This is a genomic window from Cereibacter ovatus (assembly GCF_900207575.1).
GTDB classification, from domain to species: Bacteria; Pseudomonadota; Alphaproteobacteria; order Rhodobacterales; family Rhodobacteraceae; genus Cereibacter_A; species Cereibacter_A ovatus.
In genome coordinates this window covers 55362-111392 of sequence record NZ_OAOQ01000010.1, presented here as the reverse complement: position 1 = coordinate 111392, position 56031 = coordinate 55362, and the positions used below count along the sequence as shown (strand labels likewise).

At 66.7% G+C, this 56031-nt stretch carries 52 protein-coding genes, 1 tRNA gene, 1 pseudogene and 2 riboswitches (1 of these 56 cut by a window edge); of the genes and pseudogenes, 25 read left to right on the top strand and 29 right to left on the bottom strand.

Going from position 1 to position 56031, the window contains the following annotated elements:
• Both CRO07_RS11725 and CRO07_RS11720 read right to left on the bottom strand, forming a co-directional pair.
• Window positions 1-2442: the 5' portion of an ABC transporter permease gene (locus CRO07_RS11725; RefSeq protein WP_097030874.1), read on the bottom strand. 69 nt of this gene lie to the left of the window's left edge; 2442 of the gene's 2511 nt are visible here — the first part of the coding sequence; its start codon is at window positions 2440-2442; its stop codon lies off the left edge, out of view.
• Entirely contained in the window at window positions 2439-3128 is a 690-nt protein-coding gene (locus CRO07_RS11720; protein WP_097030873.1) for an ABC transporter ATP-binding protein, read from the bottom strand. The genes CRO07_RS11725 and CRO07_RS11720 overlap by 4 nt, the downstream gene beginning before the upstream one ends.
• On the opposite strand from CRO07_RS11720, the gene CRO07_RS11715 reads away from it, so the two are divergent.
• Both CRO07_RS11715 and selD read left to right on the top strand, forming a co-directional pair.
• On the top strand, window positions 3127-3816 hold the full coding sequence (locus tag CRO07_RS11715; protein ID WP_097030872.1) for an arylesterase: 690 nt from the start codon (window positions 3127-3129) through the stop codon (window positions 3814-3816). The two genes, CRO07_RS11720 and CRO07_RS11715, sit on opposite strands and share 2 nt — an antisense overlap.
• Window positions 3817-3908: 92 nt before the next feature.
• Window positions 3909-4970 (top strand): selenide, water dikinase SelD, encoded by a 1062-nt coding sequence (gene selD, locus CRO07_RS11710; protein ID WP_204840010.1) that lies wholly within the window; start codon window positions 3909-3911, stop codon window positions 4968-4970.
• A gap of 12 nt (window positions 4971-4982) precedes the next feature.
• Here selD and CRO07_RS11705 read toward each other — a convergent pair whose 3' ends face one another.
• On the bottom strand, window positions 4983-5894 hold the full coding sequence (locus CRO07_RS11705) for a LysR family transcriptional regulator (protein WP_097030871.1): 912 nt from the start codon (window positions 5892-5894) through the stop codon (window positions 4983-4985).
• A gap of 208 nt (window positions 5895-6102) precedes the next feature.
• Between CRO07_RS11705 and CRO07_RS11700 the strand changes: the two genes are divergently transcribed.
• Genes CRO07_RS11700 through CRO07_RS11675 form a run of 6 tightly spaced genes read left to right on the top strand, consistent with a single transcriptional unit; the run spans window position 6103 to window position 12264 of the window.
• Window positions 6103-7305 carry an ABC transporter substrate-binding protein gene (locus CRO07_RS11700; protein ID WP_204840009.1) on the top strand — a complete coding sequence of 401 codons (1203 nt, stop codon included), beginning with the start codon at window positions 6103-6105 and terminating at the stop codon, window positions 7303-7305.
• A gap of 2 nt (window positions 7306-7307) precedes the next feature.
• On the top strand, window positions 7308-8078 hold the full coding sequence (locus CRO07_RS11695; protein WP_097030869.1) for an ABC transporter ATP-binding protein: 771 nt from the start codon (window positions 7308-7310) through the stop codon (window positions 8076-8078).
• Between the two features lies 1 nt (window position 8079).
• Entirely contained in the window at window positions 8080-8778 is a 699-nt protein-coding gene (locus CRO07_RS11690; protein WP_097030868.1) for an ABC transporter ATP-binding protein, read from the top strand.
• Window position 8779: 1 nt separating this feature from the next.
• Window positions 8780-9667: a branched-chain amino acid ABC transporter permease gene (locus CRO07_RS11685; RefSeq protein WP_097030867.1), complete on the top strand. Its 888-nt coding sequence runs from the start codon at window positions 8780-8782 to the stop codon at window positions 9665-9667.
• A 1-nt stretch (window position 9668) separates the two neighbouring features.
• Window positions 9669-10664 carry a branched-chain amino acid ABC transporter permease gene (locus CRO07_RS11680; protein WP_097030866.1) on the top strand — a complete coding sequence of 332 codons (996 nt, stop codon included), beginning with the start codon at window positions 9669-9671 and terminating at the stop codon, window positions 10662-10664.
• A gap of 1 nt (window position 10665) precedes the next feature.
• Window positions 10666-12264: a GMC family oxidoreductase gene (locus CRO07_RS11675; protein ID WP_097030865.1), complete on the top strand. Its 1599-nt coding sequence runs from the start codon at window positions 10666-10668 to the stop codon at window positions 12262-12264.
• A 68-nt stretch (window positions 12265-12332) separates the two neighbouring features.
• Here the strand turns inward: CRO07_RS11675 and CRO07_RS11670 are convergent, their stop codons facing one another.
• The 3 genes from CRO07_RS11670 to bluB all read right to left on the bottom strand — a co-directional run bounded on the left by CRO07_RS11670 (window position 12333) and on the right by bluB (window position 15355).
• Window positions 12333-13715 (bottom strand): aspartate aminotransferase family protein, encoded by a 1383-nt coding sequence (locus CRO07_RS11670; protein WP_097030864.1) that lies wholly within the window; start codon window positions 13713-13715, stop codon window positions 12333-12335.
• Window positions 13716-13839: 124 nt separating this feature from the next.
• Entirely contained in the window at window positions 13840-14442 is a 603-nt protein-coding gene (locus tag CRO07_RS11665; protein ID WP_235840991.1) for a rhomboid family intramembrane serine protease, read from the bottom strand.
• A 199-nt stretch (window positions 14443-14641) separates the two neighbouring features.
• Window positions 14642-15355, bottom strand: coding sequence for a 5,6-dimethylbenzimidazole synthase (bluB, locus tag CRO07_RS11660; RefSeq protein ID WP_097030862.1), 714 nt, complete (start codon window positions 15353-15355; stop codon window positions 14642-14644).
• Between the two features lie 46 nt (window positions 15356-15401).
• Window positions 15402-15578, bottom strand: a riboswitch (cobalamin riboswitch).
• Window positions 15579-15789: 211 nt separating this feature from the next.
• Between bluB and CRO07_RS11655 the strand changes: the two genes are divergently transcribed.
• Window positions 15790-16293 (top strand): hypothetical protein, encoded by a 504-nt coding sequence (locus CRO07_RS11655; RefSeq protein ID WP_235840990.1) that lies wholly within the window; start codon window positions 15790-15792, stop codon window positions 16291-16293.
• Between the two features lie 119 nt (window positions 16294-16412).
• Here CRO07_RS11655 and CRO07_RS11650 read toward each other — a convergent pair whose 3' ends face one another.
• Window positions 16413-17387, bottom strand: coding sequence for a glutathione S-transferase family protein (locus CRO07_RS11650; protein WP_097030861.1), 975 nt, complete (start codon window positions 17385-17387; stop codon window positions 16413-16415).
• Between the two features lie 524 nt (window positions 17388-17911).
• Here CRO07_RS11650 and CRO07_RS18925 point away from each other — a divergent pair.
• Entirely contained in the window at window positions 17912-18058 is a 147-nt protein-coding gene (locus CRO07_RS18925) for a hypothetical protein (protein ID WP_204840008.1), read from the top strand.
• A gap of 93 nt (window positions 18059-18151) precedes the next feature.
• Here CRO07_RS18925 and CRO07_RS11645 read toward each other — a convergent pair whose 3' ends face one another.
• The gene (locus CRO07_RS11645; protein ID WP_097030860.1) at window positions 18152-18781 is read right to left on the bottom strand and encodes a TetR/AcrR family transcriptional regulator; all 630 of its coding nucleotides are present in this window, start codon (window positions 18779-18781) and stop codon (window positions 18152-18154) included.
• 115 nt (window positions 18782-18896) lie between these two features.
• Between CRO07_RS11645 and hpbA the strand changes: the two genes are divergently transcribed.
• From hpbA to CRO07_RS11630, 3 genes are all read left to right on the top strand, one after another.
• Complete coding sequence (gene hpbA, locus CRO07_RS11640) at window positions 18897-20933, top strand: N-methyl-L-proline N-demethylase HpbA (RefSeq protein WP_097030859.1); 2037 nt, start codon at window positions 18897-18899, stop codon at window positions 20931-20933.
• A 165-nt stretch (window positions 20934-21098) separates the two neighbouring features.
• Window positions 21099-21303: riboswitch (cobalamin riboswitch) on the top strand.
• 63 nt (window positions 21304-21366) lie between these two features.
• Window positions 21367-22044, top strand: coding sequence for an energy-coupling factor ABC transporter permease (locus CRO07_RS11635; protein ID WP_097030858.1), 678 nt, complete (start codon window positions 21367-21369; stop codon window positions 22042-22044).
• A gap of 401 nt (window positions 22045-22445) precedes the next feature.
• A complete protein-coding gene (locus CRO07_RS11630; protein WP_097030857.1) occupies window positions 22446-24068 on the top strand; it encodes a methyl-accepting chemotaxis protein in 1623 nt (540 codons plus the stop codon).
• 60 nt (window positions 24069-24128) lie between these two features.
• Here CRO07_RS11630 and trpB read toward each other — a convergent pair whose 3' ends face one another.
• From trpB to trmB, 8 genes and pseudogenes are all read right to left on the bottom strand, one after another.
• A complete protein-coding gene (gene trpB / locus CRO07_RS11625) occupies window positions 24129-25361 on the bottom strand; it encodes a tryptophan synthase subunit beta (protein ID WP_097030856.1) in 1233 nt (410 codons plus the stop codon).
• 84 nt (window positions 25362-25445) lie between these two features.
• A complete protein-coding gene (locus CRO07_RS11620) occupies window positions 25446-26084 on the bottom strand; it encodes a phosphoribosylanthranilate isomerase (protein WP_097030855.1) in 639 nt (212 codons plus the stop codon).
• Window positions 26084-26461 (bottom strand): LapA family protein, encoded by a 378-nt coding sequence (locus CRO07_RS11615; protein WP_097030854.1) that lies wholly within the window; start codon window positions 26459-26461, stop codon window positions 26084-26086. The genes CRO07_RS11620 and CRO07_RS11615 overlap by 1 nt, the downstream gene beginning before the upstream one ends.
• Before the next feature lie 37 nt (window positions 26462-26498).
• A complete protein-coding gene (gene ihfB / locus CRO07_RS11610; RefSeq protein WP_097030853.1) occupies window positions 26499-26780 on the bottom strand; it encodes an integration host factor subunit beta in 282 nt (93 codons plus the stop codon).
• Between the two features lie 203 nt (window positions 26781-26983).
• Window positions 26984-28645, bottom strand: a pseudogene (gene rpsA, locus CRO07_RS11605) (30S ribosomal protein S1); the annotation flags it as partial.
• A 108-nt stretch (window positions 28646-28753) separates the two neighbouring features.
• Window positions 28754-29365, bottom strand: coding sequence for a (d)CMP kinase (locus tag CRO07_RS11600; protein ID WP_097030852.1), 612 nt, complete (start codon window positions 29363-29365; stop codon window positions 28754-28756).
• Between the two features lie 71 nt (window positions 29366-29436).
• A complete protein-coding gene (gene aroA, locus CRO07_RS11595) occupies window positions 29437-30780 on the bottom strand; it encodes a 3-phosphoshikimate 1-carboxyvinyltransferase (protein ID WP_097030851.1) in 1344 nt (447 codons plus the stop codon).
• Between the two features lie 67 nt (window positions 30781-30847).
• Complete coding sequence (gene trmB / locus CRO07_RS11590) at window positions 30848-31561, bottom strand: tRNA (guanine(46)-N(7))-methyltransferase TrmB (RefSeq protein WP_097030850.1); 714 nt, start codon at window positions 31559-31561, stop codon at window positions 30848-30850.
• A gap of 261 nt (window positions 31562-31822) precedes the next feature.
• Here trmB and CRO07_RS11585 point away from each other — a divergent pair, with 261 nt between their 5' ends.
• Together CRO07_RS11585 and CRO07_RS18710 are read left to right on the top strand one after the other, a co-directional pair.
• Window positions 31823-32350, top strand: coding sequence for a peptidoglycan-binding protein (locus tag CRO07_RS11585; RefSeq protein WP_097030849.1), 528 nt, complete (start codon window positions 31823-31825; stop codon window positions 32348-32350).
• A 257-nt stretch (window positions 32351-32607) separates the two neighbouring features.
• Window positions 32608-32772: a hypothetical protein gene (locus tag CRO07_RS18710; protein ID WP_176504560.1), complete on the top strand. Its 165-nt coding sequence runs from the start codon at window positions 32608-32610 to the stop codon at window positions 32770-32772.
• Between the two features lie 475 nt (window positions 32773-33247).
• On the opposite strand, the gene CRO07_RS11580 is transcribed toward CRO07_RS18710, so the two are convergent.
• From CRO07_RS11580 to CRO07_RS11550, 7 genes are all read right to left on the bottom strand, one after another.
• Window positions 33248-33323 (bottom strand) — tRNA-Ile (locus tag CRO07_RS11580).
• A gap of 320 nt (window positions 33324-33643) precedes the next feature.
• Window positions 33644-34705, bottom strand: coding sequence for an ABC transporter ATP-binding protein (locus tag CRO07_RS11575; RefSeq protein ID WP_097030848.1), 1062 nt, complete (start codon window positions 34703-34705; stop codon window positions 33644-33646).
• 13 nt (window positions 34706-34718) lie between these two features.
• Window positions 34719-35771 (bottom strand): NAD(P)-dependent alcohol dehydrogenase, encoded by a 1053-nt coding sequence (locus tag CRO07_RS11570; RefSeq protein ID WP_097030847.1) that lies wholly within the window; start codon window positions 35769-35771, stop codon window positions 34719-34721.
• A 4-nt stretch (window positions 35772-35775) separates the two neighbouring features.
• Entirely contained in the window at window positions 35776-36027 is a 252-nt protein-coding gene (locus CRO07_RS11565; RefSeq protein ID WP_097030846.1) for a DUF2160 family membrane protein, read from the bottom strand.
• A 4-nt stretch (window positions 36028-36031) separates the two neighbouring features.
• Window positions 36032-36868: a carbohydrate ABC transporter permease gene (locus CRO07_RS11560; protein WP_097030845.1), complete on the bottom strand. Its 837-nt coding sequence runs from the start codon at window positions 36866-36868 to the stop codon at window positions 36032-36034.
• Window positions 36869-36872: 4 nt separating this feature from the next.
• Window positions 36873-37751 (bottom strand): carbohydrate ABC transporter permease, encoded by an 879-nt coding sequence (locus tag CRO07_RS11555; protein WP_097030844.1) that lies wholly within the window; start codon window positions 37749-37751, stop codon window positions 36873-36875.
• 109 nt (window positions 37752-37860) lie between these two features.
• On the bottom strand, window positions 37861-39315 hold the full coding sequence (locus CRO07_RS11550) for an extracellular solute-binding protein (RefSeq protein WP_097030843.1): 1455 nt from the start codon (window positions 39313-39315) through the stop codon (window positions 37861-37863).
• Window positions 39316-39535: 220 nt separating this feature from the next.
• On the opposite strand from CRO07_RS11550, the gene CRO07_RS11545 reads away from it, so the two are divergent.
• The 9 genes from CRO07_RS11545 to modC all read left to right on the top strand — a co-directional run bounded on the left by CRO07_RS11545 (window position 39536) and on the right by modC (window position 48547).
• The gene (locus CRO07_RS11545) at window positions 39536-40510 is read left to right on the top strand and encodes a sugar-binding transcriptional regulator (protein WP_235840988.1); all 975 of its coding nucleotides are present in this window, start codon (window positions 39536-39538) and stop codon (window positions 40508-40510) included.
• Between the two features lie 80 nt (window positions 40511-40590).
• Window positions 40591-41571: a tagatose kinase gene (locus tag CRO07_RS11540; protein WP_097030841.1), complete on the top strand. Its 981-nt coding sequence runs from the start codon at window positions 40591-40593 to the stop codon at window positions 41569-41571.
• Entirely contained in the window at window positions 41568-42851 is a 1284-nt protein-coding gene (locus CRO07_RS11535; RefSeq protein ID WP_097030840.1) for a D-tagatose-bisphosphate aldolase, class II, non-catalytic subunit, read from the top strand. Before CRO07_RS11540 ends, CRO07_RS11535 begins: the two co-directional genes overlap by 4 nt.
• A 4-nt stretch (window positions 42852-42855) precedes the next feature.
• Entirely contained in the window at window positions 42856-43620 is a 765-nt protein-coding gene (locus CRO07_RS11530; protein WP_097030839.1) for an SDR family NAD(P)-dependent oxidoreductase, read from the top strand.
• A gap of 30 nt (window positions 43621-43650) precedes the next feature.
• A complete protein-coding gene (locus CRO07_RS11525; RefSeq protein WP_097030838.1) occupies window positions 43651-44379 on the top strand; it encodes an SDR family oxidoreductase in 729 nt (242 codons plus the stop codon).
• Window positions 44380-44726: 347 nt separating this feature from the next.
• On the top strand, window positions 44727-45560 hold the full coding sequence (gene modD / locus CRO07_RS11520) for a ModD protein (RefSeq protein ID WP_097030837.1): 834 nt from the start codon (window positions 44727-44729) through the stop codon (window positions 45558-45560).
• A 444-nt stretch (window positions 45561-46004) separates the two neighbouring features.
• Window positions 46005-46763, top strand: a complete 759-nt coding sequence (gene modA / locus CRO07_RS11515) for a molybdate ABC transporter substrate-binding protein (RefSeq protein WP_097030836.1) — start codon at window positions 46005-46007, stop codon at window positions 46761-46763.
• A 6-nt stretch (window positions 46764-46769) separates the two neighbouring features.
• Window positions 46770-47468, top strand: coding sequence for a molybdate ABC transporter permease subunit (modB, locus tag CRO07_RS11510; protein WP_097030835.1), 699 nt, complete (start codon window positions 46770-46772; stop codon window positions 47466-47468).
• Entirely contained in the window at window positions 47465-48547 is a 1083-nt protein-coding gene (gene modC, locus CRO07_RS11505; protein ID WP_097030834.1) for a molybdenum ABC transporter ATP-binding protein, read from the top strand. Before modB ends, modC begins: the two co-directional genes overlap by 4 nt.
• A 20-nt stretch (window positions 48548-48567) precedes the next feature.
• Here the strand turns inward: modC and CRO07_RS11500 are convergent, their stop codons facing one another.
• From CRO07_RS11500 to CRO07_RS11490, 3 genes are all read right to left on the bottom strand, one after another.
• On the bottom strand, window positions 48568-49356 hold the full coding sequence (locus tag CRO07_RS11500; RefSeq protein ID WP_097030891.1) for a TOBE domain-containing protein: 789 nt from the start codon (window positions 49354-49356) through the stop codon (window positions 48568-48570).
• Between the two features lie 77 nt (window positions 49357-49433).
• Window positions 49434-50480, bottom strand: a complete 1047-nt coding sequence (locus CRO07_RS11495) for a GlxA family transcriptional regulator (protein WP_235840987.1) — start codon at window positions 50478-50480, stop codon at window positions 49434-49436.
• A gap of 348 nt (window positions 50481-50828) precedes the next feature.
• On the bottom strand, window positions 50829-51587 hold the full coding sequence (locus tag CRO07_RS11490) for an Npun_F0296 family exosortase-dependent surface protein (RefSeq protein WP_097030833.1): 759 nt from the start codon (window positions 51585-51587) through the stop codon (window positions 50829-50831).
• 542 nt (window positions 51588-52129) lie between these two features.
• Between CRO07_RS11490 and CRO07_RS11485 the strand changes: the two genes are divergently transcribed.
• Entirely contained in the window at window positions 52130-52750 is a 621-nt protein-coding gene (locus CRO07_RS11485) for a class I SAM-dependent methyltransferase (protein ID WP_097030832.1), read from the top strand.
• Between the two features lie 57 nt (window positions 52751-52807).
• Here CRO07_RS11485 and CRO07_RS11480 read toward each other — a convergent pair whose 3' ends face one another.
• From CRO07_RS11480 to CRO07_RS11470, 3 genes are all read right to left on the bottom strand, one after another.
• On the bottom strand, window positions 52808-53167 hold the full coding sequence (locus CRO07_RS11480) for an ABC transporter related protein (protein ID WP_097030831.1): 360 nt from the start codon (window positions 53165-53167) through the stop codon (window positions 52808-52810).
• A gap of 129 nt (window positions 53168-53296) precedes the next feature.
• Window positions 53297-54892, bottom strand: a complete 1596-nt coding sequence (locus CRO07_RS11475) for a hypothetical protein (protein ID WP_097030830.1) — start codon at window positions 54890-54892, stop codon at window positions 53297-53299.
• 360 nt (window positions 54893-55252) lie between these two features.
• A partial coding sequence (locus tag CRO07_RS11470) for a calcium-binding protein (RefSeq protein ID WP_328589341.1) occupies window positions 55253-56031 on the bottom strand: 779 nt, incomplete at its 5' end.

Below are 56031 nucleotides of genomic sequence, written 5' to 3'. Positions count from 1 at the left end.
AAGCAGCGTGGCGAGCACCCCCCCCACAACGATGGCCAGCGCCGAGACCGGCTCGAACCGATAGCTTGTGTCCATCACGAAGGTCATCACCGCCCAGCCGGCAAGGCCACCGGCAAGGATCGCGACCAACCCGGCCGCCGCCCCCAGCAGGGCCGAGCGCAGCGCGAAACTGCCAAGGATCCGCGCCCGCGTGGCGCCCAGCGTCTTCAGCACCGCCGCCTCATAGATCCTGCCGCGTTCGCCGGCCGCGGCGGCCCCGATCAGCACCACAAAGCCCGTGACCAGCGTCGCCGCCGCCGCCCATGCGGTCGCCGTGGCCATGGCCGACAGCGCCTCGGACACGCGGTCGATGGCATCCCTGACCCGGATCGCGGTGATGTTGGGATAGGCATTGGCCAGATCGCGCAGGATCTGCGCCTCGGCCGCGGGGTCAGCGTAAAGCGTGGCGATGAAGGTATGCGGCGCCCCCTGAAGCGCCGACGGGTTCATCAGCATCACGAAGCCCATCCCCGCAGTCGAGAAATCGACCTCGCGGAAGGATGTGACGCTGGCCTCGATGTCGCGGCCAAGGATGTTCACCGTCAGCCGGTCGCCCAGTTTCAGGCCGATCTCGGCGGCTTCCTCGGCGGCAAAGGAAACCTGCGCCGGACCCTGATAATCCGCGGGCCAGAAGCTGCCGGCGACCACGCGGGCCGTGTCGGGCGGGGTGGCGGCATAGGAAATGCCCCGGTCGCCGCGCACCACCCAATGCTCGCCTGCCACGTCACGCGCGGGACGACCGTTGATGCGCGACAGCACCCCGCGCAGCATCGGCGCGGCCTCGACACGGTCCACCGCGGGATCGCCTTTGACGCGGGCCAAGAAGCCGTCGATCTGGTCCTGCTGGATATCCAGAAAGAAATAGGACGGCGCGCGGTCCGGCAGGTCGCGGGTGATCGCGGCGCGCAGGTTGGCATCGATCTGGCCCACCGCGGCCAGCACCGACAGCCCAAGGCCCAGCGACAGCACCACCGACACCGCCTGTTCCCGCGGCCCGCCGATCGCGCCAAGCGCCAGCCGCAGCGCCGTGCGCCCGCGGGCAAGGCCCGAACGCGCCACCGCCCGCGCCACCCGCCGCAGGCCAAGCGCGGCCAGCATCAGCACCACCAGCGCCCCCGCGATCCCGCCCGCGCTGCCAAGCGCAAGCATCGCCGTGCCTGAAAACGCGACCGCCCCCCCCACCAGCAGCGCAGCCAGCGCCAGCAGCGCCACGATCCACGGCCAGCGCGGCCGTGCCTCGCCGCCTCCGCCGCGGTAAAGGGCCGCCGCCCGCACCCCTTCGGTGCGCGCCAGCGGCCACAGCGTGAACAAAAGCGCGGTCACGATGCCGTAGAATGCGGCCTCGGCCAGCGGGGCGGGATACAGGCCCACCACGATGGGAAACGGTAGCGAGGCCAGAATGAACGGCCGCGCGATCAGCGCCAGCGCGGCGCCCAGCACCAGCCCCGCCGCGACGCCAAGCGCGGTCAGCACGCCAATCTGCATCAGATAGGCCAGAAAGATCGTCCGCCCCTCGGCGCCCAGCGTCTTCAGCGTGGCGATGGTGGCGATCTTGCCTTCCAGATAGGCCCGCACCGCGGCCGAGATACCGACGCCGCCCACCGCCAGCCCCGCCAGTCCCACCAGCACCAGAAAAGAGCCGGTGCGTTCCACGAACCGTTCCACCCCCGGCGTTGCGCGGCGGCTGTCGGACCAGCGCATCCCCTTGCCCTGAAAGGCGGCCTCGGCCTCGGCCTGCGCAGCGGCAAGATCCGTGCCCGCGGGCAGAAGCAGACGGTATTCGGTTTCATAAAGCGTGCCGGGGCCCAACAGGCCGGACCCCTGAAGATCCGCCGTCCGCACCAGTGTCCGGGGGCCGAAGGCAAAGCCCGCGGTCGCGCTGTCGGGTTCGCGGTCGATCACCGCGCCAAGGCGGAAGCTGCGGGTGCCCAGCCGGAAGGTCTCGCCGACCGCGATCCCCAGCCGGTCGGCCAGCACACGGTCCATCACCCCGCCCGCCAGCCCGTCGGCCCCGGCCAACGCATCCTGAAGCGGAAAGGGCGGGTCCAACACCATCTCGCCCAGCAGCGGATAGGCGCCGTCGATACCCTTGACCTGCGTCAGCGCGCGATCCTCGCCCACCACGGCCATCGAGCGGAACTCGACCACCTCGGATACCGCCTGCGCCCGCGCCTCGATCCAGGCGCGTTCCTCGGGCGTGGCAAAGCGATAGGTGAATTCCATCTGCGCGTCGCCGCCCAGCAGCACCGCGCCCTGATCCTTCAGCCCGGCCTCGATCCCGGCCCGGACAAGGCCCACCGCGGCGATCGCCGCAACGCCAAGCGCAAGACAGGCCAGAAACACGCGAAAGCCGACCAGCCCGCCGCGCAACTCGCGCCGGGCGATCCGTGCCGCGACACTCATGCCACCTTCCTTTCCTCGCCGGCCACAAGCCCGTCGGCCAGCCGCACCACCCGGTCGCAACGCGCGGCCAGTTCCGGGGCATGGGTGACAAGAACCAGTGTCGCGCCGTGCCGGTCGCGCAGGCCGAACAAAAGGTCCATGATCGCGGCACCGTTCACGCCATCAAGGTTCCCCGTCGGCTCGTCGGCCAGAAGGATCGCCGGGCGCGGCGCGGCGGCACGGGCCAGCGCCACACGCTGCTGTTCGCCCCCCGACATCTGCGACGGATAATGGTCCATCCGCTGGCCCAGCCCCACGGCGCGCAGCTCGGCCTCGGCGCGGGGGAACGCGTCGGCCACCCCCGCCAGTTCCAGCGGCACGGCGACATTTTCCAGCGCGGTCATGGTGGGGATCAGGTGGAAAGACTGAAACACCACACCCATATTCCCCCGGCGGAACCGCGCCAGCGCGTCTTCGTCCATCGCCGTCAGGTCATGGCCAAGCGCACTGACATGGCCCGCGGTGGCGCGTTCAAGCCCACCCATCAGCATCAGGAGCGAGGATTTGCCCGACCCCGACGGCCCGACCAACCCCAGCGTCTCGCCGCGCCTGACATCCAGCGTGATGCCCTTCAGGATCTCGACAGGGCCCGCATTGCCCGCCAGTGTCAGCCGCGCATCCCTTAACGCCAGGATCGTCTCGCCCATGCCCCTTGCCTTTTCCAGCCTCAGACCCCGATATGGCGCACGAACAGCGATCCGCAACAGCCTGATGGCCTTGATCCTGTCCGCAACCGCCGCCACAGCCGAGCCGGTGACCATCCTTGCCCTGGGCGACAGCCTGACCGCAGGCTATGGCCTGCCGGAAGGTCAGGGCTTCGTCCCCCAGCTTCAGGCGTGGCTGACCGCGCGCGGCACGGATGCCGCAATCGTGAACGCGGGCGTCTCGGGCGACACCACCGCCGGCGGCCGCGCCCGGCTGGACTGGAGCCTGACCCCCGAGGTCGATGCGATGCTGGTGAACCTTGGCGGCAACGATCTTCTGCGCGGCATCGATCCGAAGGCAAGCCGCGAAAACCTTGAGGCGATCCTGTCCGAAGCCCGCGTCCGCGGCCTTCCCGTGCTGCTGGTGGGGCTTGAGGCGCCGGGCAACTACGGCCCCGATTTCAAGCAGGCCTTCGACGGGATGTATCGCGATCTGGCACAGACCCATGACGCCGATCTGGTCACCAGTTTCTTCGCGCCGCTGACCGCGCAGATCGACGATCCGTCCGCCCGCGCGCGGCTGATGCAGCCCGACGGCATCCACCCCAGCGCCGAAGGCGTGGCGCTGATCGTGCAAGAGATCGGCCCGCGGGTCGAGGCGCTGGCCGAACGCGCCCGACAGGGAAGCTGATGTTGGCAGGCCCCTGACGAAGGGCCCGGAGCGTTGACACTGCGCCGCAGGCGGATCATCCCTGACGAAGACGACCGGAAAGAGAAAGACAGATGATGGATACGGCCACCGCGCAAGAGCCCCGGCTTACCTCACTTGCCCATGGCGGCGGCTGCGGCTGCAAGATCGCGCCCGGCGTGCTGTCGGATCTGCTGCGCGCGGCACCGCAACTGCCGGTGCCCGAGGATCTGCTTGTCGGCATCGCCACGTCGGACGATGCGGCGGTCTGGCGGTTGAACGACGATCAGGCGCTGGTGGCCACCACCGATTTCTTCATGCCCATCGTCGACGATCCCTATGATTTCGGCCGGATCGCCGCGACCAATGCGATCAGCGATGTCTATGCCATGGGCGGGCGGCCGATCCTTGCGCTGGCGCTGGTGGGGATGCCGATCGCGGTGCTGTCCAGGGCCACCATCGGGCGCATCCTTGAAGGCGGGGCGGCGGCCTGCGCCGCGGCGGGCATCCCGATCGCGGGCGGCCATACCATCGATTCGGTCGAGCCGATCTATGGCCTTGTGGCGCTTGGCCTTGTCCACCCCGACCGGGTGCGCAAGAACGCGGCCGCCCGGCCGGGCGATGTGCTGGTTCTGGGCAAGCCCATCGGCACCGGCATCCTGTCGGCCGCGCTGAAAAAGGGCGCGCTGGACGGCGAGGGCTATGCCCAGATGATCGCCACCACCACCAAGCTGAACACCCCGGGGCCAGAGCTTGCGGCGCTGGCGGGTGTTCACGCGCTGACCGATGTCACCGGCTTCGGCCTTGCCGGCCATGCGCTGGAAATGGCCCGCGGATCGGGCTGCGAATTGCGCATCCGCTGGGACAGCGTGCCGGTCATGCCGGTCGTGCGCGGGCTGATGGCGCAGGGCTTTGTCACCGGCGCCTCGGGGCGCAACTGGGACAGCTACGGCACAAGCGTCAGCCTGTCGGCTGCCTTCCCGCTGCCCGAACGGGCGCTGCTGACCGACCCGCAGACCAGCGGCGGCCTGCTGGTCAGTTGCGCGCCATCGGCGGTGGCCGAGGTACTGGATCTGTTCCGGCGCCACGGCTTTGACGAGGCCCGCGTGATCGGAGAGGTCGCAGCCAGCGACACCCCCGGCCTGACCCTCGTCTGACTGGCGCCGTCATCAACCGGGCGGCGGCGTCGACAGCAGACTGCGCCCATGGCTGCGCCCGGCCTCGAGCAGGAAGCCCATCACCAAGCGTTCGCGCGGCAGCGGACGCACGTCGCGGTGGCAGGTCAGCCAGTAGGTCCGCCGCAGCGCGACCTCGGACGGCAGCACCAGATCCAGATCCGGACACATCGAGGCGACGTAATGGGGCAGCACGCACAGGCCCAGCCCGATGCGCGTTGCCGACAACTGATTGAAGATACTTGAACTTTTGAAATTTGCCCGGATGCCTGGATGCACCTCGCCCAGATAGTCTAGGCCCGGGGCGAAGATCATCTCCTCGATATAGCCGATGAAGGCGTGTTTCAGCAGATCCTCGCGCCGGGTGATCGGCGGATGCCGGGCAAGGTAGTCGCGGGCGCCGTAAAGATGCAGGCTGTAGTCGGTAATCTTCTCAGAGTGATAGGGGCTGGCCTTCGGCGGGTCGAGCGTCACGGTCAGATCGGCCTCGCGGCGCGACAGCGACATGATCTGCGGCAGGGTGATCAGCTCCAGCGCGATATTGGGAAAGCGCGCGGTGAACGGGCCCAGCAGCACGCGGCTGAACCAGCTGCCGAAGCCCTCGGGCACCGCCATCCGCAACACGCCGCGCTGCCCCGGCCCGTCACCCAGCAAATCGACCTGCATCCGCTCGGTCTCGGCCTCCATCCGCTCGGCGGTTTCGATCAGGCGGCGGCCGACGGGGGTCAGTTCATAGCCGCGGGGGTTGCGCTCGAACAGGCGCATCTTCAGCGCGGCTTCCAGTCGGTCGATCCGGCGCGAAACGGTGACATGGCTGGTGCGCAACTGCCGCGCGGCGCGCGACAACTGCCCGGTGCGCGCCACGGCCAGAAAGAACTGTAGATCGTCCCAGGTAAAGTTGCCCATGCGTCTCTTCCCATTTCTGTTCATAAACGGACAGAACCTGTAGCGAAATAGCTGCGACAAATTGCTTGAGTCCAGATCCGAAACGGTTGATCCTAAGCACGTCCGCACGGGAAGAGGAGCCCTTCGCGGCACATTCATGAACAGGACAGATCCGCCGGCGCCCCTTGGGCGGCGCTGGCAGGCAACTGCCCAACGGGGAGGATACATGATGCGGAAGGTTCTTCTGTCGGCGGCATCCGTCGCGGCGCTGACGTCGCCCGCGGTGGCGCAGGTCTCGGACGATGTGGTGAAGATCGGCATTCTGAACGACCAGTCGGGCGTCTACGCCGACTTTGGCGGCAAGTTCAGCTATCAGGCGGCACTGATGGCGGTCGAGGATTTTGGCGGCAAGGTGCTGGACATGCCCGTTCAGGTCGTGACCGCCGACCACCAGAACAAGCCCGACATCGCCTCGAACATCGCGCGCCAGTGGTATGACACCGAACAGGTCGACGCGATCATGGAACTGACGACCTCGTCTGTGGCGCTGGCGGTGCAGGCCCTGTCGCGCGAGAAGCAGAAGGTCACCATCACCACCGGCGCGGCCACGACCGAGCTGACCGGCGCGCAATGTTCGCCCTTCGGCTTTCACTGGGCCTATGACACCCATGCGCTGGCCATCGGCACCGGCGGCGCGCTGGTCGAACAGGGCGGCGATTCGTGGTATTTCCTGACCGCCGACTATGCCTTCGGATATTCTCTGGAAGAAAATACCGGCGCGGTGGTCAAGGATCGCGGCGGCAATGTGGTGGGCGCGGTGCGCCATCCGCTGGCCACCACCGACTTTTCGTCCTTCCTGCTTCAGGCGCAGGCGTCCGGCGCCAAGGTCATCGGGCTGGCCAATGCCGGTCTTGATACCCAGAACGCGATCAAACAGGCTGGCGAATTCGGCATCGTCCAAGGCGGCCAGCGGCTTGCGGCACTGCTGTTCACACTGGCCGAGGTGCATGGTCTGGGGATCGACTCCGCGCAGGGTCTGACGCTGACCGAAAGCTTCTACTGGAACCGCAACGAGGAAAGCGCCGCCTTCGGCAAGCGGTTCATGGAACGCACCGGCGCGATGCCGAACATGGTCCATGCCGGCACCTATTCGGCCGTCACCTCGTATCTGAAGGCGATCGAGGCCGCGGGCACCGACGCGACCGAGGCGGTCGCCGGAAAGCTGCACGAGCTGCCGGTCGAGGATGTCTTTGCCAAGGGCGGCAAGGTGGCCCAGAACGGGCGGATGATCTCGGACGTCTATCTGCTTGAGGTGAAGAAACCCGGCGACAGCGATGTTCCGTGGGATTATTTCAACGTGCTGGCCACCATTCCGGGCGATCAGGCCTATCGGAACCCGGCCGAAAGCGGCTGCCCGCTCGTCACGAACTGATCATGGGCATGGTCGCAGACCACGAGCCGCGGGTGGTGCTTTCCGCCCGCGGCCTCGGTAAGGATTTCGGCGGCTTCACGGCCGTGAACAACGTCAATCTCGATGTGCAGCACGCGCGCATCCACGCCCTGATCGGACCGAACGGGGCTGGAAAGACAACAGTTTTCAACCTGTTGACAAAGTTTCTTCAACCAACCCGCGGCCAGATCACGCTGCTTGGAACCGACATCACCCGGACACGCCCCGACAAGGTGGCGCGGATGGGGATGGTGCGATCGTTCCAGATCTCGGCGGTGTTTCCGCATCTGACGGTGCTCGAGAACGTCCGCGTGGCGCTTCAGCGCCCGGCCGAGCTGGCGGTGCAGTTCTGGCGGCCTTTGAAGACGCTGAACCAGTTGAACGGCAGAGCTGAGGTTTTGCTTGAAGATCTTGGCCTAACCCGTTGGCGTGACGCGCGGGCTGCCGATCTTTCCTATGGCCGCAAGCGCGTGCTTGAAATCGCGACCACCCTTGCGCTGGACCCCGAGGTTCTGCTGCTGGACGAGCCGATGGCCGGCATGGGGCAAGAGGATGTGCGGATGGTGGCCGAGATCATCCGCGAGGTCGCCCGCCACCGCGCCGTGCTGATGGTGGAACACAACCTGAGCGTCGTGGCCGACATCTGCCATCAGGTGACGGTGCTGCAACGGGGCGAGATCCTTGCCCATGGCGACTATGCCACCGTCAGCGCCGATCCGCGGGTGCGTTCGGCCTATATGGGAACGGAGGACTGACATGGCCCTCTTGAGCGTTGCCAACCTGCACGCCTGGTATGGCGAAAGCCACGTCCTGCATGGGGTGACCCTGTCGGTCGAGGAAGGCGAGACGATCTGCATCCTCGGCCGCAACGGCATGGGCAAGACCACCACGCTGCGCACCATCATGGGCATTCTGCGCAAGCGCAGCGGCGAGATCCGCTTTGCCGGCCAGGACATGATGACGGTGCCGCTGCACCGCACCGCCAAGGCGGGTCTGGGCTTCGTGCCCGAGGAACGCGGCATCTTTGCCACCCTGACGGTCGAGGAAAACCTGATGCTGCCGCCCGTCGTGGCCAAAGGCGGCATGACGCTAAATGAAATCTACCAGCTTTTCCCGAACCTTGAGGAACGTCGTTCAAGTCCCGGAACAAAGCTTTCGGGCGGCGAGCAACAGATGCTGGCGATGGCGCGCATCCTGCGCACCGGCGCGCGTTGCCTGCTGCTGGACGAGCCGACCGAGGGTCTGGCCCCGGTCATCATCCAGCGCATCGGCGAGGTTCTGGTGACGCTGAAGGCGCGTGGCATGACCGTGGTTCTGGTGGAACAGAACTTCCGCTTCGCCTCGAAGGTGGCGGACCGCTTCTACCTGATGGACCACGGCCAGATGGTCGCCGATTTCCCGGTGACGGATCTGCCGCAGAACATGGCGATGCTGAACACGGTGCTGGGGGTGTGACATGACGATGATCTTCGGCATCCCGATCCAGGCGCTGATGGGGCAATTGCTGGTGGGGCTGATCAACGGCTCGTTCTATGCGCTGCTGTCGCTGGGCCTTGCGGTGATCTTCGGGCTTTTGCGTGTGATCAACTTTGCCCATGGCGCGCAATACATGATGGGCGCCTTCGTGGCGCTTCTGCTGCTGACCCAGACCGGGATCGGCTACTGGCCCGCGCTGCTGATCGCGCCGCTGATCGTGGGCCTGTTCGGCGCGCTGATCGAGCGCACGATGCTGTCGCGGCTCTACAAGCTGGACCACCTTTACGGGCTTCTGTTCACCTTCGGCCTTGCGCTGACGCTGGAAGGCACGTTCCGCTGGTTCTTTGGCTCGTCCGGGCAGCCCTATGCGCCGCCGGCGGCGCTGACGGGGGCGGTGAACCTTGGCTTCATGTTCCTGCCGATCTATCGCGGCTGGGTGGTGGTGGCCTCGCTGGCCGTCTGCATCGGGGTCTGGCTGCTGATCGAAAAGACCAAGCTCGGCTCTTACCTGCGTGCCGCGACCGAGAACCCGACGCTGGTGCAAAGCTTTGGCATCAACGTGCCCTTGCTTTTGACCTTCACCTATGGCCTCGGCGCGGCGCTGGCGGGCTTTGCCGGGGTGCTGGCGGCGCCGGTCTATCAGGTCTCGCCGCTGATGGGGTCGAACCTGATCATCGTGGTCTTCGCGGTGGTGGTGGTGGGCGGCATGGGCTCGATCCTCGGCGCGATCGTCACCGGCTACATGCTGGGCATCGCCGAGGGGCTGACCAAGGTCTTCTACCCCGAGGCCTCGAACATCGTGATCTTCGTCATCATGGCCATTGTCCTGATCCTGCGGCCGGCGGGACTTTTCGGAAAGGATGCCTGACATGGCACGCGACACTTCTCACGCGGACGAGCCGGTGGCAGCGCGGCCGATGGCCGGCGCGGTCAAGATTGCGCTCCTGCTGGCTGCGGCGGGCCTGCTGATCGCGGCACCGTTCTTCCTTTACCCGATCTTCCTGATGAAGCTTCTGTGCTTCGCGCTGTTTGCCGCCGCCTTCAACCTGCTGCTGGGCTATACCGGACTTCTGTCCTTCGGCCATGCCACCTTTTTCGGCGGCTCGGCCTATTTCACCGCCCATGCGGTGAAGGTCTGGGGCTGGCCGCCGGAATTCGGCATCCTTCTGGGGGTGGCGGGGGCGGCGGCGCTTGGCCTTGTGATGGGCGCCATCGCGATCCGCCGGCAGGGGATCTATTTCGCGATGATCACCCTTGCCCTGTCCCAGATGTTCTTCTTCTTCTGCCTGCAAGCGGGCTTCACCCATGGCGAGGACGGCATCCAGTCGGTTCCCCGCGGCCACCTGTTCGGGGTGATCGACCTGTCGCAGACCACGAACATGTATTTCTTCGTGCTGGCGGTCTTTGCGCTGGGGATGCTGGTGATCTGGCGATTTGTGAACTCGCCCTTCGGCATGATCCTGAAGGCGATCCGCGAGAACGAGGCGCGGGCGATCTCGCTGGGCTATTCGGTGGCGGAATACAAGCTGGGCGCCTTCGTGATGTCGGCGGCGCTGGCGGGGCTGGCGGGGGGCGTCAAGGCGCTGGTCTTCCAGTTCGCCACCCTGACCGATGTGACATGGCAGATGTCGGGCGAGGTGATCCTGATGACGCTGCTGGGTGGCATCGGCACGCTGGTGGGCCCGGTGGTCGGCGCCGGTCTGGTGGTGACATTGCAGAACTATCTGGCGACCTCGGACTTTCCGGTGACGATCATCACCGGCCTCGTGTTCATGGCCTGCGTGCTGGTGTTCCGCCGCGGCATCGTGGGCGAGTTCTACGCCTCGCGCCTTGGCCGCGCCCTTGGCTTCACCTCGGAGCGTTGAGATGGAGGCCGATTACATCGTCGTGGGCGCCGGCAGCGCCGGCTGTGTGCTGGCCAACCGGCTGTCACAAGACCCCGGCACCCGCGTCCTGCTGATCGAGGCCGGCAAGCGCGACAACTATCACTGGGTCCACATCCCGGTGGGCTATCTCTACTGCATCAACAATCCCCGCACCGACTGGTGCTTCACCACCCAGCCCGAGGCCGGTCTGGGCGGGCGCGCCCTGATCTATCCGCGCGGCAAGGTGCTGGGGGGATGTTCGTCCATCAACGGAATGATCTACATGCGCGGTCAGGCGCAGGATTACGACGGCTGGCGCCAGATGGGCTGCACCGGCTGGGGGTGGGACGACGTGCTGCCGCTGTTCCGCCGCCAGCAGGATCACCACCTCGGCGCCAGCGAACATCACGGCGCGGGCGGCGAATGGCGGGTGGAACGTGCGCGCGTCCGCTGGGCGGTGCTGGATGCCTTCCTTGATGCTGCCGAACAGGCCGGCATTCCCCGGACATCAGATTTCAACCGCGGCTCGAACGAGGGCGGCGGCTATTTCGATGTCAACCAGCGCAGCGGCATCCGCTGGAACACCGCCAAGGCCTTCCTGCGCCCGGCCCTGAAGCGGCCGAACCTGCGTGTCATCACCGAGGCGCAGGTGGAAAGCCTGATCGTCGAGGGCGGCGAGGTCCGCGGCCTGCGCTATCGTCAAGGCGGCGCGCTGCACGAGGTCCGGGCCGCGCGCGAAACCGTGCTGTCGGCCGGGGCCATCGGCTCGCCCCATATTCTGGAACTGTCGGGAATTGGCGATCCGGCGGCGCTGAAAGCGGCGGGGATCGCGCCGCAGGTCGCGGTGCCGGGGATCGGCGCCAACCTTCAGGATCATCTGCAACTGCGCCTTGTGTTCAAGGTGCATGGCGTGCCCACCTTGAATGAAAAGGCCACAAGCCTGTTCGGTCGCGCGGCGATCGGGCTGGAATATCTGTGGCGGCGATCGGGACCGATGTCGATGGCGCCCAGTCAGGCCGGTATCTTCGCGCGGTCCGGCCCCGACAAGGCGACCCCGGATCTGGAGTTTCACGTTCAGCCGGTGTCGCTGGAAAAATTCGGCGACAAGGTCCACCCCTTCCCCGCCATGACCGCCAGCGTCTGCAACCTGCGCCCCGACAGCCGCGGCACGGTTCATGCGACCTCGCCCGATCCGCGGCATCAGCCCGCCATCGCGCCGAACTACCTGACCACCGACTCCGACCGAGAGGTGGCGGCGCGCTCGATCCGGCTGGCCCGCCACATCGCAAGCCAACCCGCCTTCGCCCGGTTTCAGCCGACGGAATACCGCCCCGGCCCCGCGTTCCAAAGCCGGGACGAGCTGATCGAGGCGGCGGGCCAGATCGGCACCACCATCTTCCACCCGGTCGGCACCTGCCGGATGGGCGCGGATGCGGGCAGCGTGGTGGACCCACGGCTGCGGTTTCGCGCGCTGGGGCGACTGCGGATCGCGGATGCGTCGATCATGCCGACGATCACTTCGGGAAACACCAATTCCCCGACCCTGATGATCGCTGAAAAGGCGGCCGAGATGATCCTTGCCGATGCGCGGGGCGCATAGGCAAGGATCGGGCTTTCCGATCCCTCGGACCAGCCGGGTCTGGCGGCTGCGCCGCCCTTCCCGATCGCTCAGACCAGCCCTTCGGCCTTGGCCCAGTCGCCGGTGCGGGTGATGGCGCGGCCCATCCGCGCAATGATGCGGGCGATATCGGCATCCGTCACGATCAGCGGCGGGCACAGCGCCAGCGTATCGCCAAGGGCGCGGCAGATCAGGCCTTCCTCGGCGGCGAAGGCGGCGGCGCGGGCTCCGACCCGGCCCAACGGATCAAAGCTGCGCTTCGTCGCCTTGTCTGCCACCAGTTCGATGGCCGCGATCAGCCCCATGCCCCGCACCTCGCCCACCAGCGGCAGATCGGCAAAGGCGCGCAACCCGTTCTGGAACGAAGGCGCCAGCCGGGCGGCATTGCCGACCAGATCGCGTTCCTCGATGATCTTCAGGTTCTCGAGTCCGACCGCGGTCGCGACCGGATGGCCCGAAGCGGTAAAGCCATGGCCCAGCGTTCCGAGTTTGTCGCTGTGATCGGCAATGACGTCATAGATCGCCTCGGTCATCACCACGGCGGCCAGCGGCATGTAGGACGAGGTCAACTGTTTCGAGGTCACAAGAATATCGGGGGTGAAGCCCATCCGTTCGCAGCCGAAGGTGGTGCCCAGCCGGCCAAAGCCGTTGATGACCTCATCCGCGACGATCAGGATGTCATACCGCCGGCACAGCGCCTCGATTCCTTCCCAGTAGCCTTCGGGCGGCACGATCACCCCGCCCGCGCCCATCACCGGCTCGCCGATGAAGGCGGCGATGGTGTCGGGATCTTCGGCCAGAATGGTTTCCTCGGCCTCGCGCAGCAGGCGGGCGGTAAAAGCGGCCTCGGATTCGCCCGGATGGCCAAAACGCCAGTGATGCGGGCAGGTCAGATGCACCACCGGGATCGCCGGCAGATCGAAATCACGGTGATTCACCGGCAGCCCGGTCAGCGACCCCGAGGCCACCGTGATGCCGTGATAGCCCTTGTGCCGCGACAGGAACTTTTTCTTCTTCGGCCGGCCTTGCGCGTTCATCATGAACCAGACCAGCTTCACCACCGTGTCGTTCGCTTCCGACCCCGAGTTGGTGAAGAACACGCGCGTCAGCGGGTCGGGTGTCATCTCGACCAGCTTTTCGGCCAGCCGGATCGCGGGCTCGTTCGCCTTGCCGGCGAAGGTGTGGTAAAATGGCAGTTCGGCCATCTGGCGGGCCGCGGCCTCGGCCAGACGCGGTTCGGAAAAGCCCACGGCCACGGACCACAGCCCGGCCAGCCCTTCGATGTATTCCTTGCCCTCGCTGTCATAGACATGCACGCCCGCACCCCGGGCCATGATGATCGGCCCGTTGCGTTCATGCGCGCGGGCGTTGGTGTAGGGGTGCAGCGAGTGGGCAATATCGGCAGCGGCGAGCGAGTTGGAAAGCTTTGTCATCGGGGGCTCTTGTCACGCGGGTGGCTTCATCGGGCTTACCCTGCCGCCTGCGGCTTGTCGACGCTGCCGCAGCGTCCCAAGGCATTTTTCGGTTGATTCGCGGTTTTTCCCGCGAAGGCCGGCCTTAGACCGCCGCACGCGGGGACAGGCGGGCGAAGGTGAAGGCCGCCGCCCAGCCGGTCAGATAGCCGCCCAGATGGGCCTGCCACGCCAGACCGCCGCCAAGGAACAGCCACAGCGCGACGTTGATCAGCACAAGCCCCGCCACCGTGGCCAGAACCGGGCGCAGCGGCAGCCCCGCGCGCAGCCGGGCGGTGAAATCCCACGCATTCCACAGCCCGAAAAACCCGAAGGCCGCACCCGAGGCCCCGATCATCGGCCCGCTTGCGCTGGACAAAAGCGCAAATGCCGCCGCCCCCGCGATGGCCGACAGCGCGAACAGGGCCAGCGTCCGAACCGCCCCCGCCCGTTCCCCCAGCGCCTTTCCCAGCGCCAGCAGGATCACCCCGTTCATTGCCACATGCCCAAGGCTGCCATGAAGGAAGGCATGGCTTAGAAACATCACGAACCGCTGGCCGGGATACAGCCCCTCGGCCCCCGGAACCAGCAGGGGCGGCCAGAACGCGCCCAGCATGAAGGCCCCCACCCGCAGGCCCGGCTGGCCGACAAGGCCCGCCTCGGCTGCGGTCAGGACCAGTTCGATCGCGACCAGCAGGCCGACAAGCACCCACAGATAACCGGGTGCCCCGGCAGAGCCGGACCCGGGTCGGGGCGCGCGGGGGATTGGTGATCTCATGGCCGGCAAGATAGGGCACCGCGCGGGCGGCGAGAAGGCCAGCGTTGCGGAAATCGGGCAAGCCCCGCAGGAAAGGCACCTGCCGCCCACGGGTAGGCCCGGCCGCGACAGGCGGCGCGGGCCGCGGGCATCAGCCGGCCGTCGCGGCCTTGTCGGCCTGCCAACCGTCTTCCATCAGCAGATCGTCCAGCGCCAACCGCTGCCGCCAACCCTTCAGCGCCAGTTCCGGCGCGGTATAGAACCGATCCACATGGCCGATGCACAGATAGGCCACTATGCGCACCCGATCGGGGATGCCAAGGACGGCGCGCAGTTCGTCCTCGCGATAGATGCTGACCCAGCCCACGCCCAGCCCCTCGGCCCGGGCGGCCAGCCACAGGTTCTGCACCGCGCAGACGGTGGAATACAGGTCCATCTCGGCGTTGTGGGTGCGGCCCAGCACCACCGGGCCGCAGCGGTCGCGGTCGCAGGTGACGGCGATGTTCAGCGGCGCCTTCAGGATGCCTTCCAGCTTCAAGGACCGATAGGTGTCGCGCTTGTCTTCGGGGAACAGCGCGGCGGCCTCGTCGTTGGCGCGCAGGAAGGCCTGATGCACAGCGGCACGGCGGGCCGCATCGCGGATCAGGATGAAGTTCCACGGCTGCATGAAGCCGACCGAGGGGGCCAGATGTGCGGCCTCAAGCACGCGGCGCAGCGCGGCAGGGTCCACCGGATCGGGCAGGAACTCGTCGCGCACGTCGCGACGCTCGGCGATGATGTCGTAAAGCGCCTGCCTTTCAGCGTCGCTGAAACGGCGGGCAGGAAGCGGAAGCACCCGATCGGGTGCCGAAGAGGATGCCGACATGTCGTCTGGTCCTTTGGCCATGATGATCCCGCCGCCGTCCACGCGGCAGGAACCTCTTTGCCGGGCCGGTCTTCTGGCTTCGGTTCATCTGCCGCAGGCGCCTTCCCGGTTGCCCGGTGGCATCGTGCCTGAAACATCCCCGATACAGCGGCGGGCCCGCGCCGGATTTCCACCGGCTTCCCGATTCTCCGCCTTGCGGCGGCACCCGGCGGGTGCGTCAGACCAGATCGGCGGGGCGAATGCAACGCCCCGGGCGCGGACGCAACCGCGCGCCTTGGCCCGAAAAATGGGCAAGGCGGGGCCTGCGCCATAAATAGCCATGTGCAGCGGCGCCGAACTCTTGGATAATGCAATGGCCAAAGCCATGTGAAGGGCGTGACAAGCGTCCGGTCAGCCAGCCCGGTGTGCCATTTGTGAAGTGACGAGGTGCCACAATGTCGAGTGAGGCTTTGACCGACCAGACCCCGCAGTGGGCGGTGGCAGCCAAATGTCCGTTCCATGCAACCCATGGCGCGGCGCTGGCAAAAGCGGCGGCCGGCAGGGCCGCACCCGATCCGGCGCGGGTGGCCTCGGCGCTGGTCGATTTCCTTGCAACCGGCTTTGGCCGCTATGGCGGGACGGTCTGCCTTGCCGCCGATGCGCCTGTGCCTGTGCCCGCGGACCGGATGCTGATCACCGTCGAGGCAGTGGCGGACGGCGATCTGCACCTGACGCTGCATCTGCCGGGCGGCGATGCGCTGAAGCTCGACATGATGGATCTGGGGATTTACCGGATGCTGGGCGGGGGTCTGCCGATGCCGGGCGGGCCGGTGCGCATCCTGCCGCTGCCCTCACGCTCGCGCGTGCGTGCGGGCGGTGCCTTCCTTGAGAAGGTGGTGATTTACCGCATCGCCGAACTGCCCGAGCCCGACCCCGACGAACTGGCGATGGGCGGCTGACCATCCCCCGCCCGTGCTTTGCCCCCGCCCAAGCGGGAAAGTGGCACGCTGCCTGCGGTGGCTTGGGTCAATTGCCGCTTTGCCCCCGCCCAAGCGGGAAAGTGCCGCGCTTGATCGGGTTACCCGCGCCCATGCGGGGCATCGAAGTCGATCAGCGGGTTGATCGGCACGATGCGGTGCGGGTTTATCGTGTCGTGGCTGAAGTGATAGTGCCGCACGATATGATCCAGGCGCACCGTCTCGCGCACACCCGGCCACTGGTAAAGCTCGCGCGTGTAGGCCCAGAGGTCGGGATAGTCGATCAGCCGTCGGCGGTTGCATTTGAAATGCAGGTGATAGACCGGATCGAACCGGACCAGCGTGGTGAACAGCCGCCAGTCGGCCTCGGTCACCCGGTCGCCCAACAGATAGCGGTGGCGGCCCAGATGCGCGTCAAGCCAGTCCAGCGTGTCAAACAGCAGGTGCACCGCCTCGTCATAGGCCGCTTGTGTGGTGGCAAAGCCCGCGCGATAGACGCCGTTGTTGACCGCAGGATAGATCCGGGCGTTCATCGCCTCGATCCCGTCGCGCAGGGCTTCGGGCCGGAAATCGGCGCGGTTCCCGGTCAGCCCGTCGAAGGCCGAATTGAACATGCGGATGATTTCCGAGGATTCGTTGCTGACGATGGTGCCCTGCGCGCGATCCCACAGCACCGGCACCGTCACCCGCCCCGAGATGTCAGGCACCGCGCGGGTATAGATGTCGCGCAGAAAGGGCAGCCCGAACAGCCGGTCGCCGGTCGTGCCGGGAAAGTCGGTGGCAAAGGTCCAGCCGTCATCCAGCATGTCGGGATGAACCACAGAAACGCCGATGTGATCGCCCAGCCCCTTCAGTGCGCGAAAGATCAGCGTCCGGTGCGCCCAAGGGCAAGCGTAAGAGACATACAGGTGATAACGCCCGCTTTCGGCGGCAAAGCCGCCGCTGCCGGATGGGCCGGGGCTGCCGTCGGGCGTGATCCAGTTGCGAAAGCGGGCGGTGTCGCGCACGAACGCGCCGCCGCTGGCGCCGGTGTCATACCAGGCGGGGGTCCAGTGGCCGTCGATCAGCTGTCCCATGTCGATCCTCCGGGGTGGCGGGAAGGGCGATAGCCGTCACGAAGCAGGCAACGCCGGACCCGGCCCTTTGTCACCGCCCACACCGTCGGCTACATGGGAAGGATAGGGTGCGGCGACGGGCTCGGCCATCTTCACGGATGCAGAGAGGCTGTGCGCAGGTGGCGCGGACCTTGTGCCGAACGGGCGCAGGCCCGCGGAAACGGGGGCCGGACCCCGCCGCCCCATCCCGGACGCGCAGCGCCCGTGCCGGTCTGCCCGCGAAGGCCCGGAGGTTGCGGGATCGGACCGGGGCGGCCACCCTTTTTGTCTGAACCTGAAGCCAAAGGTTGCGTGTGGATCAACCGACCGGCGCGCATCCGTGAACGCTCGGCGCCATGCCGGGCGCAGACCCCGTTTCAGGTCGTGGCGCTGCAAGGCGCCGGCATCGCCGCGGTGGCCGATCTTGACGGGCGGCGTGGCCCGGTAGGGCCGGCGGGCGGCACCGCCGCAACCTGCTGCCGCGCTTTTTCGCAAGCACAGATGCCTTGTCCGACATCAGCCATTCGGGCGCAAGCGATGCGGTGGGTCAGGAGCAGGACGGATTGATCGATGCCTTTGCCGCGGGGGCGGGCGCGCCCGCACAAGCGTTCATCCCGCCGACTGTCTGCTGGCGATCACCGTGCCGGGAATGACCGAGCTTGCCGGTCTGGCGGTCGGCGCAAGCGTGATCCTGTTCCCGCGCCTTGCCAGCCCGGCCCGCGCCTGACACGTCCGACGGGGGCCTGTCAGCCCCCTGCCACCCCAAGACGCGCGTGCAGGCGGGCAATCTCGTTCGGGGCGGGACGCTGGCCGGTGTAGATCTCGACATAATTCGGGATGCGCGCCAACCGGGTGGCCATCGTCTCATTGGCCTGCATCGAGATATAGCCGATCTGCACCAGATAGACCGTCCGCGCGCGCACATCGGCATCCTGCGCGTCATGCCCCCAGCGGCACAGCATCGCCCCCAGCGCCGCAAGCCGGGCGGCATCGGCGCTGTGGACCTCGGCCATCATCGTGGCATCCTGAAGCGCCCAGCTTCGCACCGCGAATTCCAGCCGTGCATCGAAACGGCCGGACAGAAAGCAGCCGATGACATTCAGCATCGCCTCGGTCTGGCTGTCGGCATAATCGCGGGTTGCGGCGACAAGAGGGGCGGTGGTGGCCTCGGCCCAGCGGGCGCGCAGTGCATCAAGAAGCGCGGCCCGATCCTTGAAAAACCAATAGAAACTGGTGCGCGACAGCCGTAGCCGCGCGGCCAGCGGCATGATCTTCACCGCATCCACGCCACCGTAGATCAGCGCGTCATAGGCCGCCTGAAGCCAGCCCTCGCGCGATCCGCGCCATCCCGTTTCGTTGTCCGGCAGATCATCCATGCCCCCATGATAGGCGCCAAAGGAAAAATGTCCACCATCGAACGTCTACTTGACACAACTGCACATTACGCCCGATGCTGCCCCCGCCCAAGCCATGCCCTGCCCGGAGATCCCCATGTCGAACGACCCGCTGCTTCAGCCCTATCAGCTCAAGCATCTGACGCTGCGCAACCGCATCATGATCACCAGCCACGAACCCGCCTACCCCGAGGACGGGATGCCAAAAGACCGCTACCGCGCCTATCACGTCGAACGGGCGCGCGCGGGCGTTGCGCTGACCATGACCGCGGGTTCGGCCAGCATCGCGCGCGACAGCCCTCCGGTGTTCAACAACATCCTCGCCTGGAAGGACGAGGTGGTGGGCTGGATGAAAAAGCTGACAGACGAGTGCCACGACCACGGCGCGGCGGTGATGATCCAGCTGACCCACCTTGGCCGGCGCACCCGCTGGGACAAGGCCGACTGGCTGCCCGTGGTCGCCCCCAGCCACGAACGCGAAGCGTCGCACCGCGCCTTCCCCAAGCGGATGGAAGACTGGGACATCGCCCGGATCATCGGTGATTTCGCCGATGCCGCGGAACGGATGAAGACCGCCGGCGTCGACGGGATCGAACTTGAGGCCTATGGCCATCTGCTGGAACAGTTCTGGTCACCCCTGACCAACGATCTGGACGCCCCTTATGGTGGCAGCCTGGACAACCGGCTGCGCTTCACCTTCGACGTGCTGCGCGCGATCCGTGCCCGCTGCGGCAACGATTTCATCGTCGGCCTGCGCTACACCGGCGATCAGGACATGCCCGGCGGCATGGGCAAGGCCGAAGGGCTTGAGGTTTCGCAAAAGCTGAAGGCCAGCGGTCTGGTGGATTTCCTGAACGTGGTGAAGGGCCATATCGACACCGATCCGGGCCTGACCGACCTGATCCCGATTCAGGGGATGCGCAGCGCGCCGCATCTGGATTTCGCCGGCGAGATCCGCGCCGCCACCAACTTCCCCACCTTCCACGCCGCCCGCATCCCCGATCTTGCGACCGCCCGCCACGCCATCGCCAGCGGCAAGCTGGACATGGTGGGAATGACCCGGGCGCATATCGCTGACCCGCATCTGGTGCGCAAACTGGTCGAGGGCCGCGAAGACGACATCCGCCCCTGTGTCGGGGCGAATTACTGCCTTGACCGGATCTATCAGGGCGGGATGGCGCTGTGCCTGCACAACCCCTCGTCCGGGCGCGAACTGGAACAGCCCCACACCATCGCCAGGGCCGAGACGCGCAAACGTGTCACCATCGTCGGCGCCGGCCCGGCCGGGCTGGAGACCGCCCGCGTCGCCGCCGAACGCGGCCATCATGTGACCGTGTTCGAAGCCGCCGACGAACCCGGCGGACAGATCCGCCTGACCGCCCGGCAAGAGCGGCGACGCGAGATGATCTCGATCATCGGCTGGCGCATGGCGCAGTGCGAAAAGCTGGGCGTGAACTTTCACTTCAACACCTATGCCGATGCCGACACGGTGCTGGCGACCGACCCGCATGAGGTGATCGTGGCCACCGGCGGCCTGCCCCATACCGAGGTGCTGGCATCCGGCAACGATCTGGTCTGTTCGGCTTGGGACATCCTGTCGGGGGATGTGAAACCGGGAACCGAGGCGCTGATCTTTGACGATGCGGGCGATCATGCCGGGCTTCAGGCCGCCGATGTGATCTCGGCCAGCGGCGCCGCGGTCGAGATCGTGACCCCCGACCGCAGCTTCGCCCCCGAGGTGATGGCCATGAACCTTGTGCCCTACATGCGGGCGCTGCAAACCCGCAACGTCACCTTCACCGTGACATGGCGGCTGCTGTCGGTCACCCGCGAGGGCAACCGGCTGCGCGCCGTCCTTGGCAGCGATTATGGCGCGGCCCGGCGCGAACGGCTGGTGGATCAGGTCGTGGTGAACCACGGCACCCGCCCGCTGGACGAGGTCTATTTCGCGCTGAAGCCGCTGTCGTCGAACGCGGGCGAAGTGGATTACGAGGCGCTGGCCACCGGCGCCCCGCAGGTGGTGACGCGCAATCCCGACGGGCGCTTCCGGCTGTTCCGCATCGGTGATGCGGTGGCCGCCCGCAACACCCATGCCGCGATCTATGATGCGCTGCGGCTGACACGGGGGCTGTGACCGGCCCCCCGCACAAACAGACTGACACGGGCGGCGGGCCACAGCGGCCCGCCGCCTTTTTCATGCCCGGCCACCACGGCCGCCAAACGCCTGTCATGCGGCAAGATTTCCGGCCGCGTTCCGCGCGATCCGGGACCGGCGCGATTGACGCCGCGCCCCGGATCTGTCACGCCAGACAGCGACGGTTCCCGAACACCGCAAGGTCAAGGGATGAAAAGGGAACGTGGTGAGGGTTGCCCCGAATCCACGACTGCCCCCGCAACTGTAAGCGGCGAGCCGCCCCCGAAGACACCACTGGCCCTTGGCCGGGAAGGTTTGGGGAAGGCCGCGACCCGCAAGTCAGGAGACCTGCCGTCAGGCGCACATGCGCCATTTCCGCCGGGGAACCGGCCCAACCTGAACTGCCGTCGGGGATGACGGCCAGGAGGACGACATGCATATCGAACCCGGTCTCGTGACCGGAGCCAAGGTCATCACCGGCTATGCCACCGCCGCGACGGCAGCCGTCTATGCGCTGAAGCTGGGATGGGAAACGCTGCGCGAAAAGGGCGCCCTGTCGCTCGTGCTGCGGAGCGTCATCGCCACGGTCGCGGTGTTCAGCTTCTTTCAGATCTTTCCGCACTACCCCGTGGGCGTCTCCGAGGTTCACCTGATCCTCGGCTCGACCCTGTTCCTGATCCTTGGCGCGGCGCCGGCAGCCTTCGGGCTTGCGCTGGGTCTGCTGATCCAGGGCCTGCTGTTCGCACCCTTGGATCTGCCGCAATACGGGATGAACGTCACCACGCTGCTGGTGCCGCTGTTCGCGCTTCAGGCGCTGGCCAGCCGGATCATCGCGCCCCACACCCCTTATGTCGACCTGACCTACCGTCAGGCGCTGGCGCTTTCGACCGCCTATCAGGGCGGCGTTGTGGCCTGGGTCGCGTTCTGGGCCGTGCTGGGCCAGGGGATTGGCGCGGAAAGCCTGACCGCCATCGCGACCTTCGGCAGCGCCTACATGCTGGTTGTGCTGCTGGAACCGCTGGTCGATCTGGCGGTGCTGGCCGGCGCCAAATCGCTGCGCGGCCTTGCCGGTTCGGGGATCGTCACCCACCGCCTGCACCACGCAGCCTGAACGCGGCCGTTGCCGCAACCGATTCTGAAACAGGCCGGCACATGCCGGCCTGTTTCAGTTTGCCCACCCTCACCGCCTGATCCCGGATGCCGCTGCAAGGCACCCGGATCGAAGCACAGCCCCCGGCGGTGCACAAACTTCATCGCGTAATCATCCATCGTCCTGACCGTCCGCGGCGAAACATAGTGTCGCACGGATGGATCGGCGCCTTTGATGGCCGGCGCCATCCCTACGCATGGATTGCTGCAACCGCCCCGAGGCTGCGATTTTCCTCGTTCCGACAAGTTGCCGCATCCGAACCGGGCGGCCGGACGACCAAAGGGCCGCCGCGCCTGATGCGTCTCCGCCGGTTCCATGGCCCTTGCCATCGGGCATCGAGTAAAAATTGCCGGGGGAGATCCATGAAACTGACTATCAAGATGAAACTTGCCGCCGCCTTTCTGGTGGTCTTTGCGCTTGCCGGGGCGTCGACCTTTCTGGGGCTGCGCGACCTGAGCCAGGCGAATGTGGTCCTGAACGATGTCGTCAACCTTCAGTCGGCGCGGGTTCTTGCCGTCGACCGGTTGGAACTTCAGCAGACCCAATTCGGCATCGTGCTGCGCGACTATGCCATCGCCCAGACCCCGGAAGAACGGGCCGCCCTGAAAGCAGAGATCGCGGCGATCCAGACACAGATGACCGAAAGCATCGAGACGCTGACGACGCTGGCCGATGACCGCGGCCGGGCGATGATCGAAAACTATGACGCCGTTCGCGCCACCGCCCGCGACATCAACAACCGCGTGTTCGAACTGGCCGACCGGGGCGATCAGGGCGCGGCCTCGCATCTGCTGGCAACCGAATCGCGGGCCGAGATGCGGGATTTGTCGGCCGCGCTGGCACCGTTCCGCGATCTTTACAAAAGCGAGATGGTGGCCGCAGCAGAAGCCGCCGAGCGCGATCTGCGCGGATCTTTCCGCAATCTCCTGATCCTGTCGGCTGCGGCGGGGATTTTCGGCTCGTTGGCTGCGATCTGGATCGTCCTGACGATCACCCGCGGGCTGGGGACGGCGCTGCATGTGGCGCAGCGCGTGGCCGATGGCGATCTGTCCGCGACCGTCGAGGCCAAGGGCAACGACGAGATCGCCGCCCTGCTCTGCGCCAACAACACGATGGTTATGAAGCTGCGCGAGGTGGTGGGCGGCGTGACCGCGACCGCGCGGCAGGTGGCGATGGGCAGTTCGCGCATGGCCTCGACCTCGGAACAGCTTGCGCAGGGCGCAAGCGAGCAGGCGTCGGCCACGGAAGAGGCGTCGGCCTCGGTCGAACAGATGGCGGCCAATATCCGGCAATCGGCCGAGAATGCCGAACAGACCGAAACCATTGCCCGCAAATCGGCCGAGGATGCCCGCCTGTCGGGACGGGCGGTGTCGGATGCGGTGGCCGCAATGCAATCCATCGCCGAGCGTATCCTTGTGATTCAGGAAATCGCCCGCCAGACCGATCTTCTGGCCCTGAATGCCGCGGTCGAGGCGGCACGCGCCGGCGAACATGGCCGCGGTTTCGCCGTTGTGGCGTCCGAGGTGCGCAAGCTGGCCGAGCGCAGCCAGCAGGCGGCGGCCGACATCTCGGCGCTGTCGCATGGCACCGTGCGGGCCGCAACCGAGGCGGGCGGGATGCTGGAACGGCTGGTGCCCGATATCGAGCGGACGGCCGGCCTTGTCACCGCGATCTCGGTCGCCTCGCGCGAATTGACGGCAGGTGCGCAGCAGGTCGCCATCGCGATCCAGCAACTGGATCAGGTGACACAGCAAAACGGCACCGCATCGGAAGAGCTGGCCTCGGCAGCCAACAGGCTGGCCGCCGAAGCGGACGAGCTTGAGACCACGGCCGGCTTCTTCCATGTCGACAGCCGGGACGAAGCCCCCAACCCCGCCCCGGCGAAACGGCCGGGCCCACAGCTTGCGGTGGTGCCCCCCGCCCGAGGAGGCTTCGACTTCGCGCTGAATGAGACGCCATCCCAGCCCATCCTTGCGCGGGCCTAGGATTGCAAAAGGACCCGCAGCGACTGCGGGTCCTTGACCGCCGAACCGACCCGGCTGCCGTCAGATCTTCATGTCAAAGCCAAGGTGCTTGGCCACGGTGAAGATGTCCTTGTCGCCACGACCACACATGTTCATCACGATGATATGGTCTTTGGGCAGCGTCGGCGCGATCTTGAGAACATGGGCCAGCGCGTGGCTGGGTTCCAGCGCGGGGATGATGCCTTCCAGCGCACAGCAGAGTTGGAACGCCTCAAGCGCCTCGGCGTCGGTGATGCTGACATATTCGGCGCGGCCGGTGTCGTGCAGCCACGCATGTTCCGGCCCGATCCCCGGATAATCGAGACCCGCCGAGATCGAGAAGCCCTCAAGGATCTGCCCGTCGTCGTCCTGCAACAGATAGGTGCGGTTGCCATGCAGCACGCCGGGCCGCCCGCCGGTCAGGCTGGCGCAATGCTGCATCCGGTCGTCGACCCCCTTGCCGCCGGCCTCGACCCCGATGATGCGCACGGACGGATCGTCAAGGAACGGATAGAACAGCCCCATCGCGTTCGACCCGCCGCCGATGGCCGCGATCACGGTGTCGGGCAGACGGCCCTCGCCTTCCTGTTCGGCCAGTTGCCAGCGCACTTCCTTGCCGATGATCGACTGGAAGTCGCGCACCATCGCCGGATAGGGATGCGGCCCCGCCACCGTGCCGATGCAGTAGAACGTGTCGCGCACATTGGTCACCCAGTCGCGCAGCGCATCGTTCATCGCATCCTTCAGCGTGCCGCGACCCGAGGTCACCGGCACCACCTCGGCACCCAGCAGCCGCATGCGGAACACGTTGGGCGCCTGCCGCTCGACATCATGCGCACCCATGTAGACCACGCATTTCAGCCCGAACTTGGCGCAGACCGTGGCGGTCGCCACCCCATGCTGACCGGCACCGGTTTCAGCGATGATCCGGGTCTTGCCCATGCGACGGGCCAGAATGATCTGGCCCAGCACGTTGTTGATCTTGTGCGCGCCGGTATGGTTCAACTCGTCGCGCTTCAGGTAGATCTTGGCGCCGCCCAGATGCGCCGTCAGCCGCGGCGCGAAATAAAGCGGCGAGGGCCGGCCGACATAATGCTTCCAAAGGTCGTCCATCTCGGCCCAGAAGGCCGGGTCGGTCTTGGCGAATTCGTAACGCGCTTCCAGATCCAGGATCAGCGGCATCAGCGTCTCGGAGACGAAGCGCCCGCCGAAGATGCCGAAGCGCCCCTGCTCATCCGGGCCGGTCATGTAGCTGTTGATGCCGTCGTCGGCCATGCGCCTGCTCCCTTAAGCTGTCAGCGCCCGTTTAGCGCCGATGCGCGGAACGGTAAAGCGCGGCCTCTTGCGCAAATGGTCATGTCAGCCGGCGGCCTTCACGAAGGCGGCGATCTTGTCGGCATCCTTGACCCCCGGCGCCGATTCGACCCCCGAGGACACATCGACCTGCTTCGCCCCGGTGCGCCGGATCGCCTCGGCCACGTTGTCCGGCGTCAGCCCCCCGGCCAGCATCCACGGCCGCAGCCAGTGCCGCCCCGCAATCAGCCGCCAGTCGAAGGCAAGCCCGTTGCCGCCCGGCAACGCAGCCCCCTTCGGCGCCTTGGCATCGATCAGGATCTGGTCGGCCACCAGCGAATAGTCGAGAATCGCCGGCAGATCGCCCTCATCCGCGATGCCCACGGCCTTCATCACCGGCAGGCGATAGCGATCACGAACCTCGGCCACGCGATCGGGGCTTTCGTGGCCGTGAAGTTGCAGCATGTCCAGCGGCACCCCCTCGACGATCGCATCCAGCGTGGCGTCATCGGCATCCACCGTCAGCGCCACCTTGGCCAGACCGATCGGCGCCAGAAGCGCAAGATCCCGCGCCGCCGAGATTTCAAGATGGCGCGGAGATTTGGGGAAAAACACAAAACCGCAATAGGCCGCGCCCGAAGACGCGGCCACCTGCACATCCGCCTTGGTCCGCAACCCGCAGACCTTGACGCGGACAGATCCCATCAGGCCGATTTCGTCAGCGCGGTCAGAACGTCGTTCTTGGGCGCATTGGCGTTGGCGGCATCGACCTTCGACTTGAGGGTGGACACCTCGCGCTGAAGGGTCTTGACTTCCTTGGTCTTGCGACGGGCCTCGGCGCGGTGCTTGTGTTCGCGCATCCACTCCCAGAAGAAGCCGATCAGCAGACCGGCGACGATGCCGCCGAAGATCACCGCATAAAGCGGCAGCTCCATCGACCAGGCAGACCAATCGGTGGCGACAAAGGCCGCCAGATTGTCAGGCATCAGCTTGACCGTGACAGGATCACGGTTGGCCAGCGCAACGGTCAGCAGCACGACCGCAAGCACAAGGAGGATCAGAATACGCAACCAACGGATCATAGGGACCTGCTCACCAATCAGAGGGGCAAATGCCGTGTCACTTCGCGTTCAGACGATCGCGCAACAGCTTGCCGGTTTTGAAGAAGGGAACCTTCTTGTCTTCGACTTCGACGGCTTCACCCGTTCTCGGGTTGCGGCCGACTCTGGCATCCCGCGCCTTCACCGAGAATGCGCCGAATCCGCGCAGTTCCACCCGGTCGCCGCGCGACAGTGCCTCGATGATTTCCTCGAAGACGGTGTTCACGATCCGCTCGACATGCCGCTGGGTGAGATGCGGATTCTCGTCGGCAATTTTCTGGATCAGTTCCGATCGGATCATCCTTGCCCCCCTTGGCCGCCTTCGGCGGATATCGTTATCGCAAGGAAGGATAAAGGAAAAAATCTCGCCGCACAAACGGGAAAACCCTGCATCCAACGCGACTTCCGGGGAATGATCGCAAAGGAAAAGGGCCCCGCATCGCTGCGGGGCCCCAATCCGTCCACAAAGAGAAGATCAGCCGCGTTCGCTGTTGCGCAGCGCCGCGCCGCGCCGAGGATGTCGCCCAGCGACGCGCCCGAATCGGACGAGCCATACTGTTCGACGGCCTCTTTCTCTTCCGCGATCTCGCGCGCCTTGATCGACAGGCCCAGACGGCGGGTCTTGGGATCGACGTTGGTCACGCGCACATCGACCTTGTCACCGATCTGGAACCGCTCGGGGCGCTGGTCGGCCCGGTCGCGCGACAGGTCCGAGCGGCGGATGAACGACTTGGCGCCGTTGTATTCCACCTCGACGCCGCCATCCTCGATCGCCGTCACGGTGACGGTGACGATCGAGCCGCGCTTCACGCCATCCATCGCCTCGGTGAAGGTGTCGTCGCCAAGCGCCTTGATCGACAGCGAGATCCGCTCTTTGTCGATGTCGACTTCGGTCACGACCGCCTTCACGACATCGCCCTTGCGATAGTTCTGGATCGCTTCTTCGCCGCGCTGATCCCAGCTCAGGTCCGAAAGGTGCACCATGCCGTCGATGTCATGGTCGAGACCAACGAACAGACCGAATTCGGTGATGTTCTTGACTTCGCCCTCGATCGCGGTGCCAACCGGATGGGTCTCGGCGAAGACTTCCCACGGGTTGCGCATGGTCTGTTTCAGACCCAGCGAGACGCGGCGCTTGGCGCTGTCGATTTCCAGCACCATCACATCGACTTCCTGCGAGGTCGAGACGATCTTGCCGGGGTGCACGTTCTTCTTGGTCCAGCTCATTTCCGAAACGTGGACCAGACCTTCGACACCGGCTTCCAGTTCGACGAACGCGCCGTAATCGGTGATGTTGGTCACGCGGCCCTTGTGGACCGAGCCGATCGGATAGGCTTTTTCCACCGCATCCCACGGATCCGACTGAAGCTGCTTCATGCCCAGGCTGATCCGGTGGGTTTCCTTGTTGATCTTGATGACCTGGACCTTCACGGTCTCGCCGATCGACAGGATCTCGGACGGGTGGTTGACGCGGCGCCAGGCCATGTCGGTGACGTGCAGCAGGCCGTCGACGCCGCCCAAGTCAACGAACGCACCGTATTCGGTGATGTTCTTCACCACGCCATCCACGGTCTGACCTTCGAACAGGTTCGAGATCACCTCGGCGCGCTGTTCGGCACGCGATTCTTCCAGGATCGCACGACGCGACACGACGATGTTGCCGCGGCGACGGTCCATCTTCAGGATCTGGAACGGCTGTTTCATGCCCATCAGCGGGCCGGCATCGCGCACCGGGCGCACATCGACCTGCGAACCGGGCAGGAAGGCCACCGCGCCGCCGAGATCGACGGTAAAGCCGCCCTTGACGCGGCCGAAAATCGCGCCTTCGACGCGGGTCTCGTTGGCATAGGCCTTCTCGAGACGGTCCCAGGCTTCCTCGCGCTTGGCCTTGTCACGGCTGATGACAGCCTCGCCACGCGCGTTTTCCACGCGGTCAAGATAAACCTCGACCTCGTCGCCGACCGAGATGTCGACATTGCCGCTCATGTCGGCGAATTCTTTCAGGTCGACGCGGCCTTCCATCTTGTAGCCGACGTCGATGATGGCCTGGCCCGCCTCGACGGCGATCACACGGCCCTTGACGACCGAACCCTCCTGGGGGGTGTCGATCTGAAGGCTCTCGTTCAGCAGAGCCTCGAATTCTTCCATGGTTGCTTTAGCGCACATGCAGTCTGATATCCTTATTTTCGCATTTCACGGGCCTGGCGGTTGGCTCCGCCGGTCTTTTCACACCCCAAGGTCCAAGACCGTCATCAAAACGACAAGGGCCGCGGATTACTCCCGACCCTGCGCCTGCCTGAGTTCGATGGCCTTGATCGCCTTGGCGACTGCGGCGTCTATAGTCAACTCCGTCGTGTCAAGCAAGAGCGCATCCGGCGCCGGCCGCAACGGCGCCGCCTCCCGCTCACGGTCGCGACGGTCGCGCTCTCGCAGATCGGCCAGAACCTCGGCCTCGCTCTGCACGCCCCCCTTCGCCGCCAGTTCCAGCCAGCGCCGCCGCGCCCGCTCCTCATCCGAGGCGGTGACAAACAGCTTCACCTCCGCCTCGGGACAGATCACCGTGCCGATGTCGCGCCCGTCCAGAACCGCACCGCCTTCACGTCGCGCAAACCGCCGCTGGAACTCCACCAGCGCCGCCCGCACCTCGGGCAACGCCGCCACCCGGCTGGCCGCCTGCCCCGCCTCGGCCGAACGCAGGTCGCCCCGCTCCAGATCCGCCGGCTCCAGCCCGGCCGCCGCCGCCGCCGGATCGCCCCCTTTGGCTCCCACCGCACGATACAGCAACCCGGTATCCAGATGGCCAAAACCGAAATGCGCCGCCACCGCGCGCGAGATCGTGCCCTTCCCCGCCGCCGCCGGCCCGTCGATCGCCACCGTAAAGCGCATCCCGCTGCCTTTCATTCTGGCTCAAATATCCTCGGGGGGCGCGGGGGGCAGACAGCCCCCCGCTTCCGCCCTCACCCCAACGCAAGCTCGGCGCCCAGCCCGCGCATCAACCCCACGAACGCCGGGAAAGAGGTCGCGATCGGCGATCCGTCATCCACCGACACCTCGGCCTTCGCCGCCATCCCCAGCACCAGAAAACTCATCGCGATCCGGTGATCGATGTGGGTCGCGCAGACCGCCCCCCCCGGCACAGCGCCCGCCCCCATGCCATGCACGATCAGCGTGTCCTCGTCTTCCTCGACGCGCACGCCGCATGCCTCCAGACCGCGGGCCATCGCATCGATCCGGTCGCTTTCCTTCACCCGCAACTCTTTCACCCCGCGCATGACGGTGCGACCCTCGGCAAAAGCCGCCACCACCGCCAGCACCGGATATTCGTCGATCATCGAGGGCGCGCGTTCGGGCGGCACCTCGACCCCCGTCAACGCCGAGGCGCGCACCCGCAGGTCGGCCACCGGCTCTCCGCCTTCCTCGCGCGGGTTCTCGAAGGCGATGTCGGCGCCCATCTCCAGCAAAGTGACATACAGCCCGTCGCGGGTCGGGTTGCGGCTGACGCCGGGCACAAGAATGTCCGACCCCTCGACGATCAGCGCCGCGCAGACCGGAAACGCCGCCGAGGACGGATCGCGCGGCACCGCCACCGCCTGCGGGCGCAACTCGGGCTGGCCGGTCAGGGTGATCACATGACCCTCGGGCGTCTCCTCGACCGTCAGTTCGGCCCCGAAGCCGCGCAGCATCCGTTCGGAATGATCGCGCGTGGGCTCGCGCTCGATCACCACGGTCTGACCCGGCGCGTTCAGCCCCGCCAGCAGCACCGCCGATTTCACCTGCGCCGAGGGCACCGGCACGGCATAGCGCACCGGAACCGGATCGGCGGCCCCCACGACGGTCATCGGCAACCGCCCGCCCTTGCGCCCATAGGCCCGCGCGCCAAACAGCGCCAGCGGCTCGGTCACGCGGCCCATCGGGCGCTTGCGCAGGCTGGCGTCACCCGTAAAAGTCACCGTCAGGCCCGTCGTCGCCATGCAGCCCATCAACAGCCGCACGCCGGTTCCCGAATTGCCGCAGTCGATCACATCGGCCGGCTCGGAAAATCCGCCCACGCCTACGCCATGCACCGACCACTGGCCGGGGCCGTGCTGCGTGACCTCGGCCCCGAAGGCGCGCATGGCTTTTGCCGTGTCCAGCACATCCTGACCTTCCAGAAGGCCGGTGATCCGGGTCTCGCCCACCGCCATCGCCCCAAGGATCAGCGCGCGGTGGCTGATCGACTTGTCGCCCGGCACCTCGGCCCGGCCCGTCAGCGGGCCTGAACGGCGGGCGGTCATCGGTTGCGCTGCACCATGGCCGGACATGATCTTCCTCCTGAAAGCCCCCGGGTTCTCTAGCGAAAGGCCCCTGCGGGGTCCAGCGCCAAGCGGGTCACCCCGCGCGCCGGAAGGTCAGGTAATGCGGCACCCGCCCCTCGCGCAGCGCCTTCTGCTCATAGCGGGTGGACAGCCAGTCCTCCCACGGCACGCCGCCCTGATCCAACAGCTCGAAGCCGGCCGCGGGCACTTCCTCCAGCGTCTGGCGGACGTAATCGGGAATGTCGGTCGCCACCCGGAACTCGGCCCCCGGCGCCATGACGCGGGCCAGCGGCCCCAGATGACCGGGCGTCACGAAGCGGCGCTTGTGGTGGCGCGCCTTCGGCCAGGGATCGGGGTAGTTCAGGAATGCCTTGGCGACACTGGCCGGCGGCAGCACGTCGAACAGATCGCGCGCATCGCCGGGATGGATCGACAGATTCCCCACCCCCGCCGCGCGGATCTTGCCCAAGAGCATCGCCACGCCGTTCACGAATGGCTCGCAGCCGATCACCGCCACCTGCGGATTGCGCGCGGCCATGTGCACCATATGCTCACCGCCGCCAAAGCCGATTTCCAGCCACAACGGCCGGCCGCCGGTCAGCGCCCCAAGGTCCAGCGGCGCACGCGCGGGGTTTTCGTCGCGGGTGACGCCGACAAGGCGCAGACGGTCCAGATCCTCGGACAGGTAGGCGCGTTGCGCCGGGCGCAGCGTCTTGCCCGACCGCCGCCCGTAGAAATTGCGCCAGCCGATGGCCGAGGGCACCTCGGCGGGGGTCTCGTCGCTCATTCCATGCCCTTCCTGTTCCGCGCCCGTGGGCCTAATCCTCTGCCGCAAGGGCGTCAACCACGGCGGCCGGCAAATTTCCACCTACCCGGACATCCTGCGCAGGCGGATTCATGTCCCCTGTGATTTCAGACCCTTGAAGCCGATCTCTGCCGGTTGATATCGGATAGCGCGCCTGGGTTTTTGCAAGACAGCCCCGCCCGGCCCATGTTCACCGGCATCAGATGCCCGCTTTGACAAAGCGCAACACGGAAGACCCGCAAGATGACAATCGACATCCGCAAGACCGCGCTCGCTACGCTCGCCGCCCTGTCGCTGGTGCCGGCCAGTGTCGCGCCTGCCCATGCCCTTGGCAAGAAAGACCGCGCCTTCATCGCCGGCGCCGCCACCGCCGCCGTGGCCGGCGTGGTCATCAACCAGATGCGCAACAACGGCCAGCTTCCCTTCGGCAACGCCCAGCCGCGCTATGCCGCGCCGCCGGTCGCGCCGCAGTATTACGTCCAGCCGCGCGCGACCTATGCCGCCGCGCCCGCCTATCAGCAGCCGCGATATGTGGCGCCCAGCGTTCACAGCACACCCGCGGCGCAGGCGTTCCGCGAACTCAGCCCGCAGATGCGGCGCGAGGTTCAGATCAGCCTTGCCCGTTATGGCTATTACTCGGGCGCGATCGATGGCGCATGGGGTCCGGGCACCTCGCGTGCGGTCGAGGCCTATGCCCGCGACAGCGGCACCACCGGCCAGTTGGGCAGCGTTGCCGGCGCCTATGGCATTCTGGGCGGCCTGACGGGCTGACCCCGCCCGGCTTTGACGCCGATGCCTGCGGAATGAAAAAGCCCGACAAGTGCTGACACATTCCGCGCGCACATTCCGCGCGCGCGGGACACGAGCGAACAAAGCCTGCCGCGCGCGCCGCGGCAGGCTTTTGATTTGGGCGCACATTCTGACGAGGTTTGGAATGAACCACCGTAAGGCGTGCGTAGAAAAACTGCTGTGCCGCCCGATCGCTCGTCTATCTGATGCTGCCCTCCGGCCCGAGAAGAGGACCGGACATGAAGAGACCGCAGTTCACGGAAGATCAGATCATCGCGATCCTGCGCAAGGCACGGATCGACGGATTGGCCCCGGTGGTCTGTGGCCCGCAAGGGCCCCTGATCCCCGCGACGGCCTTCGGCATTTCGGTGGGGATCACGAACAAGGGCCGGGTCCGGCGCTGATCGCGGCGGTCCACACCCAGGCAACGCGTCTGCAACGCCCCGGGACCGGCATCGATAATTTTCACATGACCGCGCGGCTTGCCACCGCCGTTGCGTGACCATCCCGACTGTCGCGGCGCAAACAGGGCGACCGATTCCGAAGCTGTGCGCGGCCTTGAAGCGGGCGGGCGTGACGGCGTTCGCACCGGAAGGCCGCGATTTCAGGCGCCTGTTTCTGCGCGATGCGGCAGAGGCGGCGCCTGGGCGCAAGATGGGGCGCGATTCCTGAAAGGGGTCGCGCGGCACCGGGACAGCGATGACAAGCATCTTCCGCCCTGCTGCACGCCCTGACAAAACCTGCGTTCTCAGGGCGTTGCCGCCGCATCCTTCTTGATTCTCGGGGATGCGGCGAAACTCTCTTGACTCGGGTGAGCACCAAAGACCCCCCGAAGTGGGCACGATTACGGGTCATTGGCAGCCGCATGGGGATGAAATTTGGTAGGCCCGGAGGGACTCGAACCCCCAACCAAGGCGTTATGAGCGCCCTGCTCTGACCATTGAGCTACAGGCCCGGCCGGTGGCGGGGTTAAGGCCAAGGGGCGCACGGGTCAAGTCCGGCTTTTGCGCGACCCCGTGCGTCAATGCCTCGGACCGGGGACGCAGCCTTGGCGGGGCTTGCCATCGCAGGCCGCGTTGCGGCACGGCCCGCAGCCCCGACCCTTCCAGACGGTGCAAAGTGGCGATCGCCACCACGATTCAGCGGCCAAGGGTGCCGCGCCCGACGATCGCGTGAAGATGCCACCTTTCCGGACCATGACCCCAGAGCCGGGCCGCGCCGATCTGTCGGCCCAAGGCCCATCCGCTTCATCCGGACCGCACACTGCCGACGCCGTTAGATGCGCCGTTCGGTTTCCCGGTCGAAGAGGTGAATCCGCTCGGGGTCGATGTGATAGCCGATCTCGTCCCCGGGACGGGCGTGGATGCGGTCTTTCACCACCGCGTCGATCAGCTCGCCGCCCGAGCGCGCGAAGACCTGCGTCTCCGAGCCGGTCGGCTCAAGCACGACAACCCGGACCGGGATGCCACCCGGACCGATCCGGATATGTTCCGGACGGATGCCCAGGGTCACCGCCTGCCCGTCAGCGGCGGCTGTCGCGGGCACCGGCAGTTCCAGCCCACCGTCAGAGCGGAACGCCTTGCGCCCCTCGCGCAGGATGATCCGGCCGTGGATGAAGTTCATCGACGGCGAGCCGATGAAGCCTGCGACGAACAGGTTCTGCGGATTGTCGTAAAGATCCAGCGGCGCGCCGATCTGTTCCACCCGGCCGTCGCGCATCACCACGATCTTGTCGGCCATGGTCATCGCCTCGATCTGGTCGTGGGTGACATAGACGATGGTGGTTTTAAGACGCTGGTGAAGTTCCTTGATCTCAAGGCGCATCGTCACCCGCAACTTGGCATCCAGGTTCGACAGCGGCTCGTCGAACAGGAACACCTGCGGGTCGCGCACGATGGCCCGGCCCATGGCGACGCGCTGGCGCTGGCCGCCCGACAGCGCCTTGGGATAGCGATCAAGGTATTTCGTCAGGTCAAGGATCTCGGCCGCCTTGCGCACCTTGGTGTCGATCTCGGCCTTGGGGCGGCCCGCCATCTTCAGCGGGAAGCCCATGTTGTCGTAGACCGTCTTGTGGGGGTAAAGCGCATAGGACTGGAACACCATGGCGATGTCGCGGTCCTTCGGGATCACGTCATTGACCACCCGGCCCCCGATCGAGATCGTGCCGCCGCTGACCTCTTCCAGCCCTGCAAGCATCCGCAGAAGCGTGGACTTGCCGCAGCCCGAAGGCCCGACAAGGACGACGAATTCGCCATCCTCGATATCGACGCTGACGCCGTGCATGACCTGAACGGCGCCATACCGCTTGACCACATTGCTGATCTGGACGTTTGACACGTCAGGTTCTCCCTTATTGCGGCAGTTCGATCTGCATCTTCACGTCGGCGGGCGGCGCCGAGGCCGCCACCTCGAACGCATGCACGCTGTCGTCGAAGGCGAAGGTCCGGGTGATCAGCGGTTTGACATCAATGGCGCCGCTGGCCAGCATCGCCACGCAGCGCGGAAAGACATGGGCGTAGCGGAAAATGTTCTCCACCCGCGCCTCGCGCACCATGGCCGCGCCCGCATCGTAGGAAATCGGGTCGGGCTGGCCGCCGATCATCACCACGCAGCCGCCGGGGGCAAGCGGCTCGAAGACGCCGGCGGCCGCGCGGGGCGAGCCGGTCGCCTCGAACACCACATCCGCGCCCCAGCCGTCGGTGTCGGCCTTGATCCGGGCCACGATGTCATCGCAGGCGACGTTCACCCCGGTGATCGCAGGGCTGAGGCTTTCCGCGATTTCCAGCTTTTTCGGCGCAAGGTCGGTGACATAGACCCGCGCACAGCCCCCCGCCAGTGCGGACAGCGCGGTGACAAGGCCGATGGGACCGGCGCCCAGCACCAGCCCGATATCGCCGGGGCGGATGCGGGCCTTGGTTGCGGCATGGACACCCACGGCCAGCGGTTCCACCATCGCGGCTTCGGCGAAGCTGACATTATCCGGCAGCCGATAGGTGAACGCTTCGGGGTGGACACAGGTCGGGCGCAGGATACCGTGGATCGGCGGCGTGGCCCAGAAGCGCACCGCCGGGTCGATGTTATACATCCCCAGCCGCGCGGCTTTCGAGTTCGGGTCAGGGATGCCCGGCTCCATGCACACCCGGTCACCCACCCTTAGCGTCGTGACCTGCGCGCCCAGCTCGATCACGGTGCCGGACGCCTCGTGGCCGAGGATCATCGGCTCTTGCACCACGAAGGGGCCGATGCGGCCGTGGGTGTAGTAATGCACGTCCGATCCGCAGATGCCGACGGTATGCAGCTTGATCCGGACATCGCGGGGGCCAAGCACCTGCTCTTGCCGGTCGATGTCGGGGAAGTCGCGCAACAACAGTTCGTCTTTCCGTTCAAGGACGAGCGATTTCATCCTGTCAGCCTTTCGAGATGATGAGAACGGCCAACGCAAGGGCGATGGCGTTGGAGATCCAGATCGACGGCCCCAAGGGCTCGATGAACCGGAACCAGAACAGGGACAGCGCGACCCAGATCACGACCGAGATGAACAGCCGGTCGAACCAGTTGGTCTCGATCGGCAGGAAGCCTGCCTTGGCAACGGGCGCGGGCGCCTCGTCGTCTTCCAGGATGTCGATCGGCTCGACGATGGTTTCGATCTTCTCGCTCATGGCCCTACCCCTTCACCGCGCCGAAGGTCAGGCCGGTGACGATATGCTTCTGCACCATGCTGAAGACGATCAGCGCCGGGATCAGCGTGAACATCGAGATCGCCGCCATGATGCCCCATTCGGTGCCCGTCGTGGTGACATATTCCGAAAGGCCCGTGGTCAGCGTGCGCGCGTTGAAGTTCGTCAGCGTCGCGGCCAGCAGGTATTCGTTCCAGGCAAAGACCCATGTCAGGATCAGCGTCACCGCAAGACCGGGCCGGCAGAGCGGGAACACCACCTCGGTGATCACCTTCCACGGGCTTGCGCCATCGACATAGGCAGCCTCGTCCAGTTCCTTCGGGATGCCGTCGACGGTCGGCCGCAGGGTCCAGATCGCGAAGGGCAGGTTGAAGGTGCAATAGACCAGGATCATGCCGATCCGCGTATCCAGCAGGCTGAAATCACCCACGCGATAGACCTGCGTCATCAGCAGGAACAGCGGCAGCAGGAACACCGCCGGCGGCGCCATGCGGTTGGTGATGGTCCAGAAGAAGATCGACTCTTTCCCGCTCATGTTGAAGCGCGACAGCGCATAGCAGGCGAAAAAGCCCAGCGTGGTGCACAGCAGCGCATTGCCCGACGAAATGATCAGCGAATTGACCATGTAGCCGCGCAGCGTGCGGTCGTTCAGCACGTCGATGTAGTTCTGCCAGTAGATGCCATCCAGCAGGATGTCGGGCGTCGAGAACAGATCCACCGCCGGCTTCACCGAGATCACGAACAGCCAGTAGATCGGGAACAGCGTCAGGAAGCTGACAAAGATCCAGAACAGCATGTAAAGCCAGGGATTGCCCTTTTTCATGGCCTCAGCCCTTCTTCGAATTGCGGGGCGCAAGCATGCTGACATACAGCAGCCAGCAGACCACGATGGTCAGGTAAAGCACGATCACCGACACGGCCGAGCCATAGCCATAGTTCGTGCGGGGAAAGACCTCCTTGAAGATATGGACGCCGACATAGCGGGTGGCCGATCCGGGGCCGCCGCCGGTCAGCATCAACACCTCGTCCACGGTGCGCAGCGCATCCATCAGGCGGATGAACACGGTGGCCACCACTGCGGGCGCGATCATCGGCAGCGTGATGTGCCAGAAGATCTGCCGCTTGTTCGCGCCGTCGATCTGGGCCTGTTCGAACGGGTCGGGCGGCAGAGATACCAGCGCCGCAATCAGGGTCAGCGTGACCAGCGGCGTCCAGTGCCAGATATCCATGATGACGGTGATAACGAAGGCCGTCGCCGCCGACTGGCCGATGTTCATGTCATAGCCGAACCAGCTGTCCAGCAGGCTGGGGATGATGCCGATGGAAGGCGTCGTCATCAGCTTCCAGATCGAACCGACGATGATCGGCGCCATGATCAGGGGCAGCGTGTGGATGGTGCGGAAAAAGGCCTTGCCCGGAAAGTCCTTCATGAACGCCTGCGCCAGCGCATAGCCGATCACCAGTTCGGACAGCACCGCGAAAAAGACAAAGGCAACGGTCACCCCAAGCGAGGCCAGAAAGCCCGCGTCAAACACCGCGCGGCGAAAGTTGTTCGCGCCGCTGAACACCATGTCGGGGTTGGCCGCAAACGGGTTCCAGTCGTGAAACGAGACATAGACGACATAAACGAACGGAACCACGCCGAACAGGAACAGGACGATCAGCGTCGGCGCTAACAAAAGCCAACCCAGCTTTCTGGATTGCATGGACCTACCCTCCCACCTGAAGGACGCAAGACTGGAATGCCGCCGGGCGGCAACTGGACTGGAAGCGCGGTCGGGCCACCGCCGGAACGGCGGCCCGATGATGCGGGGCTTACTTGCGATAGCCGAGGCTGGTCAGCTCTTCCTCGGCCTTGGCGGCCATCCGGTCCAGCCCTTCGTCCGGGGCGATCGCGCCGGTCAGGATGTCGTAAAAGATCGGCGCGGTGGCTTCGCGAAGCTGGGCATGGAACGGATATTCCGGCGCGCCCTTGAACAGGCGGCCCTGATCCCGGATCATGCTGTAATAGCCGCCCAGTTCTGCATCCAGCGCCTGCACCTTCGGCGTGTCATAGGTCGAACTCAGCGTGACACGCGATGCGGCGGCGGCCCATTCCTCTTGCACCTCGGGCAGCGCCATGAACTGAAGGAACAGCAGCGCCGCATCCTGGTTCTTCGAGGTCACCGGCAGACCGAAGGCGCCGCCGTCGTAATAGCCGATATAGCCCTTGCCGCTTTCGGCATCGGCCATCACCCCGTCCTGAAGCGGCGGCAGGGCGACACCGACATTGCCGACCACGCGCGACTTGGTCTCGTCCGAGGCGATCCAGGCGGCGTTTTCGCCATAGACCAGCCCCTGCGCCGCACGGCCGGCGGCGAAGGTCGTCGCGACCTCGGTCCAGGTCGATTGCACCGATTCAGGCGGGGCGATGTCGCGCATCGACAGCCACCATTTCATCGCCTCTTTCGCCTCGTCCGAGTTCATGCGGCCGCCGTTCTCGACGGTGGCGGCATAGTTGTTCGCCGCGTCGATGCCCCAGTCGTAGACACCGAAGGTCGGTGCGATGGATTCGAAATATTCATACCAGGATGCAGGATGGCCGGTATGGGCCTGCGCGGTGGTGCCCCACAGGTCTTCGTCGTGATCCTTGCCCCACTGGGTGAAGAACTGCGCGATCTCGGCGTATTCGGCGTGGGTCTTTGCCGGCTCCAGATCGCGGCCGGTCTTTTCCTTGAAGGCGGCGCGCACATCCGCGTTGCCGAACAGGTCGGTGCGGTAAAGGTAGACCTTGATGAAGGCCTCCATCGGGGTGCCGTAAAGATTGCCATCCTCGGCGCCGCGGAAGTTATTGGCGAAGGTGGTGAAGTTCGCCTCGTCATAATTGGCGGCCTTCAGCGCGGGCTTGTCTTTCAGCGCCGTGGTCAGATCGACAAGGAAATTGCGCGCCATATAGGCATAGACGATATCCTGTTCGATGTAGATCATGTCATAGATGCCGGTTCCGGCCTCCATGTCCTTGATCGCCTTGTCATACATCTGATCCCACGAGGTGGTCTCGACATCGACGCGGATGCCGGTCAGCTCTTCGAACTTCGGCGCCAGCACGTCCGAGACGAAGTTGGATGCCGGCGTCGATTCCGTCACGCCCCGCAGCGTCACGCCCTTGAACGGCGCCCCGGCCTGCTGCCACCAGTCGCCGTTCCCGATTTGCAGATCCTGTGCGAAGGCGCCGCCGGCCGCGATCGCAAGCGCCAGCACCGATGCGCCGAATTTTCCGGAATAACCCATGAGTCTCCTCCCTGAAAGACCGTCGGGGCTGCGTTGGCTGCGCGAGCTTTCCTTGTCTGTCGCAGCACCTCCCCGGCAATACCATGCAAATGTATGACGCATCATGCAAGTGCCAATTTATCATCTGTATCTGTTGCAATACATTTGTAACATGTGCCACAGTCCAGCCCAGTGACAGGTTGACGGATCAGCAGGGGGTAACAACGGCATGGTGCGAGAGGTGCATGACGAAACCGAGGCTTTCGCGGCGGAAGTCTGCTGGCATTATTACGTCAACGGCATGACCCAGGCCGAAATCGCCCAGCAGCTTGACGCGACGCGGCTGCGGGTGAACCAGGCGATCCAGCGGGCGAAATCCTGCGGAATGGTCAAGGTTCAGATCGAATCGCCCTTCATCGCCCGTATCGAACTGCAAGAGGCGATCCGCGCCGAACTGGGTCTTGCCCGCGTGCTGGTGGCCCCGGCGCGGCGCGACGCCTATGACTGCCACAGCGCGGTCGGCGCGGCGCTGGCAAGCTATCTGACCGAAAAGCTGCGGACCCGGAACTGGCGGTCCATCGGCGTGTCCTGGGGAATGACCCTTGAACATACGATCAACAAGCTGCCGCAGCAGGCCCACCCCGCACTGGAAATCGTGTCGATGCTGGGGGGGACGATGCAGGGCGCCTCGTTCAACTCTTTCAGCATCGTGTCGGGGTTTGCCGCGGCGCTGGGGGCGAATTACTCGCTTCTTGCCGCGCCGATCTTCCTGTCGGACGGCGTGGATCGGGACGCCTTTCTGGCCCAGGAAATCTTTGCCGCCCATTTCGCCAAGCTCGGTTCGCTTGATGCGGCGATCCTGACGGCCAGCGACATCTCGGCCCGGTCGTTCCTGATCGCCAATGGCCTGCCGAAAGAGGTGGCGCCCGACGATCTGAAACAGGCGGGTGCCATCGGCGACGTGCTGGGCCGGTTTCTGGACCGGGAGGGCAACCGGATCGATCATCCGATCAACCTCCGCACCATCGGCGTGGATCTGGAGATCGTGCGCCGCATCCCCGAAAAGGTGCTGGCCGCCGCCGGACCGCACAAGGTTGACATCATCCGCGCCGCCACGCGCGGGGGGCTGGTCGATACGCTGGTGACCGATGACCTGACCGCAGAACTAATCCTGAACGCCGGGCAGGGTCTTGCCCGCGACACCGCCGCGGAATGACGGCCCGCCCGCCTGCATCCCGCGCATGGCGGCGCGCAGGGCCATTCCCCGCGGCCCGACAGAAAGGCTGAACGCAACCGATGACCTGCCCGCTTGCGCCCGACACCCTTGGCCCGACGATCTGCGTCGGTGAAATCCTGGTCGAGATCATGGCCACATCGGTTGGTGAGGGCTTCCTTGCGCCGATGGATCTGGCCGGCCCCTACCCCAGCGGCGCGCCGGCGATCTTCATCGACCAATGCGCAAAGATCGGCGGCAGCGCGGCGATGATCGGCGCGGTGGGCCGCGACGATTTCGGGCGGCTGAACCTTGATCGGCTGGCCGCGGATGGCGCCGACATCTCGGCCATCGCGGTCGATCCCGACTATCCGACCGGCTCGGCCTTCGTGCGCTATCGTGCCGACGGCGCGCGCGATTTCGTCTATAACATCGCCACCTCGGCGGCGGCGCGCCTTGGCTGGACGGACCGGGTGGCGGATCTGGTCGGGCGGGCGGGGCATCTGCATGTCATGGGGTCGGCCCTGTCGATGCCGGGCGCCGCCCGCGTGATCGAGCGGGCCGCAGAGGTGGTGAAGCGCCGGGGCGGGACGATCTCGGTCGATCCGAACCTGCGCAAGGAACTGGCCCATGACGCCGCGACCGGGCGGCTGTTTTCCGACCTTGTCGGGATCTGCGATCTGCTGCTGCCCTCGGGAGACGAGCTGGACCATGCGGCCGGGGCCGCGGGAACGGATGCGGCGCTGGCCCGGCTGTTCGACCGCGGCGTGAAGGAAGTCGCGCTGAAGCAGGGCCGCGCCGGTGCCACGGTGTTCGCGCCCGGTTGCCCCCCGCAGCACGCCCCGGCCTTTGCGGTGACCGAGCTGGACCCGACCGGCGCGGGCGATTGCTTCGGCGGTGCCTATGTCGCCTGCCGGCGGCTGGGGATGGCCGTGCCAGTGGCGCTGACCTATGCCACGGCCGCCGGCGCGCGGACCGTGATGCGGCGCGGCCCGATGGAGGGCGCAGCCACCCGCGCCGAGCTGGACGCGTTCATCGCCGCCACCCCGAGGATCGCGCCATGACGCTGCGGCTGGACGATCTGGCCCGGCTGCGGCGCGAAGGCCGGCCGCGGGGCATCACCTCGGTCTGTTCGGCGCATCCGCTGGTGCTGCGCGCGGCGCTGCGCCACGGCGCGGCGACCGGCGCCACCGTGCTGATCGAGGCGACCTGCAATCAGGTCAACCATCAGGGCGGCTATACCGGCATGACACCACGCGATTTCGCGGCACTGGTGCGGCGGATCGCGGCCGAGGAAGGCTGCCCCGCCACCCGGATCGTGCTGGGCGGCGATCACCTTGGGCCGAACCCGTGGCGGACCCAGCCGGCCGAGGTCGCCATGGCCGAGGCCGAACGCATGGTCGCGGCCTATGTCACGGCGGGGTTTCACAAGATCCATCTGGATGCCTCGATGGGATGCGCGGGCGAACCCGACGCGCTGGACGATGCCACCACCGCCAGTCGGGCGGCGCGGCTGGCACGGGCGGCCGATACCGCCGCGCAGGCGGTGGGCGCCGCGATGCCCCGCTTTGTCATGGGCACCGAGGTGCCCCCGCCGGGCGGCGCGGATCACGCGCTGGATTTCGTCGAACCCACCGCCCCCGAAGCAGCCAGACGCACCATCGCCGTCCACCGCGCGGTCTTTGCCCGCGAAGGGCTGTCTGACGCCTTTGGCCGGGTGCTGGGCTTTGTGGTGCAGCCGGGGGTCGAGTTCGGCAACCACAATGTCATCCGCTATGACCGCAGCCGCGCGCAGGCGCTGGCCCGGATTCTGGACGACGAACCCGGCCTTGTCTTCGAGGCTCATTCCACCGACTATCAGGGCTCTGGGCCGCTGTCGGATCTGGTATGCGACGGCTTTCCCATCCTGAAGGTCGGGCCGGAACTGACCTTCGTGCTGCGCGAGGCGCTTTACGCGCTTGACCTGATTGCCAGCGACCTGCTGCCCGGCTATGGCGACCGGCCGCTGATCGCGATCATGGAACGGATCATGCGCGAGGCGCCCGCGCATTGGCAGCGGCACTATCCCGGCGATCCGGCCGAACAGCATGTGCTGCGCCATTACTCGCTGTCAGACCGCATCCGCTATTACTGGCCCGAGCCTGCTGCGGCGCAGGCCGTAGGCACCCTGCTGGCGGCGCTGCACGGCCAGCGCGTGCCGCTGCCGCTGATCTGGCAGCACATGCCCGCGGCCGAACCCTTCGCGGATCGCCCGCTGGACCCCTCGGCGCTGCTGGTCTGGCGGGTGGGCCGCAGCCTTGATGCCTATCACGCTGCCTGCAATCCGGAACCAGGGAAAGGATAAGCCCATGTCGCTTGACATGTTTCGCCTCGACGGCAAGACCGCGCTTGTAACCGGCGCCAACCGCGGCATCGGCCTTGCCATCGCGACCCTGTTCGGCACCGCGGGCGCGAAGGTCATGCTGACCGGCCGAACCGAAACCGACGCGGTGCGGGCGCTGATGGCGGCCGATCCCGACCGCTTTGCATGGGTTGCAGGCGACGTGACCGACCCCGCCACCCCCGAGGCACTGGTGGCGGCGACGCTGGACCGTTTCGGCCGGCTGGATGTGCTGGTGAACAACGCAGGCGTCGCCGATGGCGGCAACTTTCACGACTTCGACGATGAACGGCTGGCGCGGATCATCGACACCAACCTGATCGCCCCGTTCCGCATCGCCCGCGCGGCGATCCCGCCGATGCTGGCGCAGGGCAAGGGCGCCATTGTCAACATCGGCTCGATCTCGGGCCATGTCGCGAACAAGCCGCAACTTCAGGTCGCCTACAATTCGTCGAAGGCGGCGATCCACCAGATGACCACGGTCATGGCGTTCGAATATGCCGCCCGCGGCATCCGGGTGAATGCGCTGGCGCCGGGCTATGTCGTCTCGGACATGACGGCAAAGGGGATCGCGGATCAGGACATGAACCGCGTCTGGACCGAAAACACCCCGATGGGCCGGTTCGGACAGCCCGAGGAAATGGCCGCCTGCGCGCTGTTTCTGGCATCGGACGCGGCCTCTTATGTCACCGGCGCCACGCTGGTGGCCGACGGCGGCTACATCACCCACTGACACGCGACAGCACGAGGAAGGACAGCAGACATGGGCGACAGATTTGCCGGCAAGGTGGCCGCGATCACCGGGGGCGCGTCCGGCATCGGACTTGCCACCGCCGAGGCGCTTCTGGCCGAGGGCGCAACCGTCGTGGTCGTCGACCGCGATCGCGCGGCGTTGGCGGCGATAGCCGACCGCCACGGGCCAAGCTGCATCGCGCAGGTGACCGACCTGCTGGACCCGGCAAGCTGCGATGCGATGGTGCCCGAGATCCTTGAAAAGGCGGGGCGGATCGACATCCTGCATTGCAACGCCGGCAGCTACATCGGCGGCGATCTGGCCGAGACCACCCCCGCCGCCATCGACCGGATGCTGAACCTGAACGTCAATGCGGTGATGAAGAACGTCCACGCCGCAATCCCGCACATGTCTGCGCGCGGCAGCGGCGACATCATCGTGACCTGTTCGGTCGCGGGCCATTCCGCGATCCCGTGGGAGCCGGTCTATTCCGGCTCGAAATGGGCGATCACCTGCTTTGTCCAGACCATGCGCCGGCAGTTGATGAAGCAGGGCATCCGCGTGGGGCAGGTCTCGCCCGGGCCGGTGATCTCGGCCCTGCTGGCCGACTGGCCCGAGGAAAACCTGCGCAAGGCCAAGGAAAACGGCGCGCTGATCGAACCTTCGGAGGTGGCCGATGCGGTGCTGTTCATGCTGAGCCGGCCGCGCAATGTCACCATCCGCGACATGATCGTGCTGCCGTCGAACTTCGACATCTAGGACCGCCGCGGGCCCGTTCCGCCAAAGCCGGGGGCGGTTCCGCCCCCGGTTGTCGCATGTCCGACAACCGCGCGCAGGGTTGCGCACAAGATCCCGCCTTTTCGGGTATTTCCGGCCATTCACGCTTGGCACGGTTCGCGCTTTATCCGTTATGCAGTTCAACGCCATATCGGGGAAGCCAATGCAACAGGGTCAGAACCGGGCCAGCCCCCCGACAGCCGGCAGCGGCACCGCTGTTGCCGTGGTCGCGGCGGGCGGGGATGATCTGCCGTGGCGCATCTGACCGGGCGGCTGCACCTTGCCCTTCGCACCCTGCCAACACCCGCCCCACTGAAAAGGAGACCTGCATGTTCCTCATCGACGATCAGGCGCTGCTGACGATGATCCGCGAGGATGTGCCCTATGGCGACCTGACCACCCGCGCGCTTTCGTTCGGCGGCGTCAGGGGGCACCTGACCTTCACGGCCCGCGATCCGATGACCGTCTGCGCGATCGAGGAAGCCGGCCGGATGTTCGAGCTTCTGGGCTGTGCGGTCGACCGCGCCGCAGCCTCGGGCGAGCGCCGCACCCCGGCAGAGCTTCTGCTGGCCGCCGCCGGCCCGGCCGAGGCGCTGTTCGCCGGCTGGAAGGTGGCGCAGACGCTGGTGGAATGGGCCTCGGGGGTGGCCAGCGCGGCACGGGCGATCGTCGATGCGGCCGGCGCGGTGAACCCGCAGATCGTGGTGGCCTGCACCCGAAAGGCGGTGCCGGGCACGCGGGCGCTGGCCTTCAAGGCGGTGACGGCGGGCGGGGCCTCGATCCACCGCATCGGCCTTTCGGATACGGTGCTGGTCTTTCCCGAACATCGCGCCTTCGCGGCGGGCTGCCTGAAGGGGCAACTCAAACGGCTGAAAACCTCGTGCCCCGAAAAATGCCTTGTGGTCGAGGTGACCAACCACGACGACGCGTTGCGGGCCGCCGACTGGGGCGCCCATGTTATCCAGCTTGAGAAATTCCTGCCGCACGATGTCGCGCGCGTGGTGCAGGCGCTGACCGGGTCGGCGGCGCGGATCGCGGCGGCGGGGGGCGTCCATGCCGGCAATGCCGCCGCCTATGCCGAAAGCGGCGCGCATGTTCTGGTGACTTCGGCACCCTATCACGCGCCCCCGCTGGATGTGGCGGTGCGGCTGGAACCGGCCTGAGACGCCGCCGGATGCCCGCTTGGTTTCCGGTTGCAGGACCGACGGTTCGGGCAGGACGGTCTGGCTGTGCCCGAAGCGGCGGGCATGTGCGCCGCCAGCCGTTCCGATGAAGGCGCCGGGGCAAACCCGGCGGCTTTTCCTGCGCGCAGCGCAAGGTGATTCTCGCGGCCTGCACAACCGGCAGGCATGTCGTGCAAATCCTGTGCTGACGACTTTTTTCGCCCGTCGTGACCCGCACTGCGCCGCTGCGGTGGGACGCCGCGGCCAGATCCGCAAAACCGGGCCGGTGGCCCGGCACTGCCCCCCATTGCGCCAGATTCCCCGTGATCGGCGGCGCAAGGCCACAAAAGCCAGATGTCACGCCCCGATGAGGACAGGGCTTGCGGCAATGGCTGCGCCGGGGTGTTATGAAGTTCACCCACATAACGAAAATGAAAGTATCCGATGCCCCCTCTGTCCCGCCCGGCCCTTGCCGCCGTTCTTGCCCTTTCTGCCGCGCCGGTCGCCGCCGATGAGGTGATGGTCTTTGCCGCCACCTCGCTGAAGAACGCGCTTGATACCATCGCCGCCGACTATGAGGCCGCCACCGGCAACAGCGTGACGATTTCCTACGCGGGGGCGAATGCACTGGCGAAACAGATCATCGGCGGCGCGCCGGCGGATATCTTCATCTCGGCCGCGGTGAACTGGATGGATGCGGTCGAAACCGAGGGCCTTGTCGTCGAAGGCACGCGCAAGGATCTGCTGGGCAACACGCTGGTTCTGGTGGCACATGGCCCGGCCGCGCCGGTCGAGATCGGCCCCGGCTTCGATCTGAAGGGGCTTCTGGGCGACGGCCGGCTGGCGATGGCGATGGTGGATGCGGTGCCGGCGGGCCAGTATGGCAAGGCGGCGCTTCAGTCGCTGGGTGTCTGGTCCGCGGTAGAGCCTTTGGTGGCGCAGACCGAAACCGTGCGTTCGGCGCTGGGGCTGGTCGCCTCGGGCGAGGCGCCCTATGGCATCGTCTATGCCACCGATGCGGCTTCCGATCCGCGGGTGACGGTGGTGGGCACCTTCCCCGAGACCAGCCACCCGCCGATCCTTTACCCTGCGGCCCTGCTGACCGGGGCCACCGATCCGGCCGACCGCGCCTTCCTTGACCTGCTGTCGGGTGCTGCGGCGGATGCGGTGTTTGCCGGGCATGGCTTCCGGATCGTGGACTGACACGGCATGACTGACTGGCTTTCCCCCGATGAATGGCGCGCGGTGGCGCTGTCGCTGCGCGTCTCGTCCGTGGCGACATTGGTCAGCCTGCCGTTCGGCATCCTGACCGCGCTGGCGCTGGCCCGGGGCCGCTTTCCCGGCCATGGGCTGCTGAACGGGCTTGTGCATCTGCCGCTGATCCTGCCGCCGGTGGTGACGGGCTATCTGCTGCTGCTGACATTCGGGCGGAAGGGCTATGTCGGGCAGTTCCTTGACCAGTGGTTCGGCATCGTCTTCGCCTTTCGCTGGACTGGCGCGGCGCTGGCTGCGGGGATCATGGGCTTTCCGCTGATGGTGCGCGCGATCCGGCTGGCGATCGAGGCGGTGGACCCGAAACTGGAACAGGCGGCCTCGACGCTGGGCGCCTCGCGCCTGTGGGTGTTCTTGACGGTGACGCTGCCGCTGATCCTGCCGGGGATCGTGGCCGGTGCGATCCTGGCCTTTGCCAAGGCGATGGGAGAGTTTGGTGCCACCATCACCTTCGTGTCGAACATCCCCGGCCAGACCCAGACACTGCCGTCGGCGATCTATGCCTTTCTTCAGGTGCCGGGCGGCGAGACACAGGCCGCGCGCCTTGTGCTGATCGCGATCGCAGTGGCAATGGCGGCGCTGCTGTTGTCGGAATGGGTCAGCCGGTCGATTGCCAGAAGGATCGCGGGGGCATGACGCTTTCGGTGACACTGGGCCACAGCTTTGGCGGCTTCACGCTGGATGTGGCCTTCGAGGCCCCGCCCGGTGTGACGGTGCTGTTCGGCCGGTCGGGCTGCGGCAAGACCACCGTGGTCAATGCGGTTGCGGGCCTGTTGCGGCCCCAGCGCGGGCGGATCATGCTGGACGACCAGCGCCTGCTGGATACCAACGCGCGGGTGGCGGTGCCGCCCCACCGCCGGCGCATTGGCTATGTCTTTCAGGATGCGCGGCTTTTCCCGCATATGACGGTGCGGCAGAACCTGTCTTATGGCCGCTGGTTCGCGCGGCGGGGCAATGGGCCGGACATCGGCCATATCGTCGATCTGCTGGGCATCGGGCCGCTTCTGACCCGCCGGCCCGGCCTGCTTTCGGGCGGAGAGAGGCAGCGGGTCGCCATCGGGCGCGCGATCCTGTCCAACCCGCGCCTTCTGCTGATGGACGAGCCATTGGCCGCGCTGGACGAGGGCCGCAAGGCCGAGATCCTGCCCTATCTGGAACGGCTGCGCGACGGGCTGGGCCTGCCGATCCTGTATGTCAGTCATTCGGTGGCCGAGGTGGCCCGGCTGGCCACGACGGTCATCCTGCTGGATGGCGGGCGGGTCCGGGCGGCGGGGCCTGCGGCCTGCGTGCTGTCGGACCCGCAGGCCGCGCCGCTGTTCGGCCTGCGCGAGGCCGGCGCCATCCTGACCGCCCGGGTCACCGCCCGCGAGGCTGACGGCCTTGTCCGGCTGGACTGTCAGGCCGGCACGCTTTGGCTGCCCGATGCGCCGGCCGCACCGGGCAACAGCGTCCGGTTGCGGGTGCTGGCGCAGGATGTGATGCTGGCGCTGACCCGGCCCGAGGAGATCTCGGCGCTGAATGTGCTGGCGGGAACGGTGCAAGAGGTGATCCCGGGCGCGGGGCATGATGCGCTGGTGCGGCTGCGGGTGGGGGATGACGCACTGCTTGCCCGCATCACCGCGCGGTCCGCCGGGGCCCTGGCGCTTGCCCCCGGACGGCCGGTGTTTGCGGTGCTGAAATCGGTCGCGGTGGCGCCGGAAAGCATGGGGGCCTGACGCTGGCCCCCTGAGCCGCGTCAGGGCAGCGCAAGGATGACATGGCTGGATTTCACCAGCGCGGTGGCCACGTCGCCGGGGGTCAATGCCAGATCCTCGGCACTTTCGCGGGTGATGGTGGCGACAAGCGTCTTGCCGGCGCCAAGGTCCAGCACGATTTCGCTGTTCACCGGCCCGTCGGTGCGGGCGATGACGGTGCCGGTCAGACGGTTGCGCACCGAAAGCTGGCCAAGCACGGCGCCCTTGGCGATGATCACGAAGCTGGATTTCACAAGGGCAAAGACCTCTCGGCCCGGGGCAAGCCCCATCTCGGCGGCGCTGCGCCCGGTGATGACCGCGGCAAGGGTCTGGTTGCCGCCCAGATCCATCACCACATCGGCGCTGACCGCGCCTTCGGTAACGGCGGTCACGGTGCAGCGATAGGTGTTGCGGGCAGAGGTTTTCATCATCAGGCCCCAGAGAATATCGGCGGGATCAAGGTCGATCTGGCTTTCCAGCGCCCCCAGCACGCGCGCAAGCCCGCCGTCGATGGCGGCGAAGGCGGCAACCACCTTCTCGCCCGAGGGGGTCAGCGCAGCGCCCCCCCCTGCCCGCCCGCCCGGTGCCGCCGACACCAGCGGATTGGCAAAGACGTTGTTCATCGCCTGAACGGCATCCCATGCGGCCTTGTAGGACAGCCCCACCTCGCGCGCGGCAGCCGAGATCGAGCCGGTCCGCCCGATCGCTGCCAGCAGCGCCGCCCGATCCGACCCCATCCGCGCGGTTCCCGGCCGCTCGACCGTGACCGCACCCCGTAACCGCTCTGGCACCGAAGCCCCTCCCTTGTTCACCGGGGCGACCTTAGCCGCAACCAGGGCCAGCGTCACCGACGGATCTGCCGTGGCCGTCAGCGGACAAAGGGCCGCTTGCGGTTGCGGTGGCTGAACTTCGTCGGCACCGTGCCAAAGCGGGCCTTGAAACACTTCGAGAAATGCGAGACCGAGCCGAAGCCGCAGGCGGTGGCAACCTCAAGCAGGGTCAGATCGGTCGTGCTGAGAAGGTTGCGCCCCCGATCCAGCCGCAGGCCGCGATAGAACTCGCCCGGGGTTTCGCCCAGCACGGTCTTGAACAACCGCTCGATGTGGCGACGCGAACAGCCGGCGGCGGCGGCCAGTTCCTCAAGCGACAGCGTGTCTTCCAGATGGTCGGTCATCAGCTTGACCACCGCGATCAGCGCCGGATTGCGCGACCGCATCAGCACCGCAAGCGAGCTGCGCTGGACCGGCTCGACCCCGGCCATCACCGTGCGCAGGCACATCTCGGACACCATGGCGGCAAATTCCGCACCATGATCCTGCGCGATCACCGACAGGATCATGTCCGTCGAGGCCGCCCCGCCGCCGCAGGTCATCATCCGTCCGTCGATCTCGAACCGGCTTTCGGTGGGCGTCAGATCGGGGAAGGCTTCGGCAAAACCGGGCTGATTTTCCCAATGCAGCGTGAAGCGGCGACCGGCCAGAAGCCCGGCACGGGCCAACGCCACCGCGCCGGTGCAGATGCCCCCCACCGTGCCGCCGAAACGGGAATGACGCGCCACCGCCGCCACGATCGCCGGCGCCGCGGCCTTGGCCGGCAGGTTGCCCGCACAGACAAACAGCCGGGTGTCGCGGTCAAGCGCCTCAAGCGGGCCATCGGCGGCAACCGCGATCCCCGAGGAACTGGCAACCGGCGCGCCGGTTTCGGACAGCACCCGCCACTGATACAGTGGATGTTGCGACAACTGATTGGCGATGCGCAACGGCTCGACCGCGGAACTGAAGGCCAGCAGGGTGAAGCCCGGCACCAGAACGAACGCGTATTTCCGCGTGGCGCCGGGGCTGGGAACCGGGAAATAGGCGGCCCCCGGCGGCACGAGGGGCTCGCGCTCGGGCAGGGTCTCGTCTCCGCAATCCATCGCTTTGTGCCCTTTCGACCGCCACTCGTCCCCCGCGCCGCGCATGGGTGGCGACCGATACAGGCAGGGGTCTGTCCCGGACATCCCCCCCGCGCGCCGTGCAGGCGTCGGTGACAAGCGTGGGCAGGATACACAGGTTCAGCCCGCCGAAAAATGCCCTTCGCATCGGCCGGACAGGTTGAGCGTCGGGCGCGCACACGGGCCTTGCCGCTCTTGGCCCGTCATGGCGGGAAAGGGACACCCTTGCGCCGGGTCATCCCGACTTCGGCCCCCGGGTGGCGGGGCAAGGATGTGGCCCGGCCCCTGCGCCGAGATGCACCGCGCAAGCAGGGCCGGGCCGGACGGTCGTCAGGCCCGCTTCAGGCGCAGGCCCCGCATCAGGCCCACCGCGCCAAGCGCGCTAAGCAGCAACAGCCCCGCCGCAGGTACCGGCACCGCGGGAATCGAATCGATGTTGCTGAATTCGAACGAGCCGCCGCGATTGAAGGCGGTGAACCGCACCGCATCGAATTCGATCCCCGACAGGGACACAAGCGCCGCACTTTGCCCCGGCGACTGGACCACCGGGCCGAACCAGTTCAACTCGGCGCCCCAGAAGTTGGCGACCTGAATGCCCCCCAGCAAAAGCTCGATCCAGTTGCTTTGATCGGGCGAGCCCCACAGAAGCGACAGCGCCTTTTGCGGATTGGCGAAGGCCAGAAGGGCCTGATTGAAATCGGCCCCACCGGAACCGGGGGCGAACACGGTGAAGAACGGGATCTCTTTCCAGCCCGTCAGGCCGTTCGACACATCCGGGGCACCCAGCACGCCGCCATAGAACGGCGAGCAGGCATTGCCGCAGGGATCGTCCACCTTGCCCGTGGCCGGGTCGATGGCGAAGTCTTCACTGGGCAGCATCCAGTTTTGCGAACCGGCCGCCCATGCCGCGCCATTCGGCAGCGTGGTGCTGCGCGACGGATCGACGGCCGCCCAGGCATCCGCGCCCATGCCCCCAAGGCTGGCCGAAAGATAGGCGCCCGAGGATTGTTCAATCGAGACGGTCGCCGCCTCGGTCGCGGTTGCCAGTGCGAGCGACGCAAGCACAACCGGAATACCAATGAATTTCATCAAACTGATCTGCCTTTGCCTTGATGGCGCCACAAATCCGTTGAAGCGCCCTGTCCTCGACGCTAGCACCGCACGATTGAAAATTGCAATCGATGTTCGGGAACGAACTGTTTGCAAAACCCGAACATGGGAGACGCGGCCACAGGGTGATCGCGTTTGCGGCAAAACCGGCGCCCGGCCTGATGGCAAGGGACGCGGACGGCGACACTTCTCACAGGGGTCGGTCGCCGGCGGTGATGTGGCACGAACGTCGGCTGATCGCGCCGGATGCGCCGAGGCCGTGCATGAAGGATCATCGGACGTGACAGACCGGCATCGGCATCTTGCCATTGCAGGGCCGTCTTCCCGCAGGCACAGGCGCCACCGCATCCTGGCCGCATTTCCCGCGCGCAGGCAGTCTAGGGCGTGTGCAGTCAGGATTGCCGGGCAATCTGCGGCATTCCCCCGCGCGCAGGCAGTCTAGGGATGGACAACGTGGCGCCTTGGCCGCGATGGCCCGCGCCGTTACTGTCTGCCCCGCGTCTGATCGCAAAGGATGGGACATGGACAACAATCCAGCGCAGACATTCTGGGACAAGGTGGCCGTGCGCTATGCGGCGCGGCCGGTTCGGGATGCGGCCGCCTATGAGGAAACGCTTGCCGATGTCGCCGCGCGGCTGCGGCCGTCCGACCGGGTGCTTGAGATCGGCTGCGGCACCGGAACCACCGCGACAAGGCTTGGCGGCGGCGTCGCGGAATGGACCGGCGCCGACTTCTCGCCCGGGATGGTTCGGATCGCACAAGCCAAACCCGCGCCGGCCGGCGTCCGCTTCATCCTGTCCGACGCCGATACCGTCTTTGACGGATCGCCGTTCGATGCGGTTTGCGCCTTCCATCTGCTGCATCTGGTGCCGGACATGCGCGCGACGCTGGCGCATGTCCACGACCATCTGAAACCGGGCGGGATCTTCATCTCCAAGACCTGGTGCTTCGCCGATCTGGGCCTTGGGATGCGGATGCTGATCCCCGTGCTGCGGGCCTTCGGCCTGTTCCCGCCGGCAAACCGGCTGAAGGCTGCGGATCTTCGGCAGGCGATCACGGCGGCGGGGTTCGAAATCGAGGTCGACCGCAGCTTCGGCCGCTCGCCGCACTGTCCCTATATCGTCGCGCGAAAGGCTGGATGACCGGCGGCGCCGTTCCGGCGATGCGGGCGTTCGCGCAATGGGCGGCCGATGGGCGCCTTAGCCGGTCATGCCGGCCAGAATGCGGCTTGCCTGCCGGGCATCGTCACCGGGGTCCAGGGTGATCTCGGCCGCGAGATGGTCGTGAAGGATCAGCAGTTGCAGGACATCGAACCGGCCCAGCGGCGCCCCGCCCAGCCGGTCGGCAAGGCTGGCACACAGCCCCGGGGCCAGGGCGATCAGGCCGGCGAACCGCTGGCGCAGGTCTTCATCCTGCGCAAGCTCCGACCCGGTGGCCGTGACGAAGAACTGGCCCTCTTCCGGTTCAAGACGATCGGCAAGCCACTTGTCGGCATAACGCAGCGCGGCCCATGCGGCGCGCGACGGCAACGATGTCTGAACGGTGATCAGGGTACTCATGCATGCGATTATCCGCCCGCAGCCTGCCGGGCACAAAGCGCCGTTCGCCGCAGGTCATGGCGCGGCCGCATGAACGATCAGCCCGTTTTTCCGCCTGAACGCCCAGCGGATGGGCAAAGCCCCGGGCCGTCAGTCCTGCGTGGTCATCATCGGGCCCTGGCCATCCACCGCGGGGCGCAAGGCATAGCGCACCGGCCGGCCGCCGCGCGTGCCATCGGCGGCGTGATCGCCAAGGGCGGACGGATCGCCGGGCCGCGTGCCCTCGCGCGTCCAGCCCAGCAGCCGGCCCGCGGGATCATGGCGGAACCTGTCGCGCCACGGCGCCCACCAGAACAGCACCGGATCATAGGCCACCCCGCGGCCCTCGGCATCGTAATCGACACGGGCAAGGCGCGGCACCCCGTCTGGACCCGGCTCATACTGGCGCAGTTCGGGCGGCAGCATGACCGAGACGAAGGCCGGGGCAGACAGCGGCCCGCCCGCCTCGGCAAAGACCCCGACATCGATCCGCCCCGAAACCGGCCCCGGCGCGGTGGTGCCAAAGCCCGCAGGCGCGGGGCGCGGGCTCTGCCAGCCGAAAGAAATCCGCGCCCGCCGCCCTGCGGCGTCAAGCGGCGTGATCGTCACCGCCGACGGATCGCCACGCAGCAACACCCAGCGGAACGCAAGCGGCCGGCCCGCAGGGGACATCGTCGCCGCCGCCGAGATCACCATCTGGCGCCGCCCGGCCATGTCGCGCCAGATCCGGGCAATGGCGCCCGGCGTGTCGAACAGCCGCTCGGAGGCGGCCAGCAGACCGGCAGCGGGCAGGAAATCCTCTTCCACCACCCGCAGCAGGACCGCGGGCGGGATTGCCTCGGGGCCAAGGCTTGCGGCCAGCGCCACCTGTGCCGCCGGGTTCAGCGCCGCCGCCGCGAAAGCAGAGGGATGGGCCGCGCCGCTGAGATAGGCCGCATTGCCGCGCAGCCCCTGTTGCGCCCGGCGCAGCACCATCTGCACGGTCGACCCGACAAGACCAAGGGCAACCATGCGCGCCTGCGTCTCGGCGGGGAAGGCCGCAAGGATCATGGCCAGCGCCCGCAGAAACGGCTGGTCGCTGCCCGAAGATCCCTGACTTGTCGTGGTATAGGCCCAGTTGGCGGGAAAAAGATCGGCGCCGTCATGGTCGCGATGCTCGGGGTAGACATAAAGCGCGCCGGCCGCGTAATCCGCGGCTGTCCGGGCGGGGCCGCCCGGCGCGGTCATGGCAAGGCGCGGCAGGCTGCGCCAGTTCGGCCTGCGCGTGTAGGCCGTCGAGGAGTTGCCCAGCGTGATCGCCGGAAACCGCAACGCGCCGGCCAGACCATAGCCCAGATCCGTCAGGTCGGGGCCATAGACGATCCGCGTCATCTGCGGAAATCGATCCGGCCGAAGCGCGGAATGGCCGCGGTCGCGGTTGTCGTAAAGCACGCCGGACAGGCCCGCCGCCTGCCCCGCGGCAAACAGGCGGCGCAGCAGGGCGGCCTCGGGGGTGGTGTCCTCGGCGGCAATCACCGGGCGGGCGATGCCGTCGGGGCCGGGCAGCGCCGCCGCGGGCAGGCCAAGCACCCCGGTCGCCGGATCGCCCTGAAACATCGCCCGGCGCAGATGCAGGATCGGCGAGACAGGGGCCACAGCCTTGGCCCATGCCCGAACCGCGGGGCCAAGCCCTGCCAGAGTGACCAGAAGAAAACGGCGGCGTTGCATGGTGCGATGATAGCAGCCCGAACGGCCAGACAGCAGAGAGTTTGCCGCCGCACCACGGGGCCGGGCGCCATGATGCGGCGCAGGCCGGTCGCAGGCGCGGCGGCATCGCTGCCGTGGACCGGGGCAGGCATCGGTCACAGCGGCGCGACACTTCGGGCGCAAGCGATCCACTCGGGGTTACGCTTCGGGCCTGCTCGGCGCAGACGCCCATGTGCGTCCAGCGGATGAACCGGCTGCAAAGCGTCTTCCGCGATGCCCTGCCACGGGAAAGCAGGGCCATCGCTTCTGTCGTTGCTGCGGGATCGCGACACCTGCAAATACAGGGGGGCCGTGGGCCCCGCCTGAGTTCGTGCCCTCAGATCACAGGATGAAATCCGAGATGTCGAGTTGCGCCAACTGCATGTTGCTGATCGAGATCGTCGTATCGGCGGAAAGGGCAAGGACAACGTCATCCCCGACCTGTTGGGCTCTGTTGATCACCGCCATGGCCTGTGCGTAGCTGAAATCATCAAGCTCGATACGGTCCTCGCCATTGACGAAATCGGTGATGATGTCGCGCCCGTCGCCGCGTTCGAATTCGAAGCGGTCCGCACCGGCGCCGCCCGTCAGAATATCGTTGCCGCGCCCGCCTTCGATCTTGTCGTTGCCGGTCCCGCCGTCCAGACGATCATTGCCCGACCCGCCGTCAAGCTCATCCCGGCCATCGCCGCCCCAAAGGCTGTCTTTGCCGCGTCCACCGTCGATGTCGTCATCTCCGGCCCCGCCCTGCAACTGGTCATTGCCGCCGCGCCCCTCGATATCATCGTTGCCCGATCCACCGACAAGGGTGTTTGCCGCATTGGTGCCATTGATGTCGCGCCCACGCTCTGGCTGAACCGGGGTCGAAGGTTGAGGCAGGCTGACCCCCGCGAAATCAGACAGATCCAGATCAGAGAGGCGGAAGTTCTGAAGGGTGATGGAGGAATCGGCCGAAAGGGTCAGGACCACGTCACTGCCGACCTGCCGTGCCTGACCGATCATCGACTGAATGGTGGCCGCGTTGAAATCATCAAGCTCGATACGGTCCTCGCCATTGACGAAATCGGTGATGATGTCGCGCCCGTCGCCGCGTTCGAATTCGAAGCGGTCCGCACCGGCAC

Excerpts from the sequence above, each read along its gene's own strand:
- CRO07_RS11485 (WP_097030832.1), top strand. The coding sequence starts at position 52,130 with ATGGACAACAATCCAGCGCAGACATTCTGGGACAAGGTGGCCGTGCGC.
- modC (WP_097030834.1), top strand. The coding sequence starts at position 47,465 with ATGACGCTTTCGGTGACACTGGGCCACAGCTTTGGCGGCTTCACGCTG.
- CRO07_RS11630 (WP_097030857.1), top strand. The coding sequence starts at position 22,446 with ATGAAACTGACTATCAAGATGAAACTTGCCGCCGCCTTTCTGGTGGTC.
- CRO07_RS11715 (WP_097030872.1), top strand. The coding sequence starts at position 3,127 with ATGCCCCTTGCCTTTTCCAGCCTCAGACCCCGATATGGCGCACGAACA.
- modA (WP_097030836.1), top strand. The coding sequence starts at position 46,005 with ATGCCCCCTCTGTCCCGCCCGGCCCTTGCCGCCGTTCTTGCCCTTTCT.
- CRO07_RS11685 (WP_097030867.1), top strand. The coding sequence starts at position 8,780 with ATGACGATGATCTTCGGCATCCCGATCCAGGCGCTGATGGGGCAATTG.
- CRO07_RS11635 (WP_097030858.1), top strand. The coding sequence starts at position 21,367 with ATGCATATCGAACCCGGTCTCGTGACCGGAGCCAAGGTCATCACCGGC.
- CRO07_RS11645 (WP_097030860.1), bottom strand. The coding sequence starts at position 18,781 with ATGGATGATCTGCCGGACAACGAAACGGGATGGCGCGGATCGCGCGAG.
- CRO07_RS11690 (WP_097030868.1), top strand. The coding sequence starts at position 8,080 with ATGGCCCTCTTGAGCGTTGCCAACCTGCACGCCTGGTATGGCGAAAGC.
- CRO07_RS11555 (WP_097030844.1), bottom strand. The coding sequence starts at position 37,751 with ATGCAATCCAGAAAGCTGGGTTGGCTTTTGTTAGCGCCGACGCTGATC.
- CRO07_RS18710 (WP_176504560.1), top strand. The coding sequence starts at position 32,608 with ATGAAGAGACCGCAGTTCACGGAAGATCAGATCATCGCGATCCTGCGC.
- CRO07_RS11670 (WP_097030864.1), bottom strand. The coding sequence starts at position 13,715 with ATGACAAAGCTTTCCAACTCGCTCGCCGCTGCCGATATTGCCCACTCG.
- CRO07_RS11490 (WP_097030833.1), bottom strand. The coding sequence starts at position 51,587 with ATGAAATTCATTGGTATTCCGGTTGTGCTTGCGTCGCTCGCACTGGCA.
- CRO07_RS11550 (WP_097030843.1), bottom strand. The coding sequence starts at position 39,315 with ATGGGTTATTCCGGAAAATTCGGCGCATCGGTGCTGGCGCTTGCGATC.
- CRO07_RS11480 (WP_097030831.1), bottom strand. The coding sequence starts at position 53,167 with ATGAGTACCCTGATCACCGTTCAGACATCGTTGCCGTCGCGCGCCGCA.
- CRO07_RS11695 (WP_097030869.1), top strand. The coding sequence starts at position 7,308 with ATGGGCATGGTCGCAGACCACGAGCCGCGGGTGGTGCTTTCCGCCCGC.
- CRO07_RS11535 (WP_097030840.1), top strand. The coding sequence starts at position 41,568 with ATGACGCTGCGGCTGGACGATCTGGCCCGGCTGCGGCGCGAAGGCCGG.
- CRO07_RS11585 (WP_097030849.1), top strand. The coding sequence starts at position 31,823 with ATGACAATCGACATCCGCAAGACCGCGCTCGCTACGCTCGCCGCCCTG.
- CRO07_RS11530 (WP_097030839.1), top strand. The coding sequence starts at position 42,856 with ATGTCGCTTGACATGTTTCGCCTCGACGGCAAGACCGCGCTTGTAACC.
- CRO07_RS11565 (WP_097030846.1), bottom strand. The coding sequence starts at position 36,027 with ATGAGCGAGAAGATCGAAACCATCGTCGAGCCGATCGACATCCTGGAA.
- CRO07_RS11570 (WP_097030847.1), bottom strand. The coding sequence starts at position 35,771 with ATGAAATCGCTCGTCCTTGAACGGAAAGACGAACTGTTGTTGCGCGAC.
- CRO07_RS11720 (WP_097030873.1), bottom strand. The coding sequence starts at position 3,128 with ATGGGCGAGACGATCCTGGCGTTAAGGGATGCGCGGCTGACACTGGCG.
- CRO07_RS11700 (WP_204840009.1), top strand. The coding sequence starts at position 6,103 with ATGCGGAAGGTTCTTCTGTCGGCGGCATCCGTCGCGGCGCTGACGTCG.
- CRO07_RS11650 (WP_097030861.1), bottom strand. The coding sequence starts at position 17,387 with ATGGGACAGCTGATCGACGGCCACTGGACCCCCGCCTGGTATGACACC.
- modD (WP_097030837.1), top strand. The coding sequence starts at position 44,727 with ATGTTCCTCATCGACGATCAGGCGCTGCTGACGATGATCCGCGAGGAT.
- CRO07_RS11475 (WP_097030830.1), bottom strand. The coding sequence starts at position 54,892 with ATGCAACGCCGCCGTTTTCTTCTGGTCACTCTGGCAGGGCTTGGCCCC.
- CRO07_RS11705 (WP_097030871.1), bottom strand. The coding sequence starts at position 5,894 with ATGGGCAACTTTACCTGGGACGATCTACAGTTCTTTCTGGCCGTGGCG.
- CRO07_RS11525 (WP_097030838.1), top strand. The coding sequence starts at position 43,651 with ATGGGCGACAGATTTGCCGGCAAGGTGGCCGCGATCACCGGGGGCGCG.
- CRO07_RS11540 (WP_097030841.1), top strand. The coding sequence starts at position 40,591 with ATGACCTGCCCGCTTGCGCCCGACACCCTTGGCCCGACGATCTGCGTC.
- CRO07_RS11620 (WP_097030855.1), bottom strand. The coding sequence starts at position 26,084 with ATGGGATCTGTCCGCGTCAAGGTCTGCGGGTTGCGGACCAAGGCGGAT.
- CRO07_RS11560 (WP_097030845.1), bottom strand. The coding sequence starts at position 36,868 with ATGAAAAAGGGCAATCCCTGGCTTTACATGCTGTTCTGGATCTTTGTC.
- aroA (WP_097030851.1), bottom strand. The coding sequence starts at position 30,780 with ATGTCCGGCCATGGTGCAGCGCAACCGATGACCGCCCGCCGTTCAGGC.
- ihfB (WP_097030853.1), bottom strand. The coding sequence starts at position 26,780 with ATGATCCGATCGGAACTGATCCAGAAAATTGCCGACGAGAATCCGCAT.
- CRO07_RS11655 (WP_235840990.1), top strand. The coding sequence starts at position 15,790 with ATGTCGAGTGAGGCTTTGACCGACCAGACCCCGCAGTGGGCGGTGGCA.
- CRO07_RS11680 (WP_097030866.1), top strand. The coding sequence starts at position 9,669 with ATGGCACGCGACACTTCTCACGCGGACGAGCCGGTGGCAGCGCGGCCG.
- CRO07_RS11675 (WP_097030865.1), top strand. The coding sequence starts at position 10,666 with ATGGAGGCCGATTACATCGTCGTGGGCGCCGGCAGCGCCGGCTGTGTG.
- trmB (WP_097030850.1), bottom strand. The coding sequence starts at position 31,561 with ATGAGCGACGAGACCCCCGCCGAGGTGCCCTCGGCCATCGGCTGGCGC.
- CRO07_RS11615 (WP_097030854.1), bottom strand. The coding sequence starts at position 26,461 with ATGATCCGTTGGTTGCGTATTCTGATCCTCCTTGTGCTTGCGGTCGTG.
- selD (WP_204840010.1), top strand. The coding sequence starts at position 3,909 with ATGATGGATACGGCCACCGCGCAAGAGCCCCGGCTTACCTCACTTGCC.
- bluB (WP_097030862.1), bottom strand. The coding sequence starts at position 15,355 with ATGTCGGCATCCTCTTCGGCACCCGATCGGGTGCTTCCGCTTCCTGCC.
- CRO07_RS11495 (WP_235840987.1), bottom strand. The coding sequence starts at position 50,480 with ATGGATTGCGGAGACGAGACCCTGCCCGAGCGCGAGCCCCTCGTGCCG.
- CRO07_RS11600 (WP_097030852.1), bottom strand. The coding sequence starts at position 29,365 with ATGCGCTTTACGGTGGCGATCGACGGGCCGGCGGCGGCGGGGAAGGGC.
- modB (WP_097030835.1), top strand. The coding sequence starts at position 46,770 with ATGACTGACTGGCTTTCCCCCGATGAATGGCGCGCGGTGGCGCTGTCG.
- trpB (WP_097030856.1), bottom strand. The coding sequence starts at position 25,361 with ATGGCCGACGACGGCATCAACAGCTACATGACCGGCCCGGATGAGCAG.
- hpbA (WP_097030859.1), top strand. The coding sequence starts at position 18,897 with ATGTCGAACGACCCGCTGCTTCAGCCCTATCAGCTCAAGCATCTGACG.